The sequence below is a fragment of the Elizabethkingia sp. YR214 genome, from assembly GCF_003058195.1.
In the GTDB taxonomy this organism is placed as follows: domain Bacteria; phylum Bacteroidota; class Bacteroidia; order Flavobacteriales; family Weeksellaceae; genus Elizabethkingia.
This window is the reverse complement of record NZ_QBUH01000005.1, coordinates 1-57,671: the sequence shown is the minus strand read 5'-3', so window position 1 is coordinate 57,671 and position 57,671 is coordinate 1. Positions and strand designations below refer to the sequence as shown.

Below are 57,671 nucleotides of genomic sequence, written 5' to 3'. Positions count from 1 at the left end.
TATACAAGGCCAAAAGGCGCAAGTCAGATGACCATTGACAATAAAGTGTGGCGTGAGTTTATGTGTAATGATCTAGGAGTAGATACCAGTGGTAACTTTAATCCATTTGATGTAAGCAGTACTACTAATATTAAAAGATTCCATGGTGCCAAATACCAGTGGGGAAGTAATGGACAAGGCAATCAGCAAAATATAAGATGGATTACTAAGGACGTAGATCAGGATACGAAGTATAATCCGGGATTAGCATTCAATTCTCCGGGAGCTCCGGCAGGTAATCCCAATGGTATCGGATGGAGAGGAATAGGATGGATCGCGGGTGGATTATATCCATGGACAGATACTTCTTCCGGAGCTTCTACACTTGCTGCCGATTCATGGACAACCAGTGGTAACGGTGGAGCGAGCAACCCTTGCCCGAGTGGTTACAGGGTTCCTACTAAAGAAGAATGGAGTGATGCCGCTAATGCGGCAGATGGATTTAATAAATTCACAAGAGCAGGAAATGCAAGTGTTGATTTTGGAGATGAGTATGGCAGAGGACGTTGGCTGGGGAATGCATTATTTATTCCTTTTGGTGGTTATCGCCGGGTTACTTCCACCAAAGTTCCGAGTTCTGCTCAAGGGGAATTGGCAGCTCGCCGTACAGAGAATGCGTTTTATTGGACAAGCTCAAGAGACGAGAGTGGGGCAGATTTGGTTTACTTCTCTTCCATAACGCCATCAGGAACTATCTCTTCAGGGACAACACATCCTACGCACGGGATGGCCGTTAGATGTATAAGAGAATATAATTAATTATAAGAAGTATGCCTTTGAAAATAAAGGTGTAGTCTTCCATAAGAACAATTTCATCGTTTGTTTAAAAAACTGATATGTTTTACCGGTAGTTCCAAGGACTACCGGTTTTAATTTATATGCTTTCCGAAGTATAATTATTTAATCAATGCTTTTGCCAGATTGCCTACTTCAATTAATTTTTCTTTTAAAGATTCATTCCACGGTAATCCCAAAGTAAGGCGCATACAATTGTGATATTGATCCTGAAGTGTAAATACACGCCCCGGAGCAATACAGATATTCTTTTTCATTGCCAGTTCAAAAAGCTCAACGGTATTTATATCTTCAGTGAATTCTACCCACAATGCAAGCCCGCCTTTGGGCTGACTTATTTTAGTCCCTTCCGGAAAATATTGGGCTATAGTTTGGGCATAGTTTAAATAGTTTTCCTGAAGTGTTTTCCGAAGTTGCCACAAGTGTTTTTCATATTTACCACTTTTTAAAAAACTGCCGACGCTTTCATTGATAATAGAGTTGGAGCAGATAGAGTGTACCAGTTTCAGCTTCATTATCTGGTCTTTATATTTTCCCGGGGCAATCCATCCCACGCGGTATCCTGCAGCAAGGGTTTTGGATATAGAACTGCACCAAAGTACATTTCCTTCTGTGTCAAAAGCTTTACAGCAACTTGGTCTTTTGTTGCCAAAATGAAGATCTCCATAAACATCGTCTTCCACAATAGGAATATTATGTTTTGAGAGAAGTTGTACTACTGCTTTCTTATTTTCATCAGGCATGCAACTGCCTAAAGGAGTATTAAAATTAGGAATCAGAAGACATATATCTATTTTTGAAACCAGTTTTTCCAGTTCTTCAATCAGAAGTCCGGTTTCAGGATGGGTTGGAAGTTCCAGTACTTTTAATCTCAAACTTATCGCCAGTTGTAATATTCCCGGATAGCAAGGGCTCTCTATTGCTATTGTATCTCCCGGTTTGGTAAGAGCCATCAGGCAGAAAGATAAAGAATTCATTCCGCCGTTGGTGGTAATAATATCGTCTTCATTTAGATTTCCGCCCCAGTTAAGAGATCTGACAGCAATCATGCGACGAAGAGTTACATTACCCTGAAGAGATTCATAAGATGTTCCGCCTCCTTTTAGAGTTCTTGTAGCCTGTATTACTTCTTTTTTCAGTTGGGGTAGTGGGATTAGTTCACCGTCTGGTGCTCCAATAGAAAAAAGCGTTAAATCCTCACGACCAATATTTGTAAATACCTTGTTGATAAGCTCATTAGGCTCATTGCTGCTGGCAACAGGGGATGGCTTACTCGTTTCAGGAAGTGGTAAACGCAGATATGGAAGCTGGTTTACAAAATATCCGGATTGGGGTACCGAATAAATCAGAGATTGTGATTCTAGTTCCAGAAAAACTCTTTTGGCTGTATTCATACTTACATTATGATTCTGGCATAAAGTCCTCACAGAAGGCAGGCGTTCGCCTTCTTTCAGTACTCCGTTTTTGATCTGAGAAGAAAGTTTATGTGTGATCGAGCTGTACAGGAAATCATTTTTCATAGTACAAATATATCTGTATCCATTAAAATTTCAAAAATTGATACTGTATTTATTTTTTTTAACACTATACATTTGTATTCAGAAAAAAGAAAACATGATGAGAGATACTGTAATATCTGGTGTATCAAATGATAACACAACCAAAGGCTGGGTTAACGGCTTTATAGGAGTTTTACTTTTCAGCGGGTCGTTACCGGCTACCAAAGTCGCTGTTATGGATTTATCTCCGTATTTTGTAACAGCAGCAAGGGCTTCTATAGCAGGAGTTATTGCATTACTTGTCCTGCTTATTTTTAAAGAAAAAAGGCCATCAAAACAACAAATTGTTCCCATTATGCTGGTTTCTTTTGGAGGTGTTGTTGGGTTTCCGTTGCTTTCCGCTATGGCACTGCAGTATTTTACTTCAGCTCATTCCATTGTATTTATAGGTTTGTTACCGCTGGCAACAGCTATCTTCGGAATTTTTCGTGGTGGAGAGAAAGCTCCAAAGCCTCTTTTTTGGGTATTCTCAATTTTAGGAAGCCTTTTGGTTGTAGGCTATGCTGTAGCACAAGGGATTTCTGTTGCACCAGTTGGAGATCTGTTAATGATTCTGGCAATTATATTATGTGCTCTTAGTTATGCCGAAGGCGCAAAGCTTTCTAAAGACCTTGGCGGTTGGCAGGTTATTTCGTGGGCATTGGTTATTGCATTACCAATTACTGCTCCTTTAACTTTTTTTCTGCTCCCTGAATCTATTGGTACAGTCAGTATTTCCGCGTGGGTTGGGGTTGCTTATGTAGCTTTGTTCAGTATGTTTATAGGGTTTATATTCTGGTACAAAGGACTTGCGCAGGGAGGTATTGCTGCTGTGGGCCAGTTACAGCAGTTACAGCCATTTTTCGCGCTGGCGCTAGCTTCTACCTTACTTCATGAGAAAGTAAGTATAGGCATGATTGCAGTCACTCTGGGAGTTATCCTTTGTGTACTGGGTGCCAAGAAATATGCTAAATAAAATTTCAGTTTTTTTTAGACTGGGGCTCTTTTTGCCTGATTTATGAAGTCTGAAGTTTCTTCATGCCCAGAAGATTCCTGATGATAAAGAAGAGTCCCAGTATTATAAACGGAATACTTAAGATTTGTCCCATATTCAGAACCATTCCATGTTCGAAGCCTACCTGATCTACTTTTATAAATTCTACAGCAATTCTTAAAATGAAGATAAGGCAGATGCTTATTCCAAAATAAAAGCCTTTTCCAGCCTTGAAGATTCCTTTTTGGTAAATAAAATAAACCAAAAAGAAGATAATAAAATAAGAAATTGCTTCATAGAGCTGTGCCGGGTGCCTCGGAACATCATCTACATGTCTGAAGATAAATGCCCATGGTAAGTTAGAAGGTGTACCTATTATTTCAGAATTCATCAAATTTCCTAATCGGATAAATGCACCACCTAATGGAGCAACAATAGCAATGATATCAAAAATTCTCAGAAATTGTATTTTGTATTTTCGGGCATAGAAAATCATCATAATAATCAGACCAATTATGCCACCATGGCTGGCCAATCCGGCATATCCGATAAAATGATAAGCACCATCTTCACCTTTTTGAATAGGTAGGAATATTTCTAATGGATGTTGGGAATAATAATCGAAGTCATAAAATAAGCAATGTCCTAATCTTGCACCTACCAGGATTCCGATAAAGGCGTAAGTAAATAGAGCTTCATGTGCTTTTTCACTTAATTGCTCTTTTTTATATACTTTCCCAAGAAGATTATAACAAAGAATTAGTCCTATACAAAATAATAAACCATAATATTTTAGCGGAAATCCACCACCTATATTAACGATTTCAGGATTTACATTCCAGTTGATGTAGAGTAAACTCATTGATTTTTTATTTTGTTTTAACTATTGGATTATGTTTTACAGGAAAATTCACGGAATTGGCAATAAAGCAGTATTCATGTGCTTTTTTATGAAGCTCGATAGCTTTTTCAATCATGTCGCTGCTTTTAACAATAACAACAGGATTCAGTGTTACTTCTTTAAAGTAGCCATTTCCATTTTGTTCTTCAAGCATTATACCCTGAGCTGTGTCTGTATATTCCTCCACTATAATATGATTTGCAGAGCAGAAGTGCAGATACCAAAGCATATGACATGACGAGAGAGACGAAACCAGTAAGTCTTCAGGATTATGTTTCGTTGGATCACCCAGAAAGGCAGGATCAGAAGATGCCTGAATTATAGCTTTTTGTTCAACAATAATATTGTGGCTTCTTTCGTAATTTTTATAATGATCCGTACCCGAACCTTTATTACCGGTCCATTCGGTCCTGGTCTGGTAATGATGCTCCTTCATATGTGTTTTTCCGTTTTAAAGGTCAAAGATACGGAATAAATGCTTAAACTATCTTTGTGTTTCTAAGGTCTTGATAGCCAGGTTAGCAATGTCTGTCGTAATTTTTGTAGGAGAATTACAATCGCAGTTGCTAAGTCCCAAAACATAGATATCCTGTTTTGGAAAATAGATACCCATTGTTTTAAATCCAAAAATACTTCCACCATGTTCTCTGGTCGGTTGCCCTGTAATTTCTTTTATATGCCACCCATAACCATAAGTAAATTCTTCTCCATTATTGAGTTTATATTTTCTAAAAGCTTTCTGGGCATTTTCGGGTTTTAGCAATAAATTCTGATTAAGAGCTTTTTGCCACTTCAGCATATCAGTTGTAGTAGACATTAAGGATCCCGATGAAAAAGGAACACTAAAACTGATAACGGTTTTGTTTACATAGCCATGTTCTTTCTGATGATAACCATAGGCTCTGTTTTTGATAACTTTTCGATCGCTTGCATAATATGAATTTGTCATTCCGGATTTATCAAAGATATTTTTCTGTATAAAATTTTCGTAAGTATCCCCAGAAGCTAATTCTATAATATAGCCTAAAAGAACATAGCCAGCATTGTTGTATTCAAATTTTTCTCCCGGAGAAAAATCAATGGATTCATTTTTAAAAAAATCGACCATCATTTTGGGTTTCATCTCCTTTTGAGCAATTTCTGATAAAGACTTCATCTTGGTAAAGTCTTTGATTCCGGAAGTATGAGTAAGCAAATGATGAATTTTTATTTTATCTCCGGAAGGGTAGTCCGGTACATATTTGGATACAAGATCAGTTACTTTTAGTTTCCCTTGCTCTTCAAGAATAAGTATAGCAATGGCTGTAAACTGCTTGGTTACAGAACCTAGCTGGAAAATACTTTCAGTATTCAGATCTGTATTTAATTCCAGATTAGATTTTCCGAACGCTTTTTTATAGATAGGTTTTCCATTCTTTGTTATCATAAATACTCCGCCTGGGCCGTTGATATCTCCAAATTCAGTTTTGATAATACTATCTGTTTTTTGCTCCAAATTCTGAGAGTATAGCGTAATAATAGCAAACAGAACTAGAAGAGCTGAAAAAATTCTTTTACTGTACATAGTTTTAGATTTATATTATGTAAATATACATAATACTATGTTATGCAATATAGTGATTAGAAATTTTTTATTTGAAATTTTAGATGAATAGTTTATAAGTGTTGTTTCATAAGTAGAGTTGAGAATTTTATAATATGGCAAAGAGTAAGTATACATTATACTTACTCTTTGCCATATTATAAATAATCTAATGTTATTATTTGACTGCTACATATATATCGACTTCTGCATTTTCACGGTCTTGTGCTTTTTCACCATAGATTTCAAAATCTGCTGTATAGGTTCTGTCGAGATCCATATCCCATATTTTCAGCCATTCATTGTAAACAATACCATCTGTAAGATTTCCTTTGGTCGTGTGTTTACTATAGTCAGAAGATTCGATAATTTTTCCGACCATTCCTTCAGGAATAGTATCCAGATTGTCTACTTTGCACCCTAATATTGTAGTGTAAGGCTTTGTATAATCTTTTTCGTAATCTGTGTAAATACAATAAATCGCATGATCAACTTTATTGTGAATCTGGTCCATAATTCTTTCAACCATAAATTTATTCCATAATACAGGAATATCCTGAGCTGCCTGCTGATTTTCATTTGTTGTTCTTACAGCAATACCTATTACATAAAAGGTGTCGAGTTTGTAGTGCATAATTTCTTAGTATTTACTTTTATGCTTACAAATTTATAACACTACTGTGACAACCCTTTGTCAGCAGTAGTATTTAGACTTGGTAAATAAAAACGGACAGCCTGAAAGACTGCCCGATAAAACTGTCATATACAACAGTTTTTACACATAAATGAATGATAATATTACGATGAAATAATATCCATATTGAATTTTGTTATACTATATCTATACTTAGTTTTATTATGGATTACAGGTAACAATCTGTTTACCTGTTCCGTTACCAGACATATAAGTAATATTAATAACAGATTGTGTTGCCGTAACGGTATTTGTTCCGGTTGTATTCCATTTTATGGTATTCAATGTATTTCCGTTGTACAATTCTAAAGGTTCTAATGCACCTCCGGATGACTTGCTGCCAAAGAGAGAGATCTTTCCGTCTTTACTGATCACAACTCTTACTAACGGAGCCGAAGGTGTTCCTTCAAGATCCCATATTTCATAAGTTCTTTTAGCCGGCAGTGGGGTAGGGCGTAAAAGTGCCGGAACAACATCACTTCCATATACTGTTCCATCAGCGAAACGAACTGTACGGGTTGCCCCGTCATTCCCCTGGAAATTTATTTCTTTACTGGCCATTTGTGTCCCATTAATGGTGAGATTAAAAGAATTATCCAGTTTATAGATATCGAATACAAAACCAAAATCTGTAGCAGGCATAGTAAAGGTTTGTGTTACTCCGTCTTTTACAGAGAAAGGAACCGGGTTAATATCTTGTCTGCATGGACCAAGTCTTAAGTTTAAGTTATATCTAACTCCGGGGGTAATTTTTAATTTATCTATTGTCATACTTTTTGATACCCCATCTACGGTTACAGTTCCTAAATTAAGTTGCCCCGTTGTGGTGGCATTAGATATGACCTGAGTTGGACTGCTTGTAACTATTGGTAAGTTCTGGGCAGAAAAAGACACGGGCTGACTTATAGAACCATTATAGGTTAGAGCATCTGTAGCAAAGCTGATATCTGCAGAACTATTGGCAGGTGTAATAGTGGCATTGGTTACTGCTGAAATATTTCCTACCTGTCTTGCATCCAGTTTTGTTGTAATTTGACTGTACTGATGTTTCAGTATAACATCCAGATTGTTAACGCCGTTACCCGTTACGGTCATATTTTTCTTGAAATACATCAAATCTCCACTAATGCTGGATAATTTTGCATTAGCAAGAGTTCCTCCATTGTTTACTGCCGGAGTAGAAGATGTACTGTTTAAAGAGTAAGCAACAAAAGTATAGTTCTGTCCTCCGTTCAATAGGAAACCATCAGTTTCACCATTTTTATAGACAAATTCTTTTTCGGTAACAAAGTTTCCGTCTTTGTCATATACTGCAACTTTATATCTTACACCAGCGCCCAGTTCTGTAGGCTGATTTGCTGCTACTGGATTGACAGATGCCAGTGCCTGGTTAGCCAGTGAAGATGTATTAGACTGAGGGGTAAGAGTCGCCATAACAAAGCTATCATCACCCAGCGAAATTTTTGTTTGTTGCGGACTTGTGGTGGCAACCGAGGTTTTACTTGCTGAAGCCTGAAATACCGGAACTTCTTCTTCCGATTCGATTCCGGTAAGGTTTACCTGTACATTGTATACCGAATTAGCGGTCGTTGTATTGTCGCTTATTCCACCTTCTGCGCTGCGGCAGGAAGTAACAGCTAAGGACAATACCAGTAGGGGAAAGCCTACTGCTTTTAATTGTAATTTCATCATTTTGTATTTTAAATTGTGTGTTTTTTGTGTTTTAGGCTATGGAGCACAGGTAACAATTTGTTTTCCTGTACCAAAGCCGGACATATATGTTGTTCCGAATACCATCTGAGTAGCGGTTACTGTATTACTTCCTGTAGTATTCCACTTAATTTTGTTAAAAGAGGAACCGTTGTATAGTTCCATAGGTTCCAGTGGTCCACCGGAAGATTTACTTCCAAATAATGATACCTGACCATCTTTACTGATAACAACCCTTACCAGAGGCTTTCCTGCAATACCTTCCATACTGTAAATAGTCGGTATTCCATTGCTTCCATACTTTGTTTTATCCTGAAATCTGATTGAAGAAGTTGATCTTCCGTTTACACCGTATCCATCTTCAAAATTGATCTCTGCTGTTGACATTTTTGTACCGTTAATCGTAAGATTAAATGAATTGTCCAGTTTGTAAATATCGAATGTAAATCCAAAATCTGTTGCCGGCATCGTAAAGGTTTTGGAAACACCATTAGCAACATCAAACTTCTCAGGTAGTATATCCTGTCTGCATGGACCAAATCTTAAGTTTAGGTTATATTGTACTCCGGGTGTAATTTTTACTTTATCTAATTTCAGGTTTTTGGTTACCCCATCAATAGTAACGGCTCCAATATTTAATATTCCTTCAGGATTAGTATCATTAGTTCGGGCAATGATCTGTGTTGCAGCACTGGTAACTACAGGATCATTTAGTTTAGACTGAAAGCTTACTGCCTGGCCGCCAGAGAGAGCATTGTTATATGAAAGAGCATCGGTACCAAAACTAATATCTGCAGATGCAAATGCAGGAGTAAAAACAGCATTATTAACCGCCGAAATATTTCCAACCTGTCTTGCATCCAGCTTAGTTGTAATTTTACTAAACTGATGTTTTAGGACTATCGCTAGCTCATTGACTTTATTACCCGTTACGGTCATATTTTTCTTGAAATACATCAAATCTCCGCTTACTGCAGCCAGTTTAGCCGTAGTAAGTGGGGCTTTGTCATCAAAAATATTAGGTGTGGGTGAATTGTTGTTTAATGAATAAGCAATAAAAGTATAATTCTGATCGCCATTTAGCAGAAAGCCATCCGTTTCATTCTGTTTATAGCTAAACTCTTTTTGGTCTACATAATTTCCGGATTTGTCATATACAACGACTTTGTATCTTATACCATCTTTTAGTTCATTCGATAGAATACCAGCTGCTATAGGATTAACTGAAGCCTGAGCCTGGCTGCCTAATGAAGAAGTATTTGTTTTAGGAATAAGGGTAGCTGTCACAAAAGTATTATCCTCAAAAGGAATAATTGTCTGTTGAATATTACCGGATGAAATTCTTTTTTTATTTGCAGAAGCCTGTAGTGCAGGTGTTTCCTCTATAGTTTCAATTCCGGAAAGCTTTATTTTAACATTGAGAGCAGAAGTAACCGTTGTAGTATCATTTATACTCTCCTCGGTACTGCGGCATGAGGTTGTGGTAAGAAATAAAGATAGTAGTGAAGAGCTCACTATTTTAAAATGTAAAGGTTTCATCATTTATGTGTTGTGTTTGTGTTTTTAACTATCAAAAAAGAGCGGGCAATACGGGAATTGCCCGCTCTTAAAAACTGTTAACAGCTTTTTATTAATAAATGATAGATAAATGAAATTTTATAATTACGGAGTACAGGTAACAATCTGCTTCCCTGTTCCGAATCCTGACATATAAGTAGTTCCCAGTACCATCTGAGAAGCTACTACAGTATTGTTTCCAGTAGTATTCCAGGTAATTTTATTAAATGAATTACCGTTGAATAACTGTAATGGTTGTAGTGCTCCGCCGGCGGTTTTGCTTCCAAACATGGAAATTGTTCCATCTTTACTGATTACGACTCTTACCAGTGGTTTTCCTTCAGTTCCTTTCATATTATATATAGCTGGAATAGTAGCATCTTGCCATGCTGTACCGTCTGCAAACCTGATGTTTTGAGCAGGAGAAGAACCTCTTTCAAACTGAATTTCTCCGGTAGCCATTCTGGTACCATTAATGGTAAGGTTAAAAGAGTTATCGAGTGTATAAATATCAAAAACAAACCCAAAGTCTGTTGCCGGCATAGTGAAAGTCTGTGTAACACCATCCTTAACAGAAAAAGGAACCGGATTAATATCTTGTCTGCAAGGCCCAAATCTAAGATTCAGGTTATATCTTACTCCGGGAGTGATTTTTAGATTGTCTATTTTTGCAGGCTTAGTGACCCCATCAATAGTTACGTTACCTAAATTAAGTTGCCCTGTAGTTGTAGTATTGGCAATAACCTGAGTTGCGGCACTCGTAACTACAGATTGATTCAGACCGCTGAAACTGACCGCCTGGCCAGAAGAAAGAGGTCCGTTATAAGTTAAAGCATTTGTTGCAAAACTAATATCGGCAGAAGTATTGGCTGGAGTTATTACAGGATTGCTGACAGCTGAAATATTTCCAACCTGTCTTGCATCCAGTTTAGTGGTAATCTGGCTATATTGATGTTTTAACACAATGTCCAGTGTGTTGACACCATTTCCGCTCACCGTCATATTTTTCTTAAAATACATGAGATCTCCGCTGATACCGGATAATTTTGCAGCAGCAAGAGTTCCGCCATTATTTACCGCTGGGGTAGAAGCTGTAGTGTTTACAGAATAAGCTACAAAAGTGTAGTTCTGGCCACCGTTTAATTGGAAACCATCTGTTTCTCCATTTTTATAAGCGAATTCTTTTTCGGTAACATAGTTTCCGCTCGCGTCATATACAGCTACTTTGTATCTTACACCAGTATTCAGCTCCGTAGGTGGAGTTGTTGCAGCCATCGGATTAATAGATGCCTGAGCCCGATTTGCCAATGAAGGTGTATTGGATTGAGGGGTAAGAGTAGCCATTATAAAACTATCATCACCAAGTGAAATCTTTGTCTGTTGTGGACTGGAAGATACTGAGTTTGATTTACCGGCAGAAGCCTGTAAAACAGGAGTTTCTTCAATATTCTCTATTCCTGAAAGGTTTACCCGTACATTGAAAGCCGACGGATTTGTATTATTGTCTTCTATGCTACCGTCAGTACTTTTGCATGAGATAACAGCAAAGGATAATGCTAGCAGCGGAATACCCGCAGCTTGTAACTTTAATTTCATCATTTAAATTGTTTGTGTTTGCTTAATCTATTGGTTTACCACTCGATAGTTCGGTCATCATCCGGGCCTTGTGTCCATTCTTCCTGAACCTGACCACCACTATTTGGAGGGATAACTTTTGCAGAGCCGGCAGCAATTCCTTGCTCCATTTCCAGCCATAATACATCCAGCGCAGGAGCAGAGTACTCCTGTTTAAGGTTTTCTTTAATCATCATTTGTAATCTTCTTTATTTGTTTGTGTTTTATCTAAATTTCCAACATGTTGGAACTGTGATCCAATTCTATATACATAAAGTATAGTAATCAAAATCTTGTACACTATATATGTACATGAACTTTAATTTATTATTCTTTCAGTGATTTGGATTTCAAGTATTTTGAATAAAAAGTCGATGTAAAAGATATTTTTTACATAGTACAAACTTTTTTATTCAAAAATCTAAATGGAACTCAGGTAATCGGAAAGGCTACCCCTAATTGTAATTATTAAGTTTCTCATCATCGTGTGTTGTTTGTTTGTGTCTTTGTTTGTGTAAAGTAAACATCCTATAAAAGAGGATGTTGTATTATTACGATGACAAATATAGAACTTTTAATTTTATTAAGGGTGCTGTATGCCAATCATTTATGTCAATTATGATAATTTTAACAATCTATATGTTTTTTTTGAATGTTAGTTTTTGTAGTATTCATCGAAGATAAACTGTGTTTTTTTATGTGTATAAAAAAGTGAAATATTTTTTTTATCTATGCTTTTTTTAACTTAGGTTAATGATGGAATTTATGATTTTCTAATCCATTTGCTATTTTTTATTAATAGCTTTAGAGGAGATAAAAATTCTTTTTTTGTATAGACTATTATGAATTTAAAAGTAATCATTCTCTCATTGTTATTTTGCTTTTCAGCATTGCTTTACGGACAATCACAAAAGCAGTATATTTTCTTTTTGCACAATAAATTTTTGGAGGATCATACTTTTAACGAGAAGCATCCTAAATATGGTATTGCAGAGTATAAAGCAATTATTAGTAAGCTCAAAGACAAAAATACAATTGTGATTTCTGAGAAACGAAAGCCCGATACTGATATCAAAGCCTACGCTATGAAAGTTAAAAAACAAATTGACAGTCTTTATCAAAAAGGTATTCCTATCCGAAATATTACTATAGTAGGAACCTCCCAGGGAGGTTATATCGCCCAGTATGTTTCTTATTATATGAAGAATCCGGAATTAAAATTTGTATTTGTTGGGGCTAGTTTTAATGGTGATTCTTTAAACAAGGATGATAATTTCAAACTTTATGGTAAGATACTTTCTATTAATGAAAATTCTGATAATGGCAGTAAGCCATTGTCTGGTCAAAAGAGATTTATTAACTCTAAATTAAATTATTTCAAAGAAATAGAGCTCAATACAGGGTTAGCTCATGGGTTTCTATTTAAAGCCTTAGATGAGTGGATATCACCTGCTAAAGAATGGGCTAAAGAAAAGAAATAAATTTATAATTCTATCTGGCCTTTACCTTATTAATCTCTTCTTGCAGCCTTGGATTGATATCTATTTTAGCGTTGGAGAAACTAAAGATAGTGGTACCATATTCCCGTGCATATTTATTAGTCACAGAATCTGTGATTACGCTATGTTTAAAGAAAGGAGAGGTTGTTTTTAATTCAGCATTCCTTTCACTATGATATTTCACACGGATGAGGTGATTATATCTTTTATGAAGGTTGAACCAGTTGATATAATCGGCATTGAAGGTAACTGCATGTATTGCTGCTTTTGAATAAAAATTAATAGCACCAGCCTGTCCGTAATTATCGCACAGGACGAGTGTATGCTCCGGATCATTAAGTTGCAAATAAGCTTTATCGACTTTAGTTGCAAGCTCTTTCCATCCCAGCATATCTGCAAAATCCTGAGGCAGTGGATACTCTTTGCCATCTTCCCAACGGAGCATTCCCAGCTTATGAAAAGTTTCTTTATGTGTTATATAGTATTCTGGGCTTCTATTGGGAAAAGCAACTAAATACATCGGGATAAAAGAGGCTATAGCCAGAATAACGCATATAGGTTTTAGAATTTTCAGAGATTTTTTCTCCAATAAATGTGCGATGTAAACAGAGCCAAAAGCAAAGTAAATGGGATAAATGCCGATGGCGTAATAATCTTTTGCTTTTAGGAAAATAAAGACACCGAGAGTGATAAAAAAAGACCATAATAATAAACGGTGCTTTTTAAAAGGCTCGTATCTGACAAGTGAGTATAGTCCGATAAGTATTATAATATTAGTTCCCGGAAAGAATAGAAACTGAGATCGTACAAAATCCAGTCTGTTGACATTTACAAGCTGTGTGTCTGCTAGTTCTTTCATGTGGTGGATAACCGGGAAATTATTTTGGTACTGCCACAAAAGGTTTGGAAGGATTATTACAAAAACCAATGTGATAATAAAGTATAACTTTTTGTTTAAAAATATTTTTCTCTCAGGTGATATGATAAAGGCAGGCAGAAGCCCAATAATGGCAAATAAAATATTGTACTTATTTAAGAATCCAAAAGCAAAAGTAATGGCAGCATAATATAACCACTTAAGCTGTTGCTGACGGGTATATTTTATAATGAAAAAATAGAGTAGGGTCCAGCAAAGTACATCTAGTGAATTTGGTTGATAAAGGGTATTGAGACGAAATAAAACTGAAAAGGTAACACAGCTGGCACCCAGAATTAATGCAAATAACTTTCCGCCAAGTTCCTCGATTGTTTTCCATACCACAACGGTGGTTAATGCACCAAATAGTGCAGGGAAAAATTTAATCCAGAAAACAGAATTTCCCAAAAGCTTTATGATATAGGAGATCCAGGAAGTAACAGGAGGAACAGACAAATATCCCCATGCCAAATGATTAGCCTGATCCAGGTGTAGGTATTCATCTCTTTGCAGATCGTACTCAGGAAGGATTAAGGAATACTGTATAAGAAACTTCAGGACAATAAAACTAAAAAGTATAATGGTTTTAGTGGAAGTATCGGAATTTATAACATTACCTTTCATATTACAGTATGATTTTAATGAAAAAAAGCAGACTCAACAAAGCCTGCTTTACGAAGATACAGTAAAAATGTAATATTTTGAAAATCTTTTTGTTATAGCTCGTTAATTGACATCCAGCTCCTCACCAGCGATATCTTCCCATCGGTAATAATGGAAGGTTTTGTCATCACTCATAGCTACAAAAAGCCCATGTCTGAATGTTTTATTCAAAGGAATACTTACTATGTCGGAGCCATCACTTTTGTTAGCCATTACTTTTACAATTTTCAGGAGTTTATTTTTTCCTTCTCTGCTGAAAATATGAAACTTATTAGCACCTTGATCGGATACCAGGATATAACCTTTTTTAGTTTTCGTTTTATAAATAGAAATTCCTTCGTGGTCTTCTGTAAAACCAGTCTGAGCGAATATGCTAAGCTCCTGATTGCCTTTAGCTGGATCAGCATAGTATTTTCGCACTCCAAATTGTTCATCCGAGTAATAAACATAGCCATTCTCATTATCTACAGCAATAGATTCTATTTCCTTTTTACCGCTGTAATTACCAAATTTCCGTACAAGTTTAGCTTCTACAAGCCCTTGTCCGGAATCGGACAACAGATACTGCCAAAGGTAAGAACCTTCTTTAGGACCTGTTTTTCTGCCTGTAATTGCATAAATATTTCCTTTCGGATCTGTGTATAAAGAAATCCCCATAAGATCTCTTTCTCCTTCTCCGGTTTGACCTTCAAACATTGGGAGGCCACCATTGTCTATGGGCTTCATATCCGGAAGAGAGAAAACTCTTAGTTTGTGGGTATACCTTTCTGTTGTTACTGCAATATCTGTTTTTTTACCATTGAGTATAAGTCCATATGCAATGTCAACATTATTAGGCCTTTTTAATCCGGTTACAGAAAGTTCCTTTTGTATTTTTCCTTCCAGATTAAAAACAAATAGTCCCCCGTTTATATCCTTATCTGTACCTATTACAAGACTTTTAGAAGGATCTTGAGGATTTACCCATATTGCCGGATCATCAGAATCAAAATTCACAGGCTCGGTAACAATAACCGGCTTAATAATTTCCGGAGAAGCAACAATTTGTTTTTGTCCGGAACAAGACAGTGCAGAGAGACTAATAAGGGTATATAAATAGTATTTCATGATATCAGTATGTTATTGACCGTAAGCACCGATATAAGACGATGGTTCCGGAGATTCATAAAGTGTATTATTAATGGTGAGACCTTTCGGAAAATTACGGATAATATTTGTGCTTCCTTTGCTTATCGCAGGAGAGCCCGATGAAAGATGGAAATCCCAGGCATCATTAAATGCAGCACTGGTATAGCTGTTATTCAGAGGGTAATTCTTAAACTTAGGATCATTAGCCTGGGGTGTTGTACTGATCATATCATTGCTGCCACTAAGGATATCACCATTATTAGGTGTAAATCCGGTAACAGCATCGCTTGTATATCCATAATAAAGGTTATTGGACGATTTGGAACGGGTATCGGGTTTGTTTTTAGTATCCTGCTTGATGCCGAATCTGGTATTGGCAAATAGTGTATTGTAAACTTCAGCATAGACAGAACTTTCCAGCCATATGGATCCGCCTTTAATATCAGGTCTTCTCCAACCTGTATTAATAATAGTATTGTTGTAAGCAACGACATGGGTTTGTGGCGAACGACCTCCTGAATTAGAAAGTTTTAGTGCATTGGTATTGTTGGAGAAGAATAGGTTATAACTTACATCGGCAAGCACTCCTGATTTAATATTTACACCCTCTCCACCCTTATTCCCGGTACTGTAAAATTTATTTTTAGAGATAATAAGTTCACCACCTTCCAGATAAGTAGCATCATCGTGAAAATTCCGGATAATAGAATTAGTAATCACTAATTTTCCTCTGGTATTGGAGAACCATAAAGCCGGAAGGTTTTCACCCGCTTTTGCTTTATATAATCCCATTTTTACTGATGTGGATGCTTCTGTAGTAGTGGCTCCGCCAAGCTCTATAATTGTATGGTCCAGTAGCATTTCAGTACAGGTAGTAGTAGCCAAAATACCGCCCCATACCTGTCCCCATGAATCTGGTTTTCTGGTTTCAACAGGTCCTGTTATTTTTACAGGATTTACAGCTGTACCCATACTGTAAAGATTTCCTCTTACAATAAATTCTGGTTTTGAATTAGGATCCATAATGACAGTAACGCCTTCTTCCAAAACCAACGACTTTCCTTCAGGAACGATAATATCCCCGCTTACATATATAGTTGTGTTTTTGTTCCATATACCAAATACTTCTCCGTGTACACCACTGGTATTTGGAGCTTCTACAGATGTGTCAACCATAGAATTGGCATTCTCACAGGACTGCGTAATAATCAATAGAAAAGCTAAAGCAAATATTTTATAGTATTGTGTTTTCATGGTTTTTTAGATTTTGAATTTTACCCCCAGTAAATAGGTTTGTTTGTAATAATCTTTTCGGATAAGAGTTTCGTTATCAGATATTCTTTGATACGGAATGTTTTGGTTTTCGGGATTACTTCCTTTTATAAATAACTCCATCGGCGTATTTAAAAGATTATTAGCCTTTAAGAATATGGTTACTCCGTTTTTCAGTTTCTTTTCTATAGAAAAATCAAGCTGTACAAATCCTTTTTGCCAGATATCATTATTTAGGTATTGAGATATTGTATTAATCCTTTCACCAGTATAAGAACCTGCCAGCTGTGCATCCCAGCCATTTTGTACGTCCTTGTAAAGAAGTGAAAGATTGGCTATATGTTTACTTTGTCCATACAATGGTCTTTTCTGCATCACCTGAATGGTTTCCAAATCACCAGCCTGATTTCTTATTTTCTGACTTTTAGGTGTTTCAATATTACTATTGGTAAAGGTATAGTTGGCTTTGAATCCTATTTTGTTGAAGAATTTTATAACATCTACTTCTACACCAAAATTACGGGCAGTTCCAAAATTTCCGGGAGAATAGAAAATATCCTGTGGTCTTGTAGGGTCTGGCTGCAATGTATATTCGATAGGATCTTTAATGGTTTTATGGAATACGCCTATCATATACTGATCTGTTGCGTTCGGGAAATATTCGTATCTGAAATCCAGATTATCCGCCAAAGCTCTTTTCAAATCCGGATTACCTCTTTCCTGAAATTCTTCATATACAATTCTGGAAGGTACTATTTCATAAAATCCGGGTCTGTTGACAGAGCGAAAATACGTGGCTCTGAAATTTTGGTTATGGTTGAGTGTATATTTTAAACTAAGGCTTGGTAAATAATCTGTATACTTCTGATTCATTTCCGGTTTGGATTCTCCCTGAGGAAAATAGAGTTTGTACCCCTGATTGGTGTTTTCCATTCTTACCCCCCCGGAAACGTGTAGATTCTCAATCCGGGTATTGAACATTAGGTAAGCTGCTGTTGTTTTTTCAGTAGCATCGTAAGTTAAGGGGTTGGCTACCGCACCTTTTGGGTTTTGCACCTCATAATCTATATCTGTATAACCTTGATAATCTGTTCCCCATTGTGCCGTAGGATTTGCAGGTTTTAAGACATAGTTGTTGTAGAAGCTACTTCTTTTTTTATCCCGGTATAAACCACCAAATTTAATTTCGGATCTGTTACCCAAATCTATACCCAAATTCAGATATCCAGCGTAATCGTTATCTGTATTTCTTTGCCAGCTTCTACTGGCATCGGTAGGAGAGGTATGGTTTTCTGCGAAGTTTTTACGTACTCCTAAAGTTCCAAAAATGGCAGTGTCCGGAAGCTCATTGCTGGCAGACGATACTACTGCAGACCAATCCATATTCAATAACCCCGGTACCAGCCTATGCTCACCTTTTAATGTGGAGTTCCATACCCTTTGCTGTTGCAAACGGGTTCTGTTTTGATAGTTAATTGAAGCGTTTCCTAATGCAGGATCATAAACGGAATTAGAGAAATTGGTATTGAGGTTCTCTCTAAATTGAGTATCTCTAAGCTGTACAAATAAGTTATACAAAGAGAGGCTGTTATTTTTGTTGAATTTATAGTCTAATTTGGTATGTATCCCCAATCTTTGCTGGTTTTCATAATAGTTTCTGTCATTTAGAGAAGTAATCACAGCATACTTCATAACATCTACATTACTGGAATTAAAGAATTGGCTTTCTGTAAGGCGGCTATTATTCTGAAAACTTACAGCTCCGATGATACCCAATTTTTGATTGAAAAACCTCTTTCCGTAAGAAACACCACCACTAAAGTTAGGCATAGCAGTAACATTCTCTATTCTATAGTTGTTTCTTGGGAAGTTTGCATTTTTAGCTTGATAATTTTTACCTCCTAATTCGTAAGGAGAACGGAAATTAATCTGATCTGTTGGAAAGGTTTTAAATTTTCTGTCCATCAGCATCTGACTGTACCCTAATGCAAGGTTTACATTGATTTCCTCACGCGAAGGAGCATCTTTCATAACCATATTTATAGCTCCGCCTACTGCATCACCTTCCATATCTGGTAACAAAGATTTATAAACCTCTAATCTGTCTAATAGCTCTGCGGGAAATATATCCAAAGGAATATATCTGTTTTTACCATCCGGACTCGGTATCTTTACACCGTTTACCAATGTGTAATTATACCTTTTGTCCATTCCCCGAAGGATAGCATACTGTCCTTCGCCATTGCTGCTTCGTTCTACTGAAATTCCGGAAACTCTCTGGATTACATTGGCAACACTAATGTCTGGTGATTTGGCAATTGCTGCTCCCGAAACAATATTAACTACTTGAGGTAGTTTTTGCTCTCTTTTTCTGGCAAATGCATCGGAATCAGCTTTTTTGTTTCCTTTAACGCTAATCCGCTCAATCTCCTTTACTGTAGAAGTCCCCATAAATACTTCAACTTCATTCTTTTCCTCGGCAATAACAATTGTACTGTGAACTGTTTTAAAAGGATTGTAAGTAATGGTGTAAGTGTATTGTCCCGGAGAAAGATTTTTGAATTTAAATTCGCCATCCAGTCCTGAATAAGCTTTTTGTTTTCCGGGGAAGATCTGTACTTCTGCGCCGGTTACTACTTCTCCGGTTTCGGAGTTGAATATTTTACCTTTAAATTCCTGAGCCATTACCGCTGCTCCTGTAGTGCAGAGCGCAATGAACATAGTCTTTTGTAGAGCTGTTTTCATCCTCACTTTTTATAAAGGCAAAAGTATCGGTTAGAGGCTGAAACCCGATGAACAGGGCATGAATTGTCTATTAAGGAACTGTAAATGGAGGTGATGTAAAATGAATTTTTTGTTAAGCTTTTAAATTAATTTCAAGGATAAAGAAGTTCCCGGAAGATTAACAAGTTTAAATTAGAGTGGCTGATAACCTGTAGCTTAGTAGTAAAACATATTTTGTTTTATTTAGCAGCACTAAAGAGCTAAGCAAGTTTTGTAATAAAAAAGCTCCACATTTCTGTAGAGCTTTTAAATTTACATTAATTAGTTAATGTTTTACTGTCGATAACAAATCTATACCTTACATCGCCTTTAAGCATTCTTTCGTAAGCATTTGTTATATCTTTGATATCAATTAGTTCAATATCTGAAACTATATTGTTCTCTGCACAGAAGTCCAGCATTTCCTGAGTTTCTTTAATACCACCTATACCAGAGCCTGCAACACTTTTTCTTCCTCCCAGAAGTGGAAATATTCCTATTTGCATTGGTTTAGAAGGTGCTCCAACACATATATGAACACCATCTGTTTTTAATAATGAGATATAAAGATTCATATCATGTTCTGCAGAAACAGTATCTAAAATAAAATCAAAAGAACTTTTTACAGCTTTCAATTGCTCAGGGTCACTCGTTACAACAAAATGATGAGCTCCTAATTGTTTGGCATTTTCTTCTTTTGAAGGAGAAGTACTTAGAACAGTTACTTCAGCACCAAAGGCAACGCCAAATTTTACAGCCATATGTCCCAATCCTCCTAAGCCTAAAACGGCTAACTTATGACCTTTGCCTACCTTCCAGTGTCGTAGAGGAGAGTAGGTCGTAATCCCGGCACAAAGTAACGGGGCAGTAGCTGCTAAATCTAATTTTTCAGAAATATGAAGAACAAACTCTTCTCTTACCACAATAGTATCAGAATAGCCTCCATAAGTAGGATGTCCGCTGCGGTCAAGATTGTTGTAAGTCTGTGTATTTCCTTCCGCGCAGTATTGTTCTAAATCATTTTTACAGTTTTCACATTCCTGACAAGAGTCAACCATACATCCAACTCCTGCAAGTTCACCTACCTTGAAGTTTTTTACATGATCACCTACTTTTACAATTTTACCTACAATTTCGTGTCCTGGTACCATCGGAAATAATCCGGGAAACCAATCATTTTTTATTTGATGTAGATCCGAATGGCATACACCGCAATACATTATTTCAATTTGTACGTCGTGAGCCCCGACCTCTCTTCTTTCAAAATTCCAAGATGCTAAATCAGAATTAGGGTCTTGAGCTGCATAACCTTTTGTTTTAATCATAATAATAAGATTTGTTTATTCAAATGTAACTATATTTCGGAAGTCGTTTTACCAAACTTTTGCTTGAAAGTAAAATAAAAGTGTGAAAGATTTTCAAATCCCAAATCCAGATATATATCGGCAGGTTTTTGTTTCTGATGTTTAATCAGGTAATAAGCTTCGTCCAGACGTTTGTTCCGCAGCCATTGCTGGGGTGGAGAGTTAAATACTTTTTCAAAATCTCTTTTGAAACCAGAAAGACTTCTGCCGGTAAGTCTGGCAAAAGATTCTGTAGATACATTAAATTTATAATTAAGATTCATAAACTCTTCCAGATCTATTTTATGAGGCTGAGAGAAATCAAATAATAGATGTTTGAAATCAGGATTGCTTTGTAATAATAATTCAAGAGCTTCTCTTATTTTTAGATTGGCGAGATTAGAATCAATATTTATATTGTGATCAATATATGGAATCAGCGAAAGGAAATAATATTTCAGAAAATTGTTGGGTTCAAAGAATAGCTCCGGCATACTTTCGGAATGTCCCTCTGTTACAATTTTATGCTCCAATGCATATTGTTGTAATACTTCTTTATCCAGTGTGATAGATAAGAATTCATATTTACCTTCTTTTGAAGGATATTTTGTTGAACGAATCAGTTGATTTTTTCTTACCAGGACAACAGAACCTTCAGGAACTATGGTACTGCCCCGGGCATGTTGTGCATGAGTTTCTCCCGATAGTTGAAACCCCAGGAAATGTTCCGGAATAAATTCTTCCTGTCCTGTGTATTTTTCGAATGCACAGGAGTAGACCAGTTTATCAAATACTATATCCTTCTGACCTTCCATTTTGCTAATATCTTAAATTATAACGGGATATAAGTGCCAGCATAGGCAATTTCTTTATCCTGCTCAGGAGTTCCGCCGGAAACGCCTATTGCGCCAATAATATTCCCCTCTTTGTTTTTTAAAATCGTGCCGCCTGGTATAGTTAGTAAGCCATTATTGGAATTAATCATTCCGTATCCGTGTATGGATGTACCGGCAATCATACTTCCCATTATATCACTGTCGGTTCCGAACATTATAGCTGTTTTTGCTTTTTTTACGGCAAAATCTATAACACCATATACACTGTCCAATCTCGCAAGCGAAACCAGATGTCCTCCCGTGTCTACAATTGCAATACTCACAGGAATTTCAAGTTCTTTAGATTTTTCAATAGAAGCATTCATCGCTTTTACCGCTTCATTATATAATATATTCATTGTCTTTGTGTTTTAGTTAGTGTTTATGCTATACAGGCAGACGAAAATCTGCCTGTAAGTTTTAGAAAAGAGGTTAGTTAGCTTTTTGCATTCCAGGCATCAGCTTGTAATTGTTTTACAAAATCCTCCGTTTCCTTTGGATGTACATTTCTGAAGTTTGACTGATTATCAAGGGCTACATTTACAATCACTTCAGCCATAGATATAGGATCCAGTTGGTGAGCCAGAGAATCTGAGGCTCCGTCGAATGCCGAAGAAGGAGTGAAATTTACTTCAGGGTCATACCAGCGGAATATAGAATCCACTCCGCGGTCATTAAATCCTGTACCAAAAACTCCGGGATTGCAGGTTGCGACCTTAATACCGAAAGGTTCCAGTTCTGTTTTAAGTCCTTCTGCAATTGCCTCTAATGCATGCTTGGAAGCGCAGTAAGCGGCAACATAAGGAACCGTCCATAAGCCACCCATGGAGGAAGTGAATACAATTTTGCCAGATTTTTTAGCAACAAACTTTTTGATGAATCCTTGTGCTAATTCCAGTGCTCCGAAAACATTTACGTCAAACATTGAACGTATCAGATCCAAAGGCTGCTCTGCTATAGGACCTCCTTCCATAATTCCGGCATTGCTGATGAGGATATCTATGTCATATTTTTTATGAACATAGTCAATGTCACGCGGGTTGGTGATATCAAGTTTATCTACCGTTAGTTCGATTCCTTTTTCTTTAGCTTCCGTTATAAGATCACTCATCTGAGGATAGGTCTGGGCTGTAGCAATTACGTTGTGTCCTTTTTTAGCGAGTTCAAATGCTGCGATTTTACCAAAGCCACTTGCTGCTCCAGTAATTAAAATGGTCTTGCTCATATAAATTGTGTTTTAAATGTTATAAAGCAAAGTTGAACCAAATACTTATAAAATTTATTGCCAGAAAGTTCAGTTTTATATTGCTAGAAAGTTCATGTACTTAACGTTTATAATACCAGCGTATGACTTTCATCAGATAATGAATAAAAACAGATTTTGTATTTGTACCTTTGACTGACAAAAGTTGGTAATTGAAGTCACTTATTTCGATATTCATCATATTTACAATCGCATTACGCCCTGTATTGCCATTACTGGATTATGCCCTGAATTACGATTATATTGTGAGTAGACTTTGCGAAAACAGAAATCGTCCACAATTGGACTGTAATGGAATCTGTTATCTGTCCAAAGAGTTGGTAAAGGTATCTGGAAACTCTCCGAAACAGGAAAATTCCAAGATTAATATTTCCGGTTTTATAGATGCTTTTATTGTAAATGATACATTTACTTTTAAATCTTTACTTATGGGTATTACGCATAAAGTAAAACCAACCATTTATTACACCGATTTTTATGACTTTATCTCTCATTCCAAAATATTCAGACCTCCTTTGGTTTCATTATTTTAATTTTCACAGCAAGATGCTTTTAAGATGTAAAGCATTGGATTTTAGTTTAAAATTTATCGAAAAATAATGAAACAATATATATTGACGATACTGTGCTCAGTATCAATTTTCTCCTGTGCGAAAAAAGAGCCGACAGTAAAACATGTAATGAAAGCAGGAGAGGGACCTAACTTGAAAAATGTAAAGGTGGTAAATGAAGATGATCCGATCTGTCATATGAAGACTGCAGAATTTTTAAAAGATACAGCCGTTTATAAAGGAAATATTTATGGATTCTGTAGCGACAATTGTAAGAAGACCTTCAAGAAGAATCCTGATAAATATGTACAAAAATGAAAAGCAGAAGCAAGAGCAGGCCTCAGCAGTCTTCAAGGACTAAAATTGTAGTTCCGTTAATCATACTGGCAGTGGTATTTGTAACGATTGGTTTGGGAATAGGTTATTTTAAAAAAGACCTTTATACGGTAATGAAGGTTCCTGAATTTAATCTTACTGATCAGAATAATAAGAAAATTACGAACCACGATATGCAGGGGAAAGTTTATCTGGTAGAATTTTTTTATAGCCGCTGTCCTACAATTTGTCCTGTGATGAATCATAACATGCGACATATAGAAGATCAGATTAATAATCCGGATTTCGGAATTATTTCTATTAGTATAGATCCAACAAATGATACGCCGGAAGTATTGAAAAATCATGCTGCAATGATGGGTGCTAAATCTCCTAACTGGCATTTTCTAACCGGAGACAGAGATTATATCGGGAAAATAGCTGATCAGTTCAATATTTATGTTGGTGATAAAGAAGATCAGGCGGAAAGTCTTAATCACAGTGGAATGATTGCTCTGGTAGACAAAAATGGTAATATACGTAGCCGATATGGTAAAGACGGAATGCCCATTCTATACTATTCCGGACTGAACTATAAAGATCCCGAGGGTAAAGAAGCTGAGCTAAGTGGTAAATACCATCCGGACAGAGAACTTTTGATAGAAGACATAAAAAAACTTTTGAAATAACGAATCATAAAATACACAACACTATGAAATTATTTGGAGCAGCCGCACTAGGCTTTGTACTTGTGGCACAGCTGGTATCAGCACAATTTAAACAAGCACCGTTACCTTATGCTTATAATGCACTGGAAGGATCAATCGATGCGCAAACAATGGAAATACATTACAGCAAGCATGGCGCAGCGTATGTAGCAAATTTAAATAAGGCTATTGTCGGAACGCCATTGGAAAAGGAAAGTCTTGTGAAAATACTTTCTACAATTTCAAAACAAACTCCGGCGGTAAGAAATAATGCTGGTGGTCATTATAACCACGAGTTATTCTGGACAATCCTAACACCTGAAAAGAATACACAACCATCTGAAAAATTAGCAAAAGCCATTAATCAGTCTTTTGGAAGTTTCGACGCTTTTAAAGAAAAGATGAGCAAAGCCGGAGCAGATCGTTTTGGTTCAGGTTGGGCATGGCTTATTGTAACAGCGGATAAAAAGTTAGCAATTACCTCTACTGCAAATCAGGATAATCCACTAATGGATATTGCTGAGGTTAAGGGAATACCTGTATTAGGAATTGATGTATGGGAACATGCATATTACCTGAAGTATCAAAATAAAAGAGCTGACTACCTAAGTGCAATATGGAATGTGATTAACTGGAAAGAGATTAATAAAAGATACGAAGCTGCTTTAAGTGGTAAAACTGAGTAATTCATATCTTGATTATAAACTTTAAAAATCCACTACTGATTTTCAGTAGTGGGTTTTGTTTTTCCGGATTTAAAAGGAAAGAATCGGATATTCCATATCGTGATAAAATAAGATTTTCCAATTCTCTTCTTTTGCCTGTTTTTCCCATTTTATGCGATCTTGTAGCGCTTTTTTGCCATCAAAATCCGATTTATAAGCCAAATGATATTTAAAATAAGTACTCTGAGGCAAGTTGTCTGCGCCATAAAAAACAGTTTCTCCCGCTTCTTTTATCCAAAAAACCTGATGAAAAGGAGAGTGCCCTCCGGTTACTTCAAAAGATATTTCTTCCGTAATTTCTCCGCTGTTTTGATCCATTCATACAAGTTTTGAGTGCTGTGTAACAAAACGTAGTATATCTAAATCATAGGAAGGAGCACCTACTTTTGTAAGCGCAAAATTATACTCTCTTTCCTGAAGATAGATTTGGGCTCCCGGGAAATTTAATTCCATACCTTCCGGAGTTCTGTTCACCAGTCCGCTGATATGATCTTTATGGAGATGAGAGAGTAATATCTTACTTATTTGCTCTGGTTTTATTCCAGCCTCGGCAAGCTGTTGAAAAATTTTCTGTGTATTGTTTTGTTTCCATCCAATTCCAGCATCCAGTAATATATAGTCCTGTCCCGTGATAATAAGAAAGGGCTGAATGGCCATTTTTAATCCGGAGGATATACCGGCATTTTCTAATAATACAAATTCTTTTTGAGCATTAACTGAAAAGTTACCTTCTTTTAAAGGGATAATCTTCATGTACTTTTTATGTTTTTCGTAATTAATTTAATTTTGATTTACTCTGGTTCTTTTAATGGTAAGGAAGAATGTAATAAAAATAACAAACAGAAGAAACAAGATGAAACCTATCCACGAAGTTGCATGCAAAAGATAACCTGTTCCACTTCCCAGAACACTGGAACCAAGGTAATATACCAACCAGTAAATGGATGTGGCTGAACTTTTTCCTTCTTTAGCATGCATAGCAACCATTCTGCTGGCCATAGTATGTACTGCAAAAAATGAAAAAGTAAGCAATGCAAGACCTATGATAAGTATATAAATATGCTTGGAAAGTAACATTAATGCACCAATAAACATGCTGATAATAAAAGCTTTCAGAATATTTCCCGGTGCATGTTTTTTAACCAGCCTGCTGGTAGCCATGGTGCCAAATACACCGAAAGTATACATTAGAAAAATAAAGGCAACAAAAATATGATGCAATGAGAAAGGTGGAGCTTCCAGGCGGAATGTAAGATAATTGTACACACTTACAAATACGCCCATCAGTAATGCTGCAATACCGTATAGTCTAAGCATATAGGGATCAGAGAGAAATCTTCTCATCTGTTTGAACTTCTGGATAAAATCAGTTTTCTGTGGCGTGAAGAAAAGTGATTCCGGGAAAAATTTCCAGAATATTAATCCAAGTAATAAGCTTTCAATTCCTATAACCAGAACAGCCGTTTGCCAACCCAGTTCTCCAGAAACAATTGTAGCGAGTATTCTTCCGCTCATTCCTCCAATTGTATTACCACTTACATACATGCTAATGGCAAGTCCAACGATCGCCAGATCTACCTCTTCGGTTAGATAGGCGAGGGCTACAGCCGATACACCGGAAATTACAAAGCCCTTAATAACTCCGATTGCAATTAATAAGGTAAGGCTTTCTATATAGGCTGAGATGATAGTAAGTACAGCTGATGTGACCAATGAAAAGACCATTAATTTTTTTCGTGAAAACTGATCTGCTTTGAATGCAAAGAAAAAAAGGCCTAGTGCCATTCCTATTGTGGCTGACGACACAAGTAGTGAACTATCGCCAACAGAACGGTTAAAATGTACTGCAACCATCGGAAGTAAAGGCTGGAACAGATAAATCTGTGCAAATACAGAAAGCCCCGAAAGAAAAATACACAGTTTAATATTATTAAAGCGTTTGCTGTTTTTTTTAGCCTTTACAATTGTATTCATTTTAGATGTCCGTAAGAAAACTAACGTTATAGAGACGTCTTAGCTACGGTACTACTAATTTCTGTATATTTTCTAAATATGAAAAGCACTTTATTTGTAGATTATCTATACAGCATTTAGATAATTTTAATGGCTACAATATTTAAGCTAATCTTTTCAAAAGTTGTTTTGCAGATTCTGACGCCATAACGAGGCCTGCAGCCATCATAATAATATCCTTCAGAACTAATCGTCCGGCACCGGAAAGATAAGGGAATCCATATTGAGGGGTAGAGAAGTCCCCACCCAGATTAGGAACATACACTTCGGGAGTGGTGATAAGGAAAGATAAGGTCACAAGCGACATCAGAAAAGTAAGAATACCTCCCGCTATCCCAGACCATTGAGACCAGATACCACCTAAGTTTAGTAAACCGATTAGTACTATAACAGTTCCTAGTCCGTATGCGAAGATATAAGTGCCGTTGGCTTTATTCCATTCAATATTTTTTTTAACCGTTTTTCCTTCAGGATTTTTGTGCTCTTGATATTCCGGAGCTTTTTTCTGGTATAAAAAGTTCATAAAAGGACTGTTGGCTACAAAGGGAACAATACCATCTGCTTCGTATTGGAAGGCTTTCAATCCGCCAATCCATGCCATTACAATGAAAACAGAAATGCGAAGAATATTGATGAAATAATGCTGTCCATTGGCCAGGAAGTGAAGTAAGTTTTTCATTTTCTTTTTTTACAACAAAGCTATAGTCTGAAAGATCCTGATAAAATGGACAAATTCGTTTTTGTCGTGTACTATTCCGCTACAATGGAAATTCCTGTTTTGGTTCTGAATTCTGATGGTGACACGCCAACATTCTTTTTAAAATAGCGGCTGAAATAATGTTCGTCCTGGAAATTTAATTGTACAGCAATTTCCTTTATAGAAAGACGGGTAAGATGTAATAGCTTTTTAGATTCCAGAATTACACGCTCCTGGATAAATACAGAAGGTGTTTTACCTAGCTGATTTTTTATTTTTTTACTAAAAGTATCTGTACCGAGATGCAGCTTGTCTGCATAGAAGTTGACTGATTTTTCCTGAGCAAAATTTTCTTCCAGTAATCTCTGAAATTCATTTCCTTCATAATTTCCCTCCGTATGCAGTATAACCAAACTCTCGATATGTGTCTTTTTTACTTTACTTGAAAGTGCCAGAATAAGCTGTAGATAAGCTTTTATTACGGCTTCAGATAGATCGGAATGATTGTCGAGTTCCTTTTTTATTTTCAGAATAATTCCTTCAATTTCTTCAAAAAATTCCTGACTTAGGCCAACGTATGGTAACAGGTAAATATTATTGAATAACAAGCCATTGCAGGCAACTTCGTGTTTATGATATTCTATACAATAGAAATCTCCGTGAAACAAAAGTTGAATTACCAGTGAATCCGTTGGTTTTGTCCATGTAATATGCTGATATGGACTCAGGAATAACAATGCAGGAGTTGTTATTTCATAAGCGGTGAAATCTACAATAACCTCAGATGGATCATGGATTAGGAAAATCTGATAAAAAGCTTTATGTTCAGGCCTCTGAATTGTTCTGGTCGTAATGTTGTTGATCTGAATCAGCATACTAAAGACACTATTTTTTAGGAATAAATTACTGCCTAAAGTTATCGATTATCATTTTTTTAACCAGAGAAAAATTTTATTATTTAAAAATATTCATTTTCTCATCGTAAATAGGGCTTTGCACGCCTAAAAAGTTTAGAACACTGTGAAAGACATTATTCTGAGAGAGTGTATTATTAGGCTTTAGTTGCTTTGAACCATCAGATGTCCAAACTATAAAAGGAATTTCATATTGCTCTTTTGGAGCAATACTGATAGGAACACCATGCATGTATAGATTTTTTTCACCTAAAGATTCTCCGTGATCCGAGACATACATCATGGCACTGTTGTAACCATTTAGTTGTTTTAGATCTTCAATTATACTGTGTAGAATATAGTCTGTATAAACAATGGTATTGTCATAAGCATTGATGAGCTCTTCTTTGGAGCAATTTCCTAATTCTACACTATTGCATACAGGTTTAAAAGCTTCAAACCTTGTGGGATACTTCTTACTGTAGGTAGGGCCATGGCTTGTACTGGTGTGCAGAACAATTAGTATTTTATTCTTCTTACTAGCCATTATTTCTTCTTTTAAACCATTTAAAAGAACGCCGTCATATCCACAATCTTCACCTTTACACTTTGCTTCCAGACTTTCTTTGCTCTGGTAGTTTTTGATGTGTACAGGAGGTTCGCCCCAATTGGTTGTTTTCCAGATTACATCTACATCATTTCGGTACAGATAATTTGGCAGGATTTCATAGAGATCATCTGTATTTTTATGCTCCAAAATACATTTTACTCCAGCAGTAGTGTAGGTTGCACAAGATGTAGCATTATAGCTGTGTACACCAGGAGTTTTGGAAAGTAATGGATTGGTGTTTTTTCCATAGCCATACAGCGAGAAATTCTCTCTTCTTGCGGATTCTCCTATAACTAAAATCATTACAGACTTCTGAGTATCCTTTATAGTAGCATTAGGTAATAGTATTTCTTTTTCATTCTTTTTGTAATCGTGGATATAGAAGAGAGAAAGGTTTACCGAATACGACCAGGGCATTGCAAGGCCACCCAATGTCTTTGAATTTTTATCAATCCATAGCCAGTTACTTGCATTGGCAAATGCTAAGATAACCATGAATAGTAAAGTGAGTGAAGAGGTAATCAGAAATTTCTTTGGTTTCTCCTTTATAATCCTTGCTTTAATGATAACAATAGAAGGGAGTATTCCAAGTATAACAAGGTATAAGATCAGTTTAAAAGAGAAAAAGCTGCTGGACTCTTCGTAATTGGTATTGAGTATATTACCAATCATGCTCTCATCTATTATTACACTATAGGTATTGATAAAATAGACAGCCAGAGAATTAATAATAAAAAATAACACCAGTAAAACTTTCCCTACAATACGAGAGAGAAAGAGGATAAGATAAAAAGTAAAAAAATTTGCGGCCAGCATTAGTATGACCAGACTTATAATAATACTTACGCCGCTAAATGTTTTATAGTCAACATTACCTACAACAAACTTGAAAAACGGAAGATGGAATAATAGAAAATTAAGAAAGCTTATTAATAATGAAAAATCTCGTAATTTTAAATCTCTTTTTAGCATATATATTGGTAATTATATGAAGTACAATCATAAGATTAATTAGTGATAAATAAAATATGATCAACTTTTCATTAATAAGCTTATTTATTAAAACAATACTACAAATTGCAATAACTAACATGAAAATAGGATAATACCTTTTATCACTTATCCATGTCCATGTTTTATATTTCTGATTGATAAATATACCTAAAATTCCCGATAGATAGCCTAGTACACCGCCTATAATAACATCTAAAGGATAATGTGCACCAACGCCCACTCTTGTAAAAGCAATCATCAGTCCCGCAAACGTAAATGTTGCTATCCAGATAATTTTATAATTTAGTTTTTTAGGCATAAATGAAAATAATAAAACTGTAAGGATCGTAAAAATAGTGATAGAGTGCCCGGAAGGTAAACTATTATGCCCCGATAATGTTTTTCCTATAATAGTGAAGCTATTATTATCAAAGACTGCAGCCGGTCTTGGTACAGCAAATAACGACTTTATAGGGGTGCAGAAAATTGCTGAAATTATTGAAGCTGTTATTAATGCACCCCATACTTTTGGCGCATAGACAATGAGAATAGTTAAAAATGATAAAAATACAAGTGCATCGCCCAACTGGGTAAGATTGTACTGCACACTTGGATATTGTGATAATTTGGAGTTGATCAGAAAAAATAAAGGTGTCTGAAGCTGTATATAGGACTCAATATTTAGAGATCCTCTAACGTAAAGAAAAAGAACAGCTAAAGCAACCAGAATCACCGGCACATAAAATAAATATTGAGGAAGTTTAATGTGATTGTAAGTAGTAGTTTTGTGCATAGTGTTTAATTTTTAATCTAGTCTTCTTTATTGGTTGTAATATACACAATATTAATTAATTAAATTGTAATTTTATTGTTACTTGTATACTCTATTTTTATTTTTGTTTAATTTAAATGTGACTTTTACACTACACTAACCTATGGCATTATATTTTTGCAAAAATAGGATGCGCTAGACTTAGTTGTGTATTATTTAATGTTCATATTACAAGAGATTTAGGTTTAATAAGTTCATATTAGCTTAATATTTCTTCATCTTCTCTTACTTATAATGCTGCAAATAAACTATAATGTCCTGGAAAATTTAAATTTAAATGACGAACGGGCATATAGAGATGACGTAATGGGTTTATTGAATATGAAATGCTAAAAATGTATTTTTAGTATCTATTTTATAAGTTCATTATCAGAAGTGTTGTCTATTTATTTTACTGATTTCTAAAGTGAAAAGACATAAAGGAGGAAATATTCCATTTCAATAACGCAACAATGTTGCGTTATTGAAATGGAATTTATAGCTTTGTCCCCATATTAAAATATGATTATACATGAAGAATGCCGTTATTTTTTTAATGGGGAGTTGTTTTATTCCATACACTTCTGCCCTGAAAGCTCAGGAAAAAGTTACCGGAAAAGATCCGGTAAAAAATATTGAGACAGTCAATGTCTCCGGAAAACAAAACCTGAATGCACTGACTGTACCCAGGAAAACCTTAGATTTTATACAATCCGGAACACTTGGTGAAACATTAAGTAAAATTCCGGGAATTCAGAATTCTTATTACGGACCCAATTCTGGAGCTCCTGTAATTCGAAGTCTTAGCGGAAACAGAGTAAGAGTATTGGAAAACGGAGTTGCAGTGAATGATCTTTCAGGGATTAGTCCGGATTTAAATATTGATACTGAGATCAATAATGTACAAAGTATTACAATATATAAAAGTTCGGCAGCAGTATTGTATGGTGGTAAAGCTATTGGTGGAGCTGTTGATTTGGAAACCGATTATATACCACGACAACTCCCTGCAAAAGCTTTCGAATTCAGAGGTTATTTGGAAGGTGGAACTAATAGTGGGCAGAGACAAGGATTTTCAGCCAAAGGTAAAGTTGGGAAAAACTGGGCATGGACGATAGGTGCAAACAATTATAAACAGGACGTTGTTCGGATTCCCGGATCTTCTAAGGATCCTCGTTGTTATGATCCCCAACTGGTAGGGTTTGACAGCGGATTACAGGCAATGTGCCAGTTGGACGTACGTTCCAGAAATGTACTCAATAAAAGTCTTTTTCCTTATATAGACCAGTTTGCGAAAGATCATTTTGTAGAATATGAACTTTCGGAAGACGATCTTTATACTTTCAGGCCAACTTATAGAAATTCGAAAGACGGAAAAGATTATCCAAATCCTAAAAACGATCTATACATCCCCGGACAGGATGCTGCAAAAGACCGTTACAAAAGAGAGGTAAACAGTATAAAAGATTTAGGTCCTGTAAAAGATGGCGAGATTACAAACAGCCATTCGGAGAGCAACTCTTTTCATATTGGTACTGGTTATGTAGGAAAAGCCTTTTATGTAGGAGCAGCTTATCAGAATTCTTACTCTTATTTTGGCGCTCCTGGCTATGCAATGCCAAAGATGCCCGAGCATTCGCATGGCAATAAACCTCAGGAAAAAATTGACTATCTTCCTATTAATGTAATGAGCTTAACGCATAAGGCTATGCTGGAATCTGCCTACAAATTCCGAAACTTTCCCTTGGCCAGTATAAAACTGAGTTATATGGGAGTATTTTCTGAGAATACAGAAATGCTGGGTAAAAGAAGAGCTAATCAACTTGATGTAAATCAGCACAACGGACGTTTAGAACTCGTACAGCAAAAGATGAAATTCTTAACAGGAACAACAGGTGTGGAAGTACAATTCCGCGAAATGGATGGCAGCGGAAACCTACGTTATTTACCCAACAATGTCAGTCGTGAAATAGGATTCTATACGATGCAGCACCTTAACTTCAATTTTCTTGAATTCGATTTGGGATATCGCAACGACCATGTACAGAGAAGAGCAGATGCGGATAAAAACTATGTAAGAAGCCGTGGCATGTCTGGAGGGAAGCTCTCTGACAGAGATTTTACACTAAATCAATATCATGCAGGTATGACCTGGAATATATTTAAGAAAGGTTACCTTAAAGCGCAGTATAATCACTCTGAAAGGGCTCCCGAAATAAATGAACTTTATGCCGGAAACAATCATTATGCATTGATGGTAGAAGAAAATGGAGATGACAGACTAAACAAAGAGGTTGCTAAAACATGGGAAATTGGCGGGGGACTAAATCTGAAAAATGTACGACTGGCAGCTAGCTGGTATCATACGAAATATGATAATTATATTTATCTGGCTCATACAGGAATCTCCAGAGCCGGAGGATTTTCGGTAAAAGAGTGGCGTAGTGATAATACAGAAATCAATGGTATTGAGGCGGAAGCAGCATACAAATTTGATCTGACTAAATTCGGGAAGTGGGAGGTTGGTTCCTATTTCGACTTGGTACGAAATATAAGTGTAGCCGATTCTTCCATCAGAAAATGGAGTGATGGAGATTATATGCCTAACATGCCTACCAGCAGATTTGGATTTAATTTGGCAGGTAGTATTGATAGATTCAGTCTTAATGTGTCTTTGGATCATTATATGAAACAAAAATATCTTGGGAAAAACATCAATCCGGAACTTCCTATGCCGGCATACTCGCTTTTAAATGCCCGTATTTCTTATGAAAGCACACTGAGTAATTTCAATATTGAATATTATGTTACCGGAAATAATCTGCTAAATGTTGAAGCCAGACCACAAAACTCACCGCTGAAATTTCTGGCACCGTTACCAGGTATTAATATTTCTGTAGGTGTAAAGATAAAAGTGTAATATAATGTTATTACAAAAAAGCCTTGTCAGTTTTAAACTGACAAGGCTTTCTATTAGATTTAAATTCTAATGTTATTAATTACTATTTAACACATCTCGGGCAAACGCCAGATAATACGAAGTTCATATCCTGTACTTTGTATTCCTTAGGCAGCTTATAAACAGGCTCTACATCTTCCAGACACGAAACTGTTCCGCATTGTGTACAGCTAAAGTGTGCATGATTATGATGGTGCTGTGCATCACAATGATGACAGGCAGCAAACTTCTGATGGCCGTCTATATTAATAAAGCGGTGTATATGTCCTTCTTCCGTTAATCTGTCCAGTACACGGTATATGGTAACTCTGTTGCACAATCCTGCCACCATTTTTTCTATTTCAGAATGAGACAGCGCAACTTCAGAGTGATCAATCAGTTCCAGAATTTTTGCTTTGGCAATCGTGTTTCTCATTTTTTTGAATATTTAATTTGCAATAGCGTTGCAAATGTAAAGATAAGCTTTATTTTTCACAGTGAAATGAATAAAAGAATATCCCTATAGTTAAGGGATTTTCACTACTTTTAGACTCTGAATTTTCACTATGGATTCTATCTCTGTACTTCACATGAGTCTCTTTCAGGAGAATAATGCGGCTTCTGGTTTTTATTTTAATACCATGAAGGGTCATCTAAAGAGTAGTCACAAACATATTGAAAAGCCTCATCGCCATGATTTTTATGTAACTGTACTATTTACGCATGGAAGCGGAGTGCATGAAATAGATTTCCAAAGCTATGATGTCTTGCCCGGTAGTTTATTCTTCCTTTCACCTGGACAGATACACAGTTGGGAGCTTTCGGATGATACGGAAGGTTATATTTTCTTTTTTTCACAGGAATATTATAACATGCATTATGTGAATCAGAAACTAAAAAGCTTTCCTTTTTTTGCTTCGGTATCTTTTCCCAGAAAACTCCAGTTGGATACTCAGAACTTGCAGAAAATTAATTCCCTGTTTACAGATCTTCAGGAAGAAAGTCTACAGGAGAACCTGATGCAGAAAGAGAATATTCTGGCTCTTATCACGAGGATTTATATTCAATCTACAAGACTATTTTCAAGAGATCAGCAGCTACTAAACTCAGGTAGTGTTTTTTCATATATCCGTCATTATCAGGAATTCGAATCGCTTTTAGAAGAGCATTTCCTGACGCAGAAGTCCAGCTCGTATTATGCAGATTTGCTGGGAATAACGGCCAAACACCTTAATCGTATTACGCAGACAGTGGTACAAAAAAAGGCTTCCGATATTATCACCGAAAGGGTAATACTGGAAGCCAAAAGAATGTTGATTTATGTGGACGAAAGCCTTACAGATATTGCTTTTAAACTGGGCTTTGAGGAGTACTCCTATTTCTCCAGAGTATTTAGTAAAAATACAGGGGAGACTCCTTCGCATTTCGTTCTGAGACATAAATCATAGAAAAACATTAGAAATATAATTATAAAGCAAATTTGAAAGGACCTTCGAAAGTCGTATTGTAAGAGGTAATCATTTTTCCTTTTTCATCAAAGATGCCTATTGTAATATTCTGCTTACTTAGTCGCATTTCTTTTTCCGGAAAGGCTATACTGATATTCCCTTTTATAATTTCATTTTCTTTCAATATTATTTTTACAGGACCATAATAGGTAATAGTCGCATTCGCCGGATCCAATACTTTAATGGTGATAACCTTTTTAGAATTCTCCTTATTCAGGAATGTATAAGTGTAAAGGTTATTTATTTTTCCTTCATTTATCTGGAAGGTAGTTCCGGGAACTTTCAGGAATTTGGCTTCCATGCTTCCTCTGTCATACATCAGATAGCCCACAAGTCCGATTAATAAAGATAGTGCAACAGTAGTGGCCTTCATTCTTGGTGTAAATCTGAACTTCGTACCAGCTTCTATTTCTTGTTCTGTAGCATAGCGTACCAGTCCTTTTGGTAAACCTACCTTTTCCATGATTTCGTCACAGGCATCAATACAAGCAGTACAGTTAATGCATTCCAGCTGTTGCCCGTTTCTAATATCGATCCCTGTAGGGCATACAACTACACACTGATTACAATCTATACAATCTCCTTTTCCCAGAGCCTTACGATCCTCATTATTTCTCCATTTCGAACGGTTTTCACCTCTTTTGTAGTCATAATAAACATTGATGGTCTGCTTGTCAATAAGTACTCCCTGTAATCTTCCGTATGGACATATTAGTGTACATACCTGTTCTCTAAGCCATGAAAAAACAAAGTAAAATAACCCTGTAAATACAATCATTACAATAAAGTTTACAGGATTTGCTACTGGACCTTCCTGCATAATTTTAAAAACTTCTTCATAACCTACGATGTACATAAACATAAAATGTGTGATGATAACCGCAATTAGTAAGAATACAGACCATTTCAGAAGACGTTTTCTTATTTTTTCGGCATTCCATTCCTGCTTGTCGAGTTTCATCTGTTTGTTACGATCTCCCTCGATCCAGTATTCTATTTTACGGAATACCATTTCCATAAAAATAGTCTGTGGACAAAGCCAGCCGCAGAAAATCCTCCCGAATACAATACTGAAAAGCATTACGAATATTACAGATGTCACGGCACCAATAGCCAGAATAAAGAAGTCCTGAAGATAAAAAGGCTGTCCGAAAATAAAGAAATGTCTGTCCAGGATGTTGAACAGAAAGAACGGATTATTATTGATTTTCAGAAAAGGAAGTATGAAAAATATGCCTAACAGTGCATAGCTGGTATAATCCCGGTAATTGGTGAATTTTCCTTTTGGCTTTCTGGGAAAAACCCATTTTCTTTTTCCGGTTTTGTCCATTGTTCCGACTTCGTTACGGAAACTTTCTTCCTGAAGATCTACAGGCGCCTGGAATTGAGTATTCATTACTTTTCTTATTTTCTGAATTCAGATAGTAGGGAAGAGCTGGTAGTAGATTTACTGGATTATTCCCTGTTTTTCTGATATTATTGTTCCTTATGCAAAGCTCCTAATTATAAGATCAGACCACTAACATTATATTCTTATGGAATTGTACAATTCGGACATTTTAACAAAATGGGGTATGATATAGATCATGGAGAATCTCCCTACTTGAGTAAGATTTATGCTGTTGAGCTTTTATTAATTATTAGAAGTTAGTAGCTAAGAGGAACAATTATCCCCAAAATGGAAACAATTAGCAATTGGAAAGTTAATGTTTGGAAATGGCTAGATAGAGTGAATACAAAAAAGTAGCGAGTGCAGCTTTTTTGGATGTACAATAATTGTTAGATTTGGGCACTTGATTAAGTGTTTACCTCGCGGAGTGTTATGAAGAAAATGAAATGACGAAAAGATTACGAAATGACTAAAGTATTTGAAAATTATTTATCTTCAATAGGAGGACTTTCGGCCGATGAAATTAATTTTTCCTCACAGTTCTTCAAACCAACCTTATTAAAAAAAAGTGATTTTTTCATTCGTGAGGGTGAGTATTGCCCTTATATTGGATTTATCGCTAATGGTGCTGTAAAAGCTTTTGCTATAGATAAAGAAGGAAAGGAAAATATAACCTGCTTCAAATTTGAAAATGAATTTATCACTTCATTTCAGGAGTTTATAACACAGCAAAAATCAAGAAGGAGTATCAGGGCTATTGAAGATAGTATAATTTATAGGATAAGCTACCAGGACTATAAGGGTCTTATTGATCGGGTGAGCACTTGGAACAGGGTTATTAAATTGGTGATTGAACAGGAATATAACCAAAAGGAACGTTATATGCTTAATTACAATAATAAAACGGCTGTAGATAAATACTATCATATCCTCTCTAACGAACCGATGCTCGTTAAGCGTATCACGACGCAGGATCTGGCATCCTATTTGGGCATCACACAGCGATCGATTACACGGGCGAAGGGACAGATACACAGGCCTAATGTATTATAGGACAAATGTCCTTATTTTGGTGTGATCAGCGGTGTAGATTTACACAAAAAAATATGTTACATCAAATTGCTCCCGAAGTATTTCAAATTTCCCTGATGCCACGAAATAGTATAAACTGCTATATTATTGAAGGTGTATTGGTGGACTCAGGAATAAGAAGTTCTTATACCATTGTAAAGAAAGCTCTTCAGAAAATCCCCGTTTATCAACATATACTTACGCATGCGCATGCAGATCATCAGGGCTGTAGTGATCAGATATGCGCTGAGTTCTCAATACCTTTGCTCTGTCATCCTGATGAAGTTTTTAGGACTGAAACAGGTATGGTAACCACCGATTATCCCAATCCACAGCATTGGATAGCCAGACTTCAGCAAAAATTCTGGGCAGGTCAGGGACATACAGTAGAACGGACAATTGGTGAAAATGATAAGATCGGAAATTTTAGCATAATAGAAACGCCCGGACATTCACAAGGTCATATTTCTTTATTCCGTGAGCAAGATGGCGTGTTGATAATAGGAGATGTGGCAACAAATATGAATCTGCTTACGACAGCGACAGGTCTACGACTTCCACCAAATATATTTACCACTGATCAGCAGCGCAATATCGAATCCCTTCAGAGGTTAGCAAAACTAAATCCTGCCATTATCTGTTTTGGTCATGGACCAATCATGAAAAATACAGAAAGGCAGTTTGAACAATTTGTAGATAAATGCAGTACAGCTTTTTAAAGATAGGTCCTGATATAATTTATCTTATTTCCAATGTTATCTTGAGCCATCTTCGTGGTCAATATTAAATTTATTTTAATTTTAAAATATACTGTTTAGCCCACCTTATAAGTTTCGTAAATATGTCTTATGAAAAGAATAAGCGTCTTAACTCTCAGTACCAGTTTACTAATTTCCTCTCAATTGGTTTTCGCTCAGGATAGAATTACTGCCGAACTGGAAAGCCGTAAAGTAGGACTCCCAAACGGATGGACATTAAGTCCTGTTGGAAAGCAGATTGAACTGGGTGATCTCCCATTGAATTTGGTGATTAGTCATGATAAAAAAATTGCAGCAGTTACTAATAATGGACAAAGTACACAGACTATAGACCTTATTGATCTGTCCTCGCAACAAAAAATTGATAGTATAGAGATTCCTAAATCGTGGTACGGGTTAGCATTTTCTAGTGATGATAATACATTGTATGCCTCGGGGGGTCATGATAATATGATAAGGATATACAGTATTAAAAATAGAAAACTTGCTCCAAAAGATTCTATTGTACTGGGGAAACCATGGCCAAACCGAATAGGTATTGCAGGCTTAGCAGTTAATGACAGAAAACAACAACAGCTGTATACAGTTACACGCGAGGACAAAAAGCTTTATGTTATAGATCTGAAAAGTAAGGCTATAAAATCGAATTTTGATCTTGGTGCCGAAGGCTATGCCTGTATACTGACTCCGGATGCGAAACAGCTTTATATAAGTGTGTGGGGTGCAGAAAAGATTCTGGTTTGGGATGTGTCTTTAAATAAAGTTACCAAAGAAATTGCGGTAGGCAATCATCCCAATGAAATGACCTTTAGCAAAAATGGCAAATGGCTGTTTGTTGCAAATGCAAATGACAATTCAGTTTCTGTTATTAATACTAAAGAAGGAGCAGTTGTAGAAACATTGAATGCAGCATTGTATCCCAATGCACCAAGCGGATCAACAAGTAATGGTGTTGCCTTGTCTGAAGATGGTAAAAACTTATATATTGCAAATGCAGACAACAATTGTTTGGCTGTATTTGATGTAAGCAATCCGGGAAAATCTGTTTCAAAAGGTTTTATTCCGGTTGGTTGGTATCCTACAAATGTGAAGGTTGTGGGAAAAACAATTTTAGTTACCAATGGTAAAGGACTATCATCAAAGGCTAATCCTAATGGACCTAATCCAACGGACCAGAAAGAAAAAGTAGATCGTCATTCAGGAGATCAAAGTAAGCCTAAAGAGATACAGTACATTGCGGGACTTTTTAAAGGGACCCTAAGTTTTATTCCAGATCCGGATGCTGAGCATCTTGCCGCATATTCCCGTGCAGTGTATAAAAATACACCCTATTCAAAAGATAAAGAATTACTTACTGAAGGGGAAGCTGGAAATCCTATTCCGATGAAGGTAGGGGAGGCTTCACCGATTAAGTATGTTTTTTACGTCATTAAAGAAAACCGTACCTACGATCAGGTACTGGGTGATGTAAAGCAAGGGAATGGTGATCCATCACTTTGCTTGTTTGGAGAGAAAATAACACCTAATCAGCACAAAATTGTGAATGAATTTGTGCTACTGGATAATTTCTATGTCGATGCAGAAGTTAGTGCGGACGGTCACAATTGGAGTATGGGAGCGTACGCTACTGATTACTTAGAAAAGACCTGGCCTTCAAGTTATGGAGGCAGAGGTGGTACTTATGGTGGGGAAGGCGAGCGTGAAATAGCAAATAATAAAGGAGGTTTTATATGGGATAATGCCAAAAAGCATCAGGTATCTTACCGCACTTATGGAGAATTTGCAGACAAAGGAAAACCAAATGTAAAATCTCTGGAAGGTCATGTAGCACCAGGTTATACCAGTTACGATCTGAGTGTAGCGGATACGACTCGTTTTAGTCAGTGGAAAACGGATTTCGATCAATTGCTTAAAGGAGGCAAAATGCCACAGCTAACAACAATCCGTTTTAGCAATGATCATACGGAAGGAATGCGTGCTGGCAAGAAAACGCCTTACGCTCATGTAGCCGATAATGACCTCGCTGTAGGGCAATTTGTTGACTATATAAGTAAAAGTTCTATTTGGAAAGAATCCGCGATTTTTATTCTGGAAGACGATGCCCAAAATGGCCCGGATCATGTGGATGCCCACCGTAGTCCTGCTTATCTTATAAGTCCATATGTGAAAAGAAAATCTGTAGACCATACTATGTATTCTACATCGGGTATGATCCGTACTATAGAACTCATCTTAGGTATGAAACCGATGACGCAGTATGATGCAGCAGCTACTCCTATGTGGAGATCATTTACAAGTCAGCCTGATTATACAACATTTGACCATCTTAAGGCAAACATAGACTTGAATGAAAAAAATCCGACAAAAGGAAAGTTAGCAGTACTAAGTGATAAGTATGATTGGTCCAAAGAAGATGCCGTCCCGGATTTGGTATTCAATGAAATCCTTTGGCAGGGACTAAAAGGAACATCGGCACCATCCCCTAAAAGAGCGGCTTTCCTAAAAGTAAATAATAAAAATGAGGATGACGATGACTAAAAAGCCAAAGGTCACCCTCAGTTAGTTTATAAGCAGATTTTTATCTGCTTATTTTTTTAGTGGAATTTCTACAAAACTCTCATTGTACCATTTAATTTCCATAGGTACAGTGGCATCTTTTATAGTTTCGGTACTTACGTCTTTTCCGCTGCCATAATTAATCTGCCACGCCGGGCTTTTTTTGATACCCATTTTTAGGAGTAATTTACTGCCCTTTTCTATTTTTTTACTTACGAAGGGTGTACCAGTTACAGGAATTGTTTCTTTTTTGCCAGGAGTTAATAATTGACGCTTGCTTTTGTCTTTACTATAACTTGCTCTTGTAATGAAATTGGAAAGTAGGAAGTATTTTCCGTCAGGAAGAACCTGGTATAGCTCTGCTACAATATCACAGTCTTTTTTATTGATTGAGAAGTTTAAGCTGGCTGAAAAAGAACCTGTTAATTCAGTGTCTTTATCAAAAACTTCCGATGTAAACAGGGTACTGTTGTCTTTTTCCTGGATTGAAGTACTGATGAGCTGAGGTTCATCCGTTAGTATAAATTTATCGACATCGCTTCTGTCCTTGAAGTTCACATTTAAAGTTGTGTATGCCAGTTTATCTGCTTTTTGTTCCTTGAGTTTTAAATCTTCACCTAAATAATATTTTACCTTTGTCTGGTCAAATTCCTGCATTGAATTGGCATTTTTCCAGATATTATCCCCCATCACTTCATAATTAATTTTTCCTTTCAGAAAATCAGGTTTGTTTTTTCCTTTTAAGATATAATCAAACCACTGAAAACAAATTTCATTTATATCAAGCTCCGCAACCGGATCTATTTTTACCCCCATCACTTCGGGCATAACATAGCCTTGGGGACCGTAATGATCGTAAGGCCCTATAATAACATAATGATCCGCATTTGGATTGTATTTAATGTGATTTTTATAATAATACATAGCGCCTAGCTGATCATCATCGAAATAACCTGTCGTGGTAAGAATCGGAATATTTATCTTTGAAAATTCCTGAGGATCAGGAGTCATACCTTGCCAGTAGGAATCATAAGAAGGGTGCTTTAACCAACGTTGGAAGATCTCACTTTTTTTACCATTAATGGAATCCAGTTTATTAAAGGCTAAGCCACTGGTATACCATTTTTTATAAAGACCATTCCATTTTTTCTCATCACTAAAGCCTACGTTATCGGTTAGTTTATTTACGGTAATATGATCAATCCATCTTAGCATATAACTCATAAAAACATTACCGCTCATCGGATAGTCTATTCCTATACCTACAGGAGCCTGTGGGATAATTGTTTTAAGAGCCGGATGTAATTTTTTTGTTGCTGCCCATTGACTAAATCCAAGATAGCTGCCACCAATCATTCCTATTTTTCCATTACTCCATGGCTGTTGAGTAATCCAGTCAATTACTTCGCTAATGTCCTCATATTCATGCTCAAAAGGCTCTATGTTTTCTTTACTTTTATACTTTCCTCTTGTATTAATATAGACGCAAGAGTATCCGTTACTGGCCAGTTGTTTAGCGGTATCTATATTCTGGGGTAAAGAATAAATAGTATTGACAACAATTACAGGCCCGGGATTTTGTATTTTCTTATTTACAACTGTAGAAATACTTATTTCTTTTTTATTTTTTGTAAAGACAATGATGCTATCGTTTACGATAAAGCTTTCCTGATCTAATTTTTGTAGAAAAGGAAGGCCTTTGGTGTATGTTGCTTCAGCAATAAGATTGGATGCATATCTTCTAAACAATATTATTGCAGTTTTCAAATCAATAGTACTTTTACCTGTGATATCATTTGTAATGAAGCTGCTAAGATCTTCTTTGGTTTCTTTTGGTGAAAGACTAAAGAAATAAGGCATAAAAACCTGAGCATTGCTTGGTAAGGAATTATATTTCTTCAGTAATTCTGCCTGATATGTTTTGTTAAAATCTTGCTTTTTATTTAGCTGTTGTAAGGTATTTATATAAACCTCATACTGTACCCCTATTGTCATAGCCATTTTAGGATTACCTTTCATATAGCTATTTCTTATAGCATTGAGCTGCTCTAATGCTGTTTTATAATCCCCTATAACAAAATTCACCCGGAACAAATTATCATTATCAGGTGCTTCTTTACTATCGGCAGTTTGTTTTTTTATAATGGGACCTAGATAGTTTATAAGAGATTTTATATTGGAAGAATCTACTTTTTTAAACTGGTCAATAGCTATATTTTGTGAAAATAGCATAATGCTGAAAAATAGAATAGCAAGACTTAGTATTTTTTTCATAGTAATTTTTTGGCAGGTGGAAATTACAAAATAAACTCCTTTTCTAGTGAAATAAACATATTTATTTTCTGCACACACAAGCTATAATTATCAAAGTGGCACTCATTACAGCAGAAAACGTTCTTATGGTATTCCAATTATTCCATGGCTTCTCAAAACTGTTGCGCATTTGTTTTACGGATATATCTGAAGCTTTTGTTAGGTCTAAAAGATCCAGTTTATTGTTTAGGGGAACATTAAATGCAGAAGTGATTCCAAATACTCCTATAATATAAAATAGTGATGCCAATAGTAGCAATAAAAACATAGTCTGATTATGGTGATATTGCTGAAAAGTTGCTATTGGTAGGGAAATAAGAGCTCCAAAGAAACATACGAAAAATATTGGGTTTAGTATTTCCCGGTTAATGCTTTGCATTGCCTGTAAATATTCTTTATCTGCTAATTTACCAAGTCCTAAATTGACCGATACAGAATAAGAGAAGAAGAGTCCGGCCATAAGTGCTGTGGTTATACCGGTTAGAATAAGTGTAATGTCCTGAAATTTCATTGTATACCTTTTTTAAGTTTATATGACAAAATTGTACAATCGGTTACTAAAAAAATAGAATAAAAACGACACTTTGGAAATCACTGGGAATAAGATTTAGGTGTTTTGCCCGTAAATGCTTTGAAAACTCTTATAAAATGGGATTGGTCTGAAAATCCGTTTTCATAGACAATGTCTGAAAGTTTGTTGTAATCTTTAGAAGCGAGTTGCTGCAAAGACGTCTGGAACTGAATGATTCTGGCAAACTGTTTAGGGGACAAACCTGTTTCAGTAAGGAACCTTCTTTCAAAGGTCCGGATGTTAAAATCCAGTTCTTTGGCAATTTGTCCTACGTTTTCTGTTCCATTATTAGTTATAATTATTTCTAAAGCACGACGGATTTTAAAATCTAAACTGCTTTTTTTCTTTTCAAAATTATTTATGAGATAAGTTTTTAATAGCTCTATATATTTTTCAGGAGTATCTGAAGACTGTAAATCGTTTAATACATCCTTTGTATTCTCCGGGATATAGCAATCGTCATTAATGCTCCCGGGATTTATACCATAAAAAGATCTTAGTACAAAAGGGTAAAGCTGGACCACAATTATCAGATAAGAACCTTTTACCTCTAATTCAATAGGATTAATGGTCTGGCCGTAAATAAATAAATCCGGCATTTCCTTCTGATGAGGAATTACTCTTAGCCCGCTCTCTGTCTTATGAAATAATAGACCCGGATATCCATCTGCAAAAAAGGGGAGTTTGGTTATATCAGGATTCTCATTATTTTCAAAGATTAGTATACTTTTTATAAAAAGCGAAAGCGGCTCGTCGGGGATTATTTCCTGAAAACTCATTATAATAGTTTGGTAATTTTATGTTTATTGCCTGTTATTGGTTTTCAGTATTTAAAGTATTGATCTTTAGCATTAGGCTTTGCATATTTTGTTGTACTGATCGTACACTGGCCTGCAATTCATTATACATATTCGACATAGTTTGCAGGTCATCTGCCCTGAATGTCCCTCCATTTCCAAAAAAAAGTCTTTGTGTTTCAGCATCTGGTTGCCCGCCGAAAGCATAGAGTTGCCATCTTTCTTTCAATGTTTCACGCATAGATTTGTTTCCAGAATTGCTAAAAGATTTTTCATTAAGTATATTCCATAAGTCTGGCGGGAAAGCCTTATCACTATTATCATTGTTCCATATATTACGGAGAAGATTTCGCTGGATATCCATCTGTATTCTTCTTCCTTTAGGGTTTAATGTTAGCAATCCCAATGCAGCACCAGCAGCTCCGCCACCTATATTAATAACTTTATTGGTATTGTTATTATTGATTAGTGAAGAAGAAACGGCAATAGTGGCTCCCAGAATAATAGAACCTACCGTAAGTTTTCGAATATTTTTATTATTGATGTCTCCTAAATAATCCGAAAGTTGCTGGATTCTTTCTCCATTACAGTCCAATTCTGCAGCCATAGCATTTATTCCGGAATTGGTAATCATTAGCTGATCTGAAACCTTTTGCTTTGCTATTAGTTTTTTTAGCGGATCTTTAGCATTAGTATACTGAGACAACAGAGACAATATACCAATATTTTTGCTTAATGAATAATCCTGTTTAGGGAACTTTTTGATTAAAACGCTATCTTCATGATTATTGGTAGTTGTAATGATTTCAGGATACTGATAAGAAAAATTTGGTCTACAATAATCGGTTGTTAGTGTTGCCGTTTTCGAGCTTTTAACTATAGATGAGCAGGATGTACATAATAGTATAATCACAACAAACGTTACTGTACCAGGGCTCAATTTATAAATAGTAATAGTTTTACTAGACATATTGTAATTCGGTTAGGATATTTCCTAAAGTTCAGAAATTTCCAGTTGATATACAATATACATAATATAAGGACTTAGTCTTGTATGTAATTAATTGTGTTGAGTTTATTTATCTATCGGCCAGATGTAGATTTTTTCCTCAGTAGATATATCCGTTTTTTTCTAATCTGTATCTTTTACTTTCTATAGCTCCTACACTAGAGCGTTTTATGGTGGTGATTTTCTTAGTGCCCGGATTTAATCTTATTAAGGCACAGTATTCTAAATCAGAAGAACTTAATTTAGGCTTATTTGTAAAAGTCTTTCATGAAAATTGGGTTATGTTTCTTTAAACTTCTAATAAAAACGCAGAAAAAAGCCTTCCGTAAAAGGAAGGCTCATAAATAATCTGATATAGAAAATAAAGTAAAGATCTGAAATGTGTTTAATGGGATACGGCTTTTAGCCCGACAATAGAACTTACTAATGTGAAGAGGAAAAAAAGGCGCCAGAAACCTGCCGGGTCTTTGAAAACAAAAATCCCCATAAGAACAGTTCCTACCGCTCCAAGGCCTGTCCATACTGCATAGGCTGTACCTATTGGTAATGTTTGTGTGGCTTTAATGAGTAAAGCCATACTTATAGTAAGGCAGGCAATAAATCCTCCATACCACCAGTAAGATTCAGTTCCGGTTGTTTCTTTTGCTTTTCCAAGACAAGAGGCAAAGCCTACTTCGAATAATGCTGCAATAACTAAGATGATCCAATTCATATGTTTATGTTTTGTACAAAAATCAGAACTTTACAGCAGATTATATTTTACATATGATAAAAAAATTAGGCAGCCGGAATATTCCGATTGCCTATTAAAACTGTTAACAAACCAAATTTATTGTTATTATGATAAAATTACTCCGCTGAAATAAATTAACAGTTTTGTAGCAGAATAGCTTTTAGGTATAATGTACCTTTATTTTTGTATTGTGTTTTATATATGTACAGCTGCTGCTTCCAGCATCAGGTAGTGCAGATCCGTATTTTTTACAAATGGTTTTAAGAGTTCACTGCCGGGGCCATACATGGCAAGTTCTACATAATCTCCTGAGTGGTCCATACTGATCCAGCCCACAGAATTGTGCTTTTTCTGAATCTCCGAATAGGCTTTGAAAGGCATCTTTTTATAATTGTATAAACCTTCTTCATGTTTCTCTGCACCCGTATAGAAGCTAAGCAAATGTTTGGCTTCTTCATCAGTAAGGCTGAACTTGTTGGTTTCAAAAATCCAGTCTTTCATCTGTTGGAGGTTAAAGTTCTCGTTGATGTTATTTAAGATGTACTCGTTAGTGTATTTATAATTGGCTATTGTATTGAAGTTTTTAGTGGCCTCAGCTCCGTATATAGTTCCCGGATTAGCGTTTCCATGATCGGTAGTTATAATGACTAGTGTATTGCCATCTTTTTCAGCAAAATCCATTACTGTTTTTACAGCTTCCTCAAATGCTAACTGATCGTGAATAAGTGCAGCAACATCATTTGCATGAGCGGCCCAATCTACTTTTCCACCTTCAACCTGTAATACAAAACCTTCCTTGTGATCCTTAAGCTGATCAATTGCGGTTTTAGTCATCTCTGAAAGGGTTGGGGTATTTTGCAGTCCTGGGATATTAGTTCTGTCAATGGTATAAGGAAGCGCTCCGGTGTTGAAAATACCCAATAATTTTTTTCCCTTTTCTGTTTTTTGTAAATCAGAACGATTCTTCAGAATTTGGTAACCTTTCTTTTGGTATAAACTGTAAAGATCTTTTTTATCTTCTCTTTTTTGAGAATTAAAAAACTCGTCACCACCACCCATCATGACATCAAACCCTTCGAGCAAATATTTTTCTGCAATTTCAGGTTCTGCATTTCTTTTTTCAGAATTTATACAGAATCCTGCTGGTGTTGCATGGGTAATCGTGACAGTAGTTACACAAGCTGTTTTTTTGCCCGCCCTTTTAAATTTCTGCCAAATGGGGGTATGTATTTCACCATTAGCGCCAATGTTAAGGACGCCATTTTTTACTCGTTTTCCACCGCCAAAAGCTGAGCTGGCTGCTGCGGAATCCGTTACGATAGAGCTCGCAGAGGCAGTGTCCATTAGTGCACGGTTTACTTTGTTTTCTTGATAAAGACCAATCCAGTAGCTATTTTTTCCAAGTGTGTTCAGGGAATACTGATTCGCCATAGCCAGAGTTCCGGAACTCATTCCGTCACTAACCATAAAAATGATATTCTTAGCTGTTTTTTTGCTTCCGGAAGCGGGCGTGGTATTGCCTGCTATTAGTCCGGCGGGATTTATGGTAAGAAATCCTGAAAGTAATGCTGTTCCTTTTAAAAACCTGCGTCTGTCCATTTTATAACCGATTAATGGACTGCAATATAAGAGTTAAATTTAATTAATGCAATATTGTTGCGTTAATTAATTGTAAACGAATATTAAGTTTAGTGTTAAATTTTCTTGTGATAAGGATAAGGAGAGGGCAGGGTATATTTTAGAAGCGTAATCGGAAAGAATGTGATTAATATAAAAGAACCCGGCTCATTTACTAGCCGGGTTAAAAGATTATCTTTTTGGATTAATCATTACTATGTTAATAAAGTACTTTCAGGCTTTCTGCTGAGAAATCAGAAAGTTCTTCTGTATTTCCGTTTTTAATTTTCTGAACCCATTGGTAGTCACTCAATATAGCTCTTCCAACTGCAACAAGGTCAAAGTCCTGTCTGTCTAATCTTCTTAATAATTCAGAAAGATCAGTTTTCTCAGTTCCTTCACCAGCAAAAGCTGAAAGAAAATCACCTTTCAATCCTACAGATCCTACTGTAATGGTTGGCTGCCCGGTAATTTTTTTTGCCCATCCGGCAAAATTGAGATCCGAATCTTCAAATTCAGGTTCCCAGAAACGACGCTGAGAGCAATGGAAAATATCTACTCCTGCTTCTTTTAGCGGTAGAAGCCATTCTTCCATTTCTGCAGGTGTTGTTGCTAATCTGGCTTTGTAATCCTGTTGTTTCCACTGAGAAAGACGGATAATAATAATGAAGTCCTCACCAACAGCTGCTCTTATCGCTTTTATAACTTCTACAGCAAAGCGGTTTCTTTCTTTTAGTGTTTTTCCGCCATATTCATCGGTTCTGGTATTGGTACCTTCCCAGAAGAACTGATCGATAAGATATCCGTGTGCGCCGTGAATTTCCAGACAGTCAAATCCAAGGTCTTTTGCAGCTTTTGCAGAAGCAGCAAATTGTCGGATAGTATCTTCTATATCAGCAATGCTCATTGTAGCAGCTGCTTCCATAGGAACTTCAGGATATTCTTTGCTCATTCTGGTATCACCTACATGCCAGATTTGTGGTCCCATTTTACCACCTTCTGCATGCACCTGATCAATAACATTCTTCCATCCTTGTAATGCTTCATTGCCATAAAAGTTAGGAATATTGAGTAAGTTTTTGGATGCAGGTCTGTTGATAACAGTTCCCTCAGAAAGTATAAGGCCGACCTCTGAAGTAGCTCTTCTGGAGTAGTAAGCTGCCATCTCAGGAGTAGGAATTCCTGCATTAGACTGGGCTCTTGTCATAGGAGCCATTACTATTCTGTTTTTTAAGTGAAGATTTTTATAAATAAAAGGACTGAATAATGAGTCTGTATTCATTTTTGACAAGGGTTTTATAAAGTTAATTTTACTTTTGTTACACAAAGTAACTAATAATAATTCATTTTTGTACCTATTGAGCAAAAATAGTGGTAACTTTGCCGTAACTAACATTAGTAACAAAGAGGTAACTTATGAAACAAAAGAGAATGGCAGAGTGTGACTGTCCGCTGGTAAAGGCAATGTCGGCGCTTGGAAATAAATGGAAGCCTGTAATTGTGAGGGTTATAAAAGACCGTACATTGCGTTTTGGGGAAATTGCGGCGCGTATTCATGTAATATCCCGTAAGGTACTTACTGATCAGTTGAGAGAGATGGAGCAGGATGGACTGGTTACCAGAGCCGAGTTTAAGGAATTGCCGCCAAGAGTGGAGTATACCTTAACCGAAAAAGGGTTGGCGTTGCTACCTATTCTATTTATGTTGGAGGATTGGGAAAAGCAATATGAAACTAAAGAGATTCCGGAAGTTGCAGAGGTATAGTACCGAATAAAATTTGATTTATGATATATTGCAGGTGTTTATTATCTTTAGCAAAGCATTAAATCCAAATGATGAGAAAAATAATAGCGCTGCTTTTTTACTTTTTTATGTTATCCGGTTTATTTCAGGCTCAGTTAAAATATGCTAATGACATTATTAAAACTGGTGCTGAACAAACTGAACTATATATTCCGAAACTTAAAGGTAAACGTGTCGGCCTTATTGCCAACCAGACAAGTGTTATTGGTAAAACTCATCTTTTAGACAGTCTTATACACAGGGGGATAAATATCGTTAAGGTATTTGGCCCGGAGCATGGGTTTCGGGGAAATGCAAGTAATGGAACAAAGATAGGAGACGAGACTGATCCAAATACCGGAATAAAGATTATCTCTTTATACGGAAAGAAAAAGCATCCCTCTGGAATAGATTTAAAAGATGTTGATATTCTGGTATATGATATCCAGGATGTTGGCTGCAGGTTTTATACCAATATCAATGTTTTGCGTGATGTGATGGAATCTGCCGCAAAATATAATAAGGAGTTACTGATTTTGGACCGCCCTAATCCTAATGCATATTTTATCGACGGCCCTGTACTGGATATGAAAAATAAATCAGGAATAGGCCAGTTTCCTATTCCTATAGTTCATGGTCTTACAGTTGCTGAGTTTGCACAAATGGTGAATGGTGAAGGTTGGTTAGCCGGGAAAAAGAAATGTAAATTGGATATTATTAAAAATGCAGGCTATAGTCATGATATGCTCTATAAGCTTCCGGTAAATCCTTCGCCTAACCTAAACACTCCTGAGAGCATAATTCTTTATCCTGCTACCTGTCTTTTTGAGGGTGTATCTTTAAACCATGGCCGGGGAACAGATTATCCGTTTACTCTGATCGGAGGACCACAATATAAAGGGATTTATAATTTTAGTTACACACCGGTTTCTATACCCGGAAAAGCAGAGAATCCACTTTACATGAACCAGATATGCTATGGACTGGATTTAAGAAATACTGATCTTAATGAAATTGTAGAGTCAAAGAAAATAAATCTGAAGTGGATGATTGAGCTTTATAAGAATTACCCCGATAAAAAACAGTTTTTTAAACAATGGCATCCTCAGATTGGTAATATCGATTATCTGGCCGGAGTATCGGAATTTAAAGAGCAGATAAAAGCTGGTTTAACTGAAGATGAGATTCGTAAAACATGGCAGCCTGGTCTTGAAAACTATAAAAAGATGAGAAAGAAATACTTACTATATCCTTAGTTATTTATTTCCGTTGTGAAGTAACTCCTTTCTATAGTTAATACCCCACTTGGACATGGTGTCGATAACATCATGAAGGCTTTTTCCAAAATCTGTAAGTTCGTAATCGACTGTTACCGGCATGGTATTATTTTGGGTTCTTGAGACAAGGTTGTTCATTTCTAGCTCTTTGAGTTCTTTTGAAAGGGTTTTAGCGGCTACTTTTTCCAGTTGTCTTTTAAGATCCATAAACCGCATTTTTCCGGCAAAGTACAGGTGACTGATAATAATGGTTTTCCATTTTCCGCTCAATAAGTATACCGTATCTTCCACACCACGCAGGTGCATTTTACAATCTGGTCCCAATTCGGTTCTTTGTTTTTTCATAACTTAAAAATGGAATGACAAAATTAGCTGTTTCATTGTACAAAAATATACCCGGTTACTAAGTGGTAACCAATTACCGAGTACATCTTAATTCAATTTCTGATTCATTTTTTGGACGAAATCTTTCCATTGTTTATCCAGATAGAGAATAGCCTCTTTCTTTTCTTTTTCGTTAAGCGAAGAATAATTAATAGAATTGTAAACCAATTTTTTCAATGCTTTTACATCTAATTCCCAGTATACAAAAGCAACCCAGAAATCATAGCTAAGTCCTTCGTATCCATACACTCCCGGGTCATCACTGTTAATAGAGCATTGTACTCCGTTGCTTAACAAGACTCTTGCTGGGTGATTTCTCATATCACTGACATAACCTAGAATCTGATTGCTGATTGGGCTTACTTCAACTAGTTTGTTTTGTTTTTTGATCAGTTCCAGTGTTTTTGGAAAATAGATCAGGTTAAGACCATGACCGATTCTTTTGTTATTGAGCAGTGTAAGATCCAGAACATTTTTATTGAAAACAGAATTGCTTTCACCTGCATGCAGGAAAAGCGGCATGCCTACACCATATTTTTTTGAAAGACCATCTAATTTCATCCAGCTTTCACGAAAGGAATAAATACTATTTCCGGCAGCTTCATCGGCAACAAGATCAAATCCCGAAATCATATCCGGAAACTCTTTCTTTAGTTGGAAAGCTGCTTCAAGTTGCTTGTCAACACCTTTAGGATCCAAAAATTTGAAACTAGAATAGATTAACTTCAGTGTAAACTGCGGAGCTGTTTTATGAATTTCTTTAAGAATATCCTGCAGATCTGTAATAGATGTGTTTAAAGGATATTTCCCATGTTCAAAATCATAAAGCTGATCAAAAATAAATCTGATTTCTGCATGCTGTACATTATCCTTTATTAGATCCTGAAATCCTTTTTGATAATATGCTTTAAAGAAAGGACGATAAGATAGCAATGAGCCTGTGCGTTTAAAACGTTTTTCGAATTCTATCCAGTAATCTGTATAACTACATAGCTGATCCCGTTTCAGTAACAGAAGTTCTTGTAACTGCTTTTCAAAACCAGGATCAGAGCTTAATTTCTCATCAATGCTGACAAATCCTGCCGGAACATTGTCTTTTCCAAAAAATGCTATCTGTCCGAAAATATATTGGTCATTATCCTTCTGGACATAAACATAGCCTTCTTTATATTTTCTCACTGTTGCAATTATCCATTTTGCATCGGTAATACCACCGCTGTGTGTATGCAAAAGCCCACCTTTAGGCATAGACTGGATAATATTAAATAATTTACTGCTCTCAATCAGAGGTTTTAGCTGATTAAAAGAACTGTTATATAAGGGTATCTTTTGATTTTCAGTTTCCGTAAGGAACTCTTTACGAAACTGGAATAGTTTTTTATCCAATGCATTTTCTGCATCAGATAATTTTAAATCAGCATCAAAGCTTATTGCTTTATTCTCTTTGTCTAACAGGTTTATTTTCTGCTGATAAGAAGATTCCTGAGCTATTATATGCTGACTCCCTGTAAGAGGAAGACCTAAGAATAAAATGTAAATAAGAGTTTTTTTCATCATAATATAGTGGATGCACGAGATTGTGCTTAAAATGATTTAATTATTATTTCCGGAATAAAAAATTGTGCAAATAACGGGATTTCATATTATTTATGAAAATCTGTTCTCTGAATGCAAAAAAAACGCCATGATCTCTGCTGACATTATATTCGTGAGAATAGTTAAATCAACAGAAGTAATTTTGGATCGATATAGAAAGTAGTTACTTATTGGTAACTGATTACTTTTGGGTAACAGGTGTACTAAAGCACTTTTTGTCATGTAACTTTGCAGAGTAATAATGAGAATGAAAAATTTTAAATATAACATCTCATTATGCATCATTTAAGAAATAAAAAAAACAGAATTATGTCGTTACAAAAAACATTAAACTGGAGATCTGCAACCAAGGCTTATAACGGAAAAACTATAGAGAAAGAAAAACTGGAACAAGTTCTGGAAGCAATACGTCTGGCACCATCCAGTTCCGGTTTGCAGCCCTTTAAAGTTTTAGTTATTACAAACAAAGAACTAAGAGAAAAGCTACAACCGATTTCCCGTGATCAGGATCAGATTGTAAAAGCATCTCATATATTAGTTTTTGCTGCCTGGGATGAATATACAACGGAAAGGGTAGATTCATTTTTTGAATTCAGTAACCAAGTACGGAATTTACCGGATTCTACTACAGACGAATACCGTCTGAATTTACTGGATATACTAGGTAAACAAACCAAAGATCAGCATTTTGTAAATGCTGCAAGACAAACTTATATTGCACTGGGATTTGGTCTTTTGGCAGCTGCAGATTTAAGAATTGATGCTACTCCAATAGAAGGGTTTGATAATAAGGCTGTTGATGAACTTTTGAATCTTCCAGCACAGGGACTAAAAAGTACTGTAATGATGGCCTTAGGGTATAAAGATGAAGATACAGACTGGTGGAACAAGTTGGGAAAGGTAAGAAGGTCTAAAGAGGAATTGTTTATGGAGTTTAGCTAAGCTAAAATCCTATAGAAATAAAAAAAGAGGAGATTTATAGTCTTCTCTTTTTTTATTCTGTATTCCCGATAGAATGGTACAGGAAAAAGGTTAATAAGAGATATGCCAGGTTTTTAGTTATGGTATAAATCGCGATAGTAAAGAAAACTCCGAAGTTCGTAGCAAAACAGGAAATGCCCATGTTTCTGTGTAATGTCCAATTTGGATATTCTTTTGTCTGAAAATACACGTGCCTGTTAAGTGTTTTTGCTTAAATTTTAGTAAAAAATTCTGAAATATTTTTATAATGAGTAATCTTAAAAACAGAGGATTTATCATTAATTTGCTAGATTATAATAAAAGTAAAATTTAAAAATATGAACTATCAGATACTGAAAACAATTGTTGATACAGAATTAAAGAGATTTGAAACTATTTCTGAAGAACAGTGGTCCTACAAAGCTTCTCCGGAGAAATGGTCCAGAAAAGAAATTATAGGGCATCTTTGTGATAGCGCTTTTACAAATATCCGCAGATTTGTCGTAACCCAGTATAAAGAAAACGAGAATACGGTGTATGATCAGGACGCCTGGGTAAAAGCTCAGAATTATCAGAATATTTCTACAGCAGAGGTTATCAATCTCTGGAAGGCACTGAACTATCAGATTGTTTACATCGTAGAAAATATGCCTGACTATGCACTACAGAGAACCAGTGATGTATCAAAAAAGGCAACATCTGAGATTCTGACCCTGGAGACTCTTATTAAAGAGTATATAGATCATCTGCACCATCACTTAGAGACGATTTAAATTTAATTAGAAAGACATCACAATTATTTGTGGTGTTTTTTTAATTCATTTTTAAATTTTTCAACCTATAAATTAAACAATACAATTTGTCTGAATGGAGTAATGATCCATAACATAATATTTTTGTGAAGAAATGCGGATTGATTTCTTAATAATATTTTTAGTTTAGTAGAGAAGCTGCCATATCACTATGGTAGCTTTTTATGATCAGATGATTGCACCTCTGTTAAGCTAAAATATTATATATTAGCTTTCATTATGGAGCTTTCAAAAATTTAAAATAGTTTATCAAGGCTATGTTCAAAGACATATGAAGAAAGAATTTCCTTAAACAGTGTCCTATAATCGATTTGTTGAACTGGAAAAGAAAGTGAATGTTTCTTAGGATGGTTTTATGGATTCAAGCTACATCTAATTCTCAATGAGAAAGGTTAAATTTTATACTAACAACGGGCAATGTGGATGATAGATAGACGCTGAAAAGTATGGAACTCCACAAATGGATTTTCGGAAAACTTTTTGGAGACAAAGGTTATCTCGGAAAAGACTTATTTGAATAGCTTTTAATCGATGGTATCCATCTGATGACGAAGATAAAAAAGAATATGAAAAATTCTCTGATGTTGCTTCGGGATAAAATAATGATTCGCGAAAGAGCTTTGATTGAATCTGTGAACGATGAACTTAAGAGTATCTGTCAAATAAAACATACCAGACACCGAAGCTTTGAGAATTTTGTGCTCAATATTTTGGCGACTCTGGTGGCTTATTCTTTCTTTGATAAAAAAAAATCTATTAATACAAAGGCATTTATCATTGATCATGAGAGATTAATTGACGCTTAGGTCGAACTCTCGTTAAATAAGTCGATATCCACAGATAACCTATGCCCAATTTTCAATGATAAAATTGTACCACCAACCAGGAAGTGCTCTTGCAATACTTCATCTTTCATAAGGGGTTGGAGTAGCTCCCAAATTCCCTTGCGAAACAGTTTCTTTATATAACATCATTTCTTTTTTCTAGGAAATTAATACTGAATCCCTAGGTCAAAAAGTGGCATACAATGGCAGTATTTGGCTGTTACTGCCCGTCGTAATGAAAAGTACCTTTATAACCAAATAAAATAAAGAAATCTCAGCTGCCATCTATTAGAACGGACGTTTTCCAGACTATGTGCAATATTTATTATTCAGAAACATAATAAAAAGATAAATTACACCAAAATACTTTATCTCCTTCTTTAATTAAATCAGAAGGTTTAGAAAACCAATTACTTCCTCCAAAAATATTCTTATATTTAGTATCTCCCTTATTAGTTTTTTGAATGGATAAATAAGGTTCTCCTTCTTCTCTAGGAACTTTTACTATACTAATGTTAGACTCATCAATCTTAAATATTTTAGTGTTTTTATCAAAAATCCCCAAGTATTGATCGTCCCCATCATAATTGATAAAAATAGAATCCTCTTTCAATCTGAATTTATACTTTAAAAATTCATCATCTTTACGATTAAATCGTAAAGATATAGAGTCATTTTTTAAATCAAGCTTTATTTTATTCCATATAGCTGTTCCATAATATTTTTTATAATACTCTCTATCAGCATTTTCTTTTTCTCCTTTAGGTCCTTTATATAAATTCACATCTAAAAGTTCATAATTATTATATATAAAATTATAAACACTTTTTTCTATTGGGGGCTTAGGAGGCTGGGGTACAACGTTATCTTCCCTGCTACTACAACTCGTAAAGAAAATGAAAGTAAATATGATTAAAATGGGAAGTTTTATAGTATTTTTCATATCTTTTTAATTAATTATTATATAATCTTTCCGAGGATCCGGAACTAAAGTATATTCGTAGATTTCTTTTGTAGAATAAAAATTATTCCCTTGATAAAATGATACCTCATTACTTAATAATATATCAATATTATTTGTAGAATCAGGGGCATAGAATTTAGTAATATTTATATATACATCACCAAAGGTATTTCTAAATTCAATAGTTTTTGGATATGAATTATAATCAGTAAAGAAAGTATTAGAAGTTCCTTCATATACATTTTGAGGATCTCTGTAAGTACCCCATATTTCAGACAGCTATTAATTGAGTATTTTTCTTTTCAGCAGCTAACATTTTATACTTATACTCAATAGGCGTAAGATTGCC

Annotated in this window: 54 protein-coding genes (1 of these 54 running past the window's edge); 17 read left to right on the top strand and 37 right to left on the bottom strand. The window is 35.8% G+C overall.

Translation table 11 applies throughout. The annotated features are described in order from the left end of the window. On the top strand, window positions 1–798 hold the 3' portion of the coding sequence (locus tag C8J95_RS11000; RefSeq protein WP_107808386.1) for an FISUMP domain-containing protein. The gene continues 1,092 nt to the left of window position 1, outside the view; only the last 798 of its 1,890 coding nucleotides appear in the window; the start codon falls outside the window, past its left edge; it ends in the stop codon at window positions 796–798. 137 nt (window positions 799–935) lie between these two features. Here the strand turns inward: C8J95_RS11000 and C8J95_RS10995 are convergent, their stop codons facing one another. Next, window positions 936–2,354, bottom strand: a complete 1,419-nt coding sequence (locus tag C8J95_RS10995) for a PLP-dependent aminotransferase family protein (RefSeq protein ID WP_107808385.1) — start codon at window positions 2,352–2,354, stop codon at window positions 936–938. Between the two features lie 97 nt (window positions 2,355–2,451). Between C8J95_RS10995 and C8J95_RS10990 the strand changes: the two genes are divergently transcribed. Next, window positions 2,452–3,348, top strand: a complete 897-nt coding sequence (locus C8J95_RS10990; RefSeq protein WP_107808384.1) for a DMT family transporter — start codon at window positions 2,452–2,454, stop codon at window positions 3,346–3,348. A gap of 40 nt (window positions 3,349–3,388) precedes the next feature. Here the strand turns inward: C8J95_RS10990 and lgt are convergent, their stop codons facing one another. The 8 genes from lgt to C8J95_RS10950 form a co-directional block, all read right to left on the bottom strand. Further along, the gene (lgt, locus tag C8J95_RS10985) at window positions 3,389–4,228 is read right to left on the bottom strand and encodes a prolipoprotein diacylglyceryl transferase (RefSeq protein WP_107808383.1); all 840 of its coding nucleotides are present in this window, start codon (window positions 4,226–4,228) and stop codon (window positions 3,389–3,391) included. Window positions 4,229–4,235: 7 nt separating this feature from the next. Continuing rightward, a complete protein-coding gene (locus tag C8J95_RS10980; RefSeq protein ID WP_107808382.1) occupies window positions 4,236–4,703 on the bottom strand; it encodes an OsmC family protein in 468 nt (155 codons plus the stop codon). A 48-nt stretch (window positions 4,704–4,751) separates the two neighbouring features. Next, window positions 4,752–5,831, bottom strand: coding sequence for a serine hydrolase (locus C8J95_RS10975; protein WP_107808381.1), 1,080 nt, complete (start codon window positions 5,829–5,831; stop codon window positions 4,752–4,754). A gap of 196 nt (window positions 5,832–6,027) precedes the next feature. After that, entirely contained in the window at window positions 6,028–6,483 is a 456-nt protein-coding gene (locus C8J95_RS10970; protein WP_107808380.1) for a GyrI-like domain-containing protein, read from the bottom strand. A 222-nt stretch (window positions 6,484–6,705) separates the two neighbouring features. Next, the gene (locus tag C8J95_RS10965; RefSeq protein WP_107808379.1) at window positions 6,706–8,235 is read right to left on the bottom strand and encodes a hypothetical protein; all 1,530 of its coding nucleotides are present in this window, start codon (window positions 8,233–8,235) and stop codon (window positions 6,706–6,708) included. 36 nt (window positions 8,236–8,271) lie between these two features. Beyond that, window positions 8,272–9,795: a hypothetical protein gene (locus C8J95_RS10960; RefSeq protein WP_107808378.1), complete on the bottom strand. Its 1,524-nt coding sequence runs from the start codon at window positions 9,793–9,795 to the stop codon at window positions 8,272–8,274. Window positions 9,796–9,915: 120 nt separating this feature from the next. Beyond that, the gene (locus C8J95_RS10955) at window positions 9,916–11,409 is read right to left on the bottom strand and encodes a hypothetical protein (protein WP_107808377.1); all 1,494 of its coding nucleotides are present in this window, start codon (window positions 11,407–11,409) and stop codon (window positions 9,916–9,918) included. Window positions 11,410–11,441: 32 nt separating this feature from the next. Then, window positions 11,442–11,621, bottom strand: coding sequence for a hypothetical protein (locus tag C8J95_RS10950; RefSeq protein ID WP_107808376.1), 180 nt, complete (start codon window positions 11,619–11,621; stop codon window positions 11,442–11,444). Between the two features lie 645 nt (window positions 11,622–12,266). Here C8J95_RS10950 and C8J95_RS10945 point away from each other — a divergent pair. Further along, a complete protein-coding gene (locus C8J95_RS10945) occupies window positions 12,267–12,905 on the top strand; it encodes an alpha/beta hydrolase (RefSeq protein ID WP_107808375.1) in 639 nt (212 codons plus the stop codon). Window positions 12,906–12,915: 10 nt separating this feature from the next. Here C8J95_RS10945 and C8J95_RS10940 read toward each other — a convergent pair whose 3' ends face one another. The 8 genes from C8J95_RS10940 to C8J95_RS10905 form a co-directional block, all read right to left on the bottom strand. Continuing rightward, complete coding sequence (locus tag C8J95_RS10940; protein WP_107808374.1) at window positions 12,916–14,463, bottom strand: glycosyltransferase family 39 protein; 1,548 nt, start codon at window positions 14,461–14,463, stop codon at window positions 12,916–12,918. A gap of 102 nt (window positions 14,464–14,565) precedes the next feature. Next, the gene (locus tag C8J95_RS10935) at window positions 14,566–15,609 is read right to left on the bottom strand and encodes a phytase (RefSeq protein WP_107808373.1); all 1,044 of its coding nucleotides are present in this window, start codon (window positions 15,607–15,609) and stop codon (window positions 14,566–14,568) included. Window positions 15,610–15,621: 12 nt separating this feature from the next. Beyond that, entirely contained in the window at window positions 15,622–16,884 is a 1,263-nt protein-coding gene (locus C8J95_RS10930; protein ID WP_107808372.1) for a right-handed parallel beta-helix repeat-containing protein, read from the bottom strand. A 6-nt stretch (window positions 16,885–16,890) separates the two neighbouring features. Continuing rightward, a complete protein-coding gene (locus tag C8J95_RS10925) occupies window positions 16,891–19,647 on the bottom strand; it encodes a TonB-dependent receptor domain-containing protein (RefSeq protein ID WP_107808371.1) in 2,757 nt (918 codons plus the stop codon). A 296-nt stretch (window positions 19,648–19,943) separates the two neighbouring features. Further along, on the bottom strand, window positions 19,944–20,990 hold the full coding sequence (locus C8J95_RS10920) for an NAD(P)-dependent alcohol dehydrogenase (RefSeq protein WP_107808370.1): 1,047 nt from the start codon (window positions 20,988–20,990) through the stop codon (window positions 19,944–19,946). A gap of 29 nt (window positions 20,991–21,019) precedes the next feature. Then, on the bottom strand, window positions 21,020–21,823 hold the full coding sequence (locus C8J95_RS10915; RefSeq protein ID WP_107808369.1) for an AraC family transcriptional regulator: 804 nt from the start codon (window positions 21,821–21,823) through the stop codon (window positions 21,020–21,022). Between the two features lie 17 nt (window positions 21,824–21,840). After that, window positions 21,841–22,242 (bottom strand): heme-binding protein, encoded by a 402-nt coding sequence (locus C8J95_RS10910; RefSeq protein WP_107808368.1) that lies wholly within the window; start codon window positions 22,240–22,242, stop codon window positions 21,841–21,843. 77 nt (window positions 22,243–22,319) lie between these two features. Further along, entirely contained in the window at window positions 22,320–23,108 is a 789-nt protein-coding gene (locus C8J95_RS10905) for an SDR family oxidoreductase (protein ID WP_107808367.1), read from the bottom strand. Window positions 23,109–23,299: 191 nt separating this feature from the next. On the opposite strand from C8J95_RS10905, the gene C8J95_RS10900 reads away from it, so the two are divergent. From C8J95_RS10900 to C8J95_RS10885, 4 genes are all read left to right on the top strand, one after another. Continuing rightward, window positions 23,300–23,680 carry a hypothetical protein gene (locus C8J95_RS10900; RefSeq protein WP_107808366.1) on the top strand — a complete coding sequence of 127 codons (381 nt, stop codon included), beginning with the start codon at window positions 23,300–23,302 and terminating at the stop codon, window positions 23,678–23,680. Between the two features lie 147 nt (window positions 23,681–23,827). Continuing rightward, window positions 23,828–24,016, top strand: a complete 189-nt coding sequence (locus tag C8J95_RS10895; RefSeq protein WP_249081945.1) for a YHS domain-containing protein — start codon at window positions 23,828–23,830, stop codon at window positions 24,014–24,016. Beyond that, a complete protein-coding gene (locus C8J95_RS10890; protein WP_107808364.1) occupies window positions 24,013–24,702 on the top strand; it encodes an SCO family protein in 690 nt (229 codons plus the stop codon). The genes C8J95_RS10895 and C8J95_RS10890 overlap by 4 nt, the downstream gene beginning before the upstream one ends. Window positions 24,703–24,725: 23 nt before the next feature. Further along, a complete protein-coding gene (locus C8J95_RS10885; protein WP_107808363.1) occupies window positions 24,726–25,406 on the top strand; it encodes a superoxide dismutase in 681 nt (226 codons plus the stop codon). Between the two features lie 69 nt (window positions 25,407–25,475). Here C8J95_RS10885 and C8J95_RS18970 read toward each other — a convergent pair whose 3' ends face one another. The 7 genes from C8J95_RS18970 to C8J95_RS10855 all read right to left on the bottom strand — a co-directional run bounded on the left by C8J95_RS18970 (window position 25,476) and on the right by C8J95_RS10855 (window position 31,444). Next, window positions 25,476–25,763, bottom strand: coding sequence for a hypothetical protein (locus C8J95_RS18970; RefSeq protein ID WP_255412781.1), 288 nt, complete (start codon window positions 25,761–25,763; stop codon window positions 25,476–25,478). Next, window positions 25,764–26,198, bottom strand: coding sequence for an MBL fold metallo-hydrolase (locus tag C8J95_RS18965; RefSeq protein WP_255412780.1), 435 nt, complete (start codon window positions 26,196–26,198; stop codon window positions 25,764–25,766). Window positions 26,199–26,225: 27 nt separating this feature from the next. Beyond that, on the bottom strand, window positions 26,226–27,419 hold the full coding sequence (locus C8J95_RS10875) for an MFS transporter (protein WP_107808362.1): 1,194 nt from the start codon (window positions 27,417–27,419) through the stop codon (window positions 26,226–26,228). A gap of 142 nt (window positions 27,420–27,561) precedes the next feature. Next, window positions 27,562–28,137 (bottom strand): DUF417 family protein, encoded by a 576-nt coding sequence (locus C8J95_RS10870; protein ID WP_107808361.1) that lies wholly within the window; start codon window positions 28,135–28,137, stop codon window positions 27,562–27,564. A 71-nt stretch (window positions 28,138–28,208) separates the two neighbouring features. Then, window positions 28,209–29,030: an AraC family transcriptional regulator gene (locus C8J95_RS10865; RefSeq protein WP_107808360.1), complete on the bottom strand. Its 822-nt coding sequence runs from the start codon at window positions 29,028–29,030 to the stop codon at window positions 28,209–28,211. Window positions 29,031–29,109: 79 nt separating this feature from the next. After that, window positions 29,110–30,630, bottom strand: coding sequence for a phosphoethanolamine--lipid A transferase EptA (gene eptA / locus C8J95_RS10860; protein WP_107808359.1), 1,521 nt, complete (start codon window positions 30,628–30,630; stop codon window positions 29,110–29,112). Further along, complete coding sequence (locus C8J95_RS10855) at window positions 30,575–31,444, bottom strand: phosphatase PAP2 family protein (RefSeq protein ID WP_107808358.1); 870 nt, start codon at window positions 31,442–31,444, stop codon at window positions 30,575–30,577. The genes eptA and C8J95_RS10855 overlap by 56 nt, the downstream gene beginning before the upstream one ends. A 550-nt stretch (window positions 31,445–31,994) precedes the next feature. Between C8J95_RS10855 and C8J95_RS10850 the strand changes: the two genes are divergently transcribed. Continuing rightward, window positions 31,995–34,382: a TonB-dependent receptor gene (locus C8J95_RS10850; protein WP_107808357.1), complete on the top strand. Its 2,388-nt coding sequence runs from the start codon at window positions 31,995–31,997 to the stop codon at window positions 34,380–34,382. Window positions 34,383–34,464: 82 nt separating this feature from the next. Here C8J95_RS10850 and C8J95_RS10845 read toward each other — a convergent pair whose 3' ends face one another. Next, window positions 34,465–34,836, bottom strand: a complete 372-nt coding sequence (locus tag C8J95_RS10845; RefSeq protein WP_059323622.1) for a Fur family transcriptional regulator — start codon at window positions 34,834–34,836, stop codon at window positions 34,465–34,467. Between the two features lie 130 nt (window positions 34,837–34,966). Here C8J95_RS10845 and C8J95_RS10840 point away from each other — a divergent pair, with 130 nt between their 5' ends. Next, a complete protein-coding gene (locus tag C8J95_RS10840) occupies window positions 34,967–35,848 on the top strand; it encodes a helix-turn-helix domain-containing protein (RefSeq protein ID WP_107808356.1) in 882 nt (293 codons plus the stop codon). 19 nt (window positions 35,849–35,867) lie between these two features. Here the strand turns inward: C8J95_RS10840 and ccoG are convergent, their stop codons facing one another. Further along, complete coding sequence (gene ccoG, locus C8J95_RS10835; RefSeq protein WP_107808355.1) at window positions 35,868–37,304, bottom strand: cytochrome c oxidase accessory protein CcoG; 1,437 nt, start codon at window positions 37,302–37,304, stop codon at window positions 35,868–35,870. 459 nt (window positions 37,305–37,763) lie between these two features. Here ccoG and C8J95_RS10830 point away from each other — a divergent pair, with 459 nt between their 5' ends. From C8J95_RS10830 to C8J95_RS10820, 3 genes are all read left to right on the top strand, one after another. Then, window positions 37,764–38,351 carry a Crp/Fnr family transcriptional regulator gene (locus tag C8J95_RS10830; protein WP_107808354.1) on the top strand — a complete coding sequence of 196 codons (588 nt, stop codon included), beginning with the start codon at window positions 37,764–37,766 and terminating at the stop codon, window positions 38,349–38,351. A 53-nt stretch (window positions 38,352–38,404) separates the two neighbouring features. Continuing rightward, window positions 38,405–39,088 (top strand): MBL fold metallo-hydrolase, encoded by a 684-nt coding sequence (locus C8J95_RS10825; protein WP_107808353.1) that lies wholly within the window; start codon window positions 38,405–38,407, stop codon window positions 39,086–39,088. Window positions 39,089–39,217: 129 nt separating this feature from the next. Next, window positions 39,218–41,665 carry a bifunctional YncE family protein/alkaline phosphatase family protein gene (locus C8J95_RS10820; RefSeq protein ID WP_107808352.1) on the top strand — a complete coding sequence of 816 codons (2,448 nt, stop codon included), beginning with the start codon at window positions 39,218–39,220 and terminating at the stop codon, window positions 41,663–41,665. A 48-nt stretch (window positions 41,666–41,713) separates the two neighbouring features. Here C8J95_RS10820 and C8J95_RS10815 read toward each other — a convergent pair whose 3' ends face one another. The 7 genes from C8J95_RS10815 to C8J95_RS10785 all read right to left on the bottom strand — a co-directional run bounded on the left by C8J95_RS10815 (window position 41,714) and on the right by C8J95_RS10785 (window position 50,005). After that, the gene (locus tag C8J95_RS10815) at window positions 41,714–43,957 is read right to left on the bottom strand and encodes a CocE/NonD family hydrolase (RefSeq protein ID WP_107808351.1); all 2,244 of its coding nucleotides are present in this window, start codon (window positions 43,955–43,957) and stop codon (window positions 41,714–41,716) included. A gap of 61 nt (window positions 43,958–44,018) precedes the next feature. Further along, the gene (locus tag C8J95_RS10810) at window positions 44,019–44,507 is read right to left on the bottom strand and encodes a DUF1772 domain-containing protein (RefSeq protein WP_107808350.1); all 489 of its coding nucleotides are present in this window, start codon (window positions 44,505–44,507) and stop codon (window positions 44,019–44,021) included. An 80-nt stretch (window positions 44,508–44,587) separates the two neighbouring features. Continuing rightward, a complete protein-coding gene (locus tag C8J95_RS10805) occupies window positions 44,588–45,346 on the bottom strand; it encodes an AraC family transcriptional regulator (protein WP_107808349.1) in 759 nt (252 codons plus the stop codon). 34 nt (window positions 45,347–45,380) lie between these two features. Further along, complete coding sequence (locus C8J95_RS18960; protein ID WP_107808348.1) at window positions 45,381–46,334, bottom strand: hypothetical protein; 954 nt, start codon at window positions 46,332–46,334, stop codon at window positions 45,381–45,383. A gap of 424 nt (window positions 46,335–46,758) precedes the next feature. Beyond that, a complete protein-coding gene (locus C8J95_RS10795) occupies window positions 46,759–47,085 on the bottom strand; it encodes a multidrug efflux SMR transporter (protein WP_009091036.1) in 327 nt (108 codons plus the stop codon). A 216-nt stretch (window positions 47,086–47,301) separates the two neighbouring features. Then, window positions 47,302–48,705, bottom strand: coding sequence for an alkaline phosphatase (locus C8J95_RS10790; RefSeq protein WP_107808347.1), 1,404 nt, complete (start codon window positions 48,703–48,705; stop codon window positions 47,302–47,304). Window positions 48,706–48,943: 238 nt separating this feature from the next. Continuing rightward, the gene (locus tag C8J95_RS10785) at window positions 48,944–50,005 is read right to left on the bottom strand and encodes an NADH:flavin oxidoreductase (protein WP_107808346.1); all 1,062 of its coding nucleotides are present in this window, start codon (window positions 50,003–50,005) and stop codon (window positions 48,944–48,946) included. A 134-nt stretch (window positions 50,006–50,139) separates the two neighbouring features. On the opposite strand from C8J95_RS10785, the gene C8J95_RS10780 reads away from it, so the two are divergent. Beyond that, complete coding sequence (locus C8J95_RS10780; protein ID WP_107808345.1) at window positions 50,140–50,487, top strand: helix-turn-helix domain-containing protein; 348 nt, start codon at window positions 50,140–50,142, stop codon at window positions 50,485–50,487. Between the two features lie 71 nt (window positions 50,488–50,558). Continuing rightward, window positions 50,559–51,761 carry an exo-beta-N-acetylmuramidase NamZ domain-containing protein gene (locus C8J95_RS10775; RefSeq protein WP_107808344.1) on the top strand — a complete coding sequence of 401 codons (1,203 nt, stop codon included), beginning with the start codon at window positions 50,559–50,561 and terminating at the stop codon, window positions 51,759–51,761. Here the strand turns inward: C8J95_RS10775 and C8J95_RS10770 are convergent, their stop codons facing one another. Next, window positions 51,762–52,127: a helix-turn-helix domain-containing protein gene (locus tag C8J95_RS10770; protein WP_107808343.1), complete on the bottom strand. Its 366-nt coding sequence runs from the start codon at window positions 52,125–52,127 to the stop codon at window positions 51,762–51,764. It abuts the gene before it with no gap. A gap of 87 nt (window positions 52,128–52,214) precedes the next feature. Then, complete coding sequence (locus tag C8J95_RS10765) at window positions 52,215–53,723, bottom strand: adenosine kinase (protein WP_107808342.1); 1,509 nt, start codon at window positions 53,721–53,723, stop codon at window positions 52,215–52,217. Between the two features lie 348 nt (window positions 53,724–54,071). Between C8J95_RS10765 and C8J95_RS10755 the strand changes: the two genes are divergently transcribed. The 3 genes from C8J95_RS10755 (at window position 54,072) to C8J95_RS10740 (ending at window position 56,340) form a co-directional block, all read left to right on the top strand. Then, a complete protein-coding gene (locus tag C8J95_RS10755) occupies window positions 54,072–54,704 on the top strand; it encodes an NAD(P)H-dependent oxidoreductase (protein WP_107808690.1) in 633 nt (210 codons plus the stop codon). 356 nt (window positions 54,705–55,060) lie between these two features. Further along, complete coding sequence (locus C8J95_RS10750; RefSeq protein WP_107808341.1) at window positions 55,061–55,495, top strand: DinB family protein; 435 nt, start codon at window positions 55,061–55,063, stop codon at window positions 55,493–55,495. Window positions 55,496–56,061: 566 nt separating this feature from the next. Continuing rightward, window positions 56,062–56,340, top strand: coding sequence for a transposase (locus C8J95_RS10740; protein WP_370446832.1), 279 nt, complete (start codon window positions 56,062–56,064; stop codon window positions 56,338–56,340). Here C8J95_RS10740 and C8J95_RS10735 read toward each other — a convergent pair. Beyond that, complete coding sequence (locus C8J95_RS10735; protein ID WP_255412779.1) at window positions 56,337–56,450, bottom strand: nucleotidyl transferase AbiEii/AbiGii toxin family protein; 114 nt, start codon at window positions 56,448–56,450, stop codon at window positions 56,337–56,339. The genes C8J95_RS10740 and C8J95_RS10735 overlap by 4 nt on opposite strands. A 233-nt stretch (window positions 56,451–56,683) precedes the next feature. Beyond that, window positions 56,684–57,301: a hypothetical protein gene (locus C8J95_RS10730; RefSeq protein WP_107808339.1), complete on the bottom strand. Its 618-nt coding sequence runs from the start codon at window positions 57,299–57,301 to the stop codon at window positions 56,684–56,686. Between the last annotated feature and the right edge of the window lie 370 nt (window positions 57,302–57,671).

What these genes read in the sequence shown, in the direction of transcription:
- C8J95_RS10845 (WP_059323622.1), bottom strand. Translation starts at nt 34,836, where the DNA reads ATGAGAAACACGATTGCCAAAGCAAAAATTCTGGAACTGATTGATCAC.
- C8J95_RS10970 (WP_107808380.1), bottom strand. Translation starts at nt 6,483, where the DNA reads ATGCACTACAAACTCGACACCTTTTATGTAATAGGTATTGCTGTAAGA.
- C8J95_RS10840 (WP_107808356.1), top strand. Translation starts at nt 34,967, where the DNA reads ATGGATTCTATCTCTGTACTTCACATGAGTCTCTTTCAGGAGAATAAT.
- C8J95_RS10950 (WP_107808376.1), bottom strand. Translation starts at nt 11,621, where the DNA reads ATGATGATTAAAGAAAACCTTAAACAGGAGTACTCTGCTCCTGCGCTG.
- C8J95_RS10975 (WP_107808381.1), bottom strand. Translation starts at nt 5,831, where the DNA reads ATGTACAGTAAAAGAATTTTTTCAGCTCTTCTAGTTCTGTTTGCTATT.
- C8J95_RS10735 (WP_255412779.1), bottom strand. Translation starts at nt 56,450, where the DNA reads ATGAAAGATGAAGTATTGCAAGAGCACTTCCTGGTTGGTGGTACAATT.
- C8J95_RS10945 (WP_107808375.1), top strand. Translation starts at nt 12,267, where the DNA reads ATGAATTTAAAAGTAATCATTCTCTCATTGTTATTTTGCTTTTCAGCA.
- C8J95_RS10775 (WP_107808344.1), top strand. Translation starts at nt 50,559, where the DNA reads ATGAGAAAAATAATAGCGCTGCTTTTTTACTTTTTTATGTTATCCGGT.
- C8J95_RS10935 (WP_107808373.1), bottom strand. Translation starts at nt 15,609, where the DNA reads ATGAAATACTATTTATATACCCTTATTAGTCTCTCTGCACTGTCTTGT.
- C8J95_RS10990 (WP_107808384.1), top strand. Translation starts at nt 2,452, where the DNA reads ATGAGAGATACTGTAATATCTGGTGTATCAAATGATAACACAACCAAA.
- C8J95_RS10925 (WP_107808371.1), bottom strand. Translation starts at nt 19,647, where the DNA reads ATGAAAACAGCTCTACAAAAGACTATGTTCATTGCGCTCTGCACTACA.
- C8J95_RS10910 (WP_107808368.1), bottom strand. Translation starts at nt 22,242, where the DNA reads ATGAATATATTATATAATGAAGCGGTAAAAGCGATGAATGCTTCTATT.
- C8J95_RS18965 (WP_255412780.1), bottom strand. Translation starts at nt 26,198, where the DNA reads ATGAAGATTATCCCTTTAAAAGAAGGTAACTTTTCAGTTAATGCTCAA.
- C8J95_RS10940 (WP_107808374.1), bottom strand. Translation starts at nt 14,463, where the DNA reads ATGAAAGGTAATGTTATAAATTCCGATACTTCCACTAAAACCATTATA.
- C8J95_RS10915 (WP_107808369.1), bottom strand. Translation starts at nt 21,823, where the DNA reads ATGGAAGGTCAGAAGGATATAGTATTTGATAAACTGGTCTACTCCTGT.
- C8J95_RS10870 (WP_107808361.1), bottom strand. Translation starts at nt 28,137, where the DNA reads ATGAAAAACTTACTTCACTTCCTGGCCAATGGACAGCATTATTTCATC.
- C8J95_RS10995 (WP_107808385.1), bottom strand. Translation starts at nt 2,354, where the DNA reads ATGAAAAATGATTTCCTGTACAGCTCGATCACACATAAACTTTCTTCT.
- C8J95_RS10890 (WP_107808364.1), top strand. Translation starts at nt 24,013, where the DNA reads ATGAAAAGCAGAAGCAAGAGCAGGCCTCAGCAGTCTTCAAGGACTAAA.
- C8J95_RS10865 (WP_107808360.1), bottom strand. Translation starts at nt 29,030, where the DNA reads ATGCTGATTCAGATCAACAACATTACGACCAGAACAATTCAGAGGCCT.
- C8J95_RS18960 (WP_107808348.1), bottom strand. Translation starts at nt 46,334, where the DNA reads ATGTCTAGTAAAACTATTACTATTTATAAATTGAGCCCTGGTACAGTA.
- C8J95_RS10795 (WP_009091036.1), bottom strand. Translation starts at nt 47,085, where the DNA reads ATGAATTGGATCATCTTAGTTATTGCAGCATTATTCGAAGTAGGCTTT.
- C8J95_RS10785 (WP_107808346.1), bottom strand. Translation starts at nt 50,005, where the DNA reads ATGAATACAGACTCATTATTCAGTCCTTTTATTTATAAAAATCTTCAC.
- lgt (WP_107808383.1), bottom strand. Translation starts at nt 4,228, where the DNA reads ATGAGTTTACTCTACATCAACTGGAATGTAAATCCTGAAATCGTTAAT.
- C8J95_RS10750 (WP_107808341.1), top strand. Translation starts at nt 55,061, where the DNA reads ATGAACTATCAGATACTGAAAACAATTGTTGATACAGAATTAAAGAGA.
- C8J95_RS10930 (WP_107808372.1), bottom strand. Translation starts at nt 16,884, where the DNA reads ATGAAAACACAATACTATAAAATATTTGCTTTAGCTTTTCTATTGATT.
- C8J95_RS10965 (WP_107808379.1), bottom strand. Translation starts at nt 8,235, where the DNA reads ATGATGAAATTACAATTAAAAGCAGTAGGCTTTCCCCTACTGGTATTG.
- C8J95_RS10895 (WP_249081945.1), top strand. Translation starts at nt 23,828, where the DNA reads ATGAAAGCAGGAGAGGGACCTAACTTGAAAAATGTAAAGGTGGTAAAT.
- C8J95_RS10805 (WP_107808349.1), bottom strand. Translation starts at nt 45,346, where the DNA reads ATGAGTTTTCAGGAAATAATCCCCGACGAGCCGCTTTCGCTTTTTATA.
- C8J95_RS10820 (WP_107808352.1), top strand. Translation starts at nt 39,218, where the DNA reads ATGAAAAGAATAAGCGTCTTAACTCTCAGTACCAGTTTACTAATTTCC.
- C8J95_RS10830 (WP_107808354.1), top strand. Translation starts at nt 37,764, where the DNA reads ATGACTAAAGTATTTGAAAATTATTTATCTTCAATAGGAGGACTTTCG.
- C8J95_RS10815 (WP_107808351.1), bottom strand. Translation starts at nt 43,957, where the DNA reads ATGAAAAAAATACTAAGTCTTGCTATTCTATTTTTCAGCATTATGCTA.
- C8J95_RS10770 (WP_107808343.1), bottom strand. Translation starts at nt 52,127, where the DNA reads ATGAAAAAACAAAGAACCGAATTGGGACCAGATTGTAAAATGCACCTG.
- C8J95_RS10960 (WP_107808378.1), bottom strand. Translation starts at nt 9,795, where the DNA reads ATGATGAAACCTTTACATTTTAAAATAGTGAGCTCTTCACTACTATCT.
- C8J95_RS10855 (WP_107808358.1), bottom strand. Translation starts at nt 31,444, where the DNA reads ATGCACAAAACTACTACTTACAATCACATTAAACTTCCTCAATATTTA.
- C8J95_RS10955 (WP_107808377.1), bottom strand. Translation starts at nt 11,409, where the DNA reads ATGATGAAATTAAAGTTACAAGCTGCGGGTATTCCGCTGCTAGCATTA.
- C8J95_RS18970 (WP_255412781.1), bottom strand. Translation starts at nt 25,763, where the DNA reads ATGGATCAAAACAGCGGAGAAATTACGGAAGAAATATCTTTTGAAGTA.
- C8J95_RS10885 (WP_107808363.1), top strand. Translation starts at nt 24,726, where the DNA reads ATGAAATTATTTGGAGCAGCCGCACTAGGCTTTGTACTTGTGGCACAG.
- C8J95_RS10810 (WP_107808350.1), bottom strand. Translation starts at nt 44,507, where the DNA reads ATGAAATTTCAGGACATTACACTTATTCTAACCGGTATAACCACAGCA.
- ccoG (WP_107808355.1), bottom strand. Translation starts at nt 37,304, where the DNA reads ATGAATACTCAATTCCAGGCGCCTGTAGATCTTCAGGAAGAAAGTTTC.
- C8J95_RS10790 (WP_107808347.1), bottom strand. Translation starts at nt 48,705, where the DNA reads ATGGACAGACGCAGGTTTTTAAAAGGAACAGCATTACTTTCAGGATTT.
- C8J95_RS10875 (WP_107808362.1), bottom strand. Translation starts at nt 27,419, where the DNA reads ATGAATACAATTGTAAAGGCTAAAAAAAACAGCAAACGCTTTAATAAT.
- C8J95_RS10780 (WP_107808345.1), top strand. Translation starts at nt 50,140, where the DNA reads ATGAAACAAAAGAGAATGGCAGAGTGTGACTGTCCGCTGGTAAAGGCA.
- C8J95_RS10850 (WP_107808357.1), top strand. Translation starts at nt 31,995, where the DNA reads ATGAAGAATGCCGTTATTTTTTTAATGGGGAGTTGTTTTATTCCATAC.
- C8J95_RS10765 (WP_107808342.1), bottom strand. Translation starts at nt 53,723, where the DNA reads ATGATGAAAAAAACTCTTATTTACATTTTATTCTTAGGTCTTCCTCTT.
- C8J95_RS10755 (WP_107808690.1), top strand. Translation starts at nt 54,072, where the DNA reads ATGTCGTTACAAAAAACATTAAACTGGAGATCTGCAACCAAGGCTTAT.
- C8J95_RS10730 (WP_107808339.1), bottom strand. Translation starts at nt 57,301, where the DNA reads ATGAAAAATACTATAAAACTTCCCATTTTAATCATATTTACTTTCATT.
- C8J95_RS10980 (WP_107808382.1), bottom strand. Translation starts at nt 4,703, where the DNA reads ATGAAGGAGCATCATTACCAGACCAGGACCGAATGGACCGGTAATAAA.
- C8J95_RS10825 (WP_107808353.1), top strand. Translation starts at nt 38,405, where the DNA reads ATGTTACATCAAATTGCTCCCGAAGTATTTCAAATTTCCCTGATGCCA.
- eptA (WP_107808359.1), bottom strand. Translation starts at nt 30,630, where the DNA reads ATGCTAAAAAGAGATTTAAAATTACGAGATTTTTCATTATTAATAAGC.
- C8J95_RS10920 (WP_107808370.1), bottom strand. Translation starts at nt 20,990, where the DNA reads ATGATTAAAACAAAAGGTTATGCAGCTCAAGACCCTAATTCTGATTTA.
- C8J95_RS10905 (WP_107808367.1), bottom strand. Translation starts at nt 23,108, where the DNA reads ATGAGCAAGACCATTTTAATTACTGGAGCAGCAAGTGGCTTTGGTAAA.